Raw genomic sequence first — 42817 nt, forward strand, 5'->3', positions numbered from 1 at the left:
AGCGAGTGCAAAAGTACTAACTATTTTCCATTCCACCAAATGTTTTGAGAAGAAAATCGCTTTTTCTTTTATTTTTTAACAGTTATAAACATCTACAACTCATAAAAATCACTCTTCACCTTTTATATATATTCATAAGCGCATAAACAAATCAAAGCAAGGTGACATGATTAGCTGCAATATCTACCAACTTTTTTCGTCTTGCCACACCTATAATATAATGTGCATCCTTAGAAGAACAATGAAAGTGCTTTTTCACCCCCTTTACAAGTTCGTCCTTCGTAATAGAACGCACTCCTGCGGGATATGCTCCGCGCACAGCCTTCTCAATATCTCCCATATTAAACTCATGATGACGCTTATGAAAGTAAGACGACACCATGACCGCAAACACAATCACCAAAACGATGATAAAAAATAATACTGACTGACTCATGATAATAAACTTTAATCGGTTAAAACGATAACTGCTATCGCTATTTTTCTGCAAATATAAGAAAAAAAACGTAAAGCAGTTCACTTTCTCCCGTTTTTTTGCAGAAAAAGGTTATTTTTTTATCGTTTTTCTCAATTATTTGTTGATAATCCAAAAATATTGTGTATTTTTGCAGCAAAGGAACGCCATTTACATATGACACTTCCCCACTAACAATAAAAGTATAACCATAAAAACATAGAGAAAATGCAAGAAACTGTAAAGAAAGTATTGACAGGTGACTTCAATCGAAAGAAGGCTCTGATGTTTCTCATCACAGCCTTAGCCACAATTCTGGTATGGAACTTACCCATCGACAGCTTTGGAATCGAGGGTCTCACTGTTGTACAACAACGTGTAATCGCCATATTCGTAATGGCAGTGATGCTATGGCTCACAGAAGCAATTCCAGCTTGGGCCACCTCAGTAGTTATCATTTTTGTACTGCTATTCTTCGTCTCCGATTCGGCTTTTGCCGTCATGCAAGGTTCAGAGGGAGAGTACGGCAAGCTATTGGACTACCAAGGTGTAATGGCATGTTTCGCCGATCCAACAATCATACTCTTCCTGGGAGGTTTCGTACTAGCCATCGCAGCTACCAAAAGCGGTCTTGACGTACTGATGGCAAAAACATTGATTGCCCCATTCGGCAAGCGCTCGGAAAACGTACTATTGGGGTTTATGCTCATCACCGGTATTTTCTCCATGTTTATCTCCAACACGGCCACAGCTGCAATGATGCTTACCTTCCTAACCCCAGTATTCAAGTCGCTCCCTGCTAACGGAAAAGGAAGAGTAGCGCTGACTATGGCCATTCCTATCGGAGCTAACCTCGGTGGTATGGGAACCCCTATCGGAACTCCTCCTAATGCTTTTGCCTACAAGGTTCTCAATGACCCCGCAGGCTTGAACCTCGGAATAGGTTTTGGAGAATGGATGGCAATTATGGCTCCGATGGTTATCATCATGCTTTTCTGCGCATGGTTTATCATCCGCAAGATGTTCCCATTCTCACAAAAGACTATAGAATTAAAAATCGATGGCAATATAAGTCACAATTGGCGTACTATAGTTGTAGGTGCCACATTCTTCCTTACCATCCTTCTTTGGGTATGTGGCAAGCAACTAGGTGTCAATGCCAACACTGTGGCTATGCTTCCAATTGCCGTTTTTGCCTTTACAGGCGTGGTAACAGCCAGCGACCTGAAAGATATAGATTGGGCCGTCATCTGGATGGTTGCCGGTGGTTTTGCTCTCGGTCTCGCCATGAATGGAACCGGCTTAGCAGAAAATGCAGTAAACAGTATCCCTTTCGCCGAGTTTAACCCATTAGTAATTATGGTGGTCTCTGGATTAGTTTGCTTCATACTAAGTAATTTTATCTCAAATACAGCAACTGCCGCCCTGCTCATCCCGATCCTTACCGTAGTATGTTCAGGAATGGGCGACAAGTTGACTTCTATAGGAGGAACCCAAACTATCCTCATAGGCGTAGCAGTAGCAGCCTCTTGCGCAATGTCGCTTCCAATCTCTACTCCACCAAACGCCATTGCCTACTCCACCGGTCTTATCCAACAGACAGACATGGTGAAAGCAGGTCTTACCGTGGGCGTACTAAGTATGGTAATCGGCTATGCTGTACTCATCACATTCTGCCGTCTTGGCTTTATGTAAAAAAGAAATTTTAAGAAGTATTAAATATCGGCACTGCAAAATAAACTCGTTTTTATTTTGCAGTGTCTTCTTTTTACCGTAACTTTGCACCCATGAAAAAGATAGTTATTGGAATAGATGTCGGCATTTCTACTACAAAGATAGTAGGAATAGACGAGAGTGGGATGGTTATCAGCCCTATTCGCATCAAGGCCACCGACCCTATCACCTCCTTATATGGAGCATTTGGAAAATATTTACACGACAACAAAATTAGCCTCGACGAGGTAGAACAAGTTATGCTCACCGGTGTAGGTTCTGCTTACATTGATGAACGAATCTATGGTCTGCCTACATCGAAGAGCGAAGAGTTTGTTGCCGATGGACTCGGTGCACGATACGAAAGCAAGCTTGAGCGTATGATTGTGGTAAGTATGGGCACAGGAACCTCCCTCGTAAAGTGCGACGGCAAAGAGATCAAACACATCGGCGGCATTGGTATTGGTGGAGGAACACTAGCAGGCCTGAGCCGAATTATGCTCAAGACCGATGACATCAAGCAGATTGTAAACCTTGCCAAAAACGGTGATGTATCAAAAATCAATCTGCTAATAGGAGACATCAGTGCAAAACCTCTACCTGGACTTCCTATGAATGCAACAGCATCGCTCTTCAGTAATGCCAAAGCCAACGCCTCCCGTGAAGACATAGCAATGGGGCTTATATGGATGGTATTACAGAGCATCGGCTCAGCAACCATACTCTCCTCCCTAGAATCAGGCATCAAAGATTTTGTAATGATAGGCAACCTGACACTTTTACCACAATGCAGAGAAGTATTCCCTGCTATGGAAAAACTCTATGGTGTAAGATTCAGAATCCCTAAATATTCAGAATTCTGCACTGCCATAGGTGCTGCACTAGACTATAAAAACAAGACCGAATTATCTTAAAAGCAGGTTCAAACCATACCTTCATATCAAGAAGGAGCAAGTTACAAAATGGCGCACAACACCACAACCCCAAGCTACATAAAAGGCACAACACCACAATGCGCTGAAACTGAACAGATTAATCATTTTGGGAAACCACTCTTAGAACAAGTTTCCCAAAACGATTTTTTAAACACTTGATACTCAACGACTTAATATTTTTTAACACAAGAAAAGTTGTCCAAAACGTACAACTTTCATTTTAAATTCTTATCTTTGCATTGTCGAAAAGATGGTATTTATAGCCACTTTCAAGTATAAAGACTTAGTATCAAGCAATTTAAATATCAATTATAAAAGTAACACAAGAAATGATTCAAACTGTAGTTAAACGTGACGGACGCATCGTTGGTTTCAACGAGCAAAAAATCATGGCTGCCATACGCAAAGCCATGTTACATACCGATAAGGGGGAAGACTCCTCTTTAATAGAGCAAATCACTGACCACATCGCATATCGCGGCAAGAGCCAGATGAGCGTAGAAGCCATCCAGGATGCCATCGAGCTGGAACTTATGAAGAGTGCCCGCAAAGATGTTGCTCAGAAATATATTGCCTATCGTAACCAGAGAAACATTGCCAGAAAAGCTAAGACCCGTGACGTATTCATGAGTATTGTCAATGCAAAGAACAATGACATCACCCGTGAAAACGCCAATATGAATGCTGACACTCCAGCTGGCATGATGATGAAATTTGCTTCAGAAACCACTAAACCATTCGTTGACGATTATCTTCTTTCCCAGGAGGTACGCGACGCCGTTACACATAACTACATCCACATCCACGATAAAGACTATTATCCAACCAAGAGTTTGACTTGTGTTCAGCACCCATTGGATATTATCCTCAAGCATGGTTTCACAGCAGGCCATGGCTCTAGCCGTCCTGCTAAGCGTATCGAAACTGCAGCCGTATTAGCATGTATCTCTCTAGAAACTTGCCAGAACGAGATGCATGGAGGTCAGGCAATTCCTGCCTTCGACTTCTATCTGGCCCCATACGTACGTATGTCGTACCAGGAAGAGGTAAAGAATCTGGAAAAGCTAACAGGAGAAGATCTCAGCGACCTCTACAATATTGATATTGACGACTATTTAGTGAAAGACCTGACAGGCTTGGAAGGTAAAGAGCGCCTGGAGCAGCATGCCATCAACAAGACCGTAAACAGAGTACATCAGGCAATGGAGGCATTCATTCACAATATGAACACAATCCACTCTCGTGGCGGTAATCAGGTTGTATTTTCTTCTATCAATTATGGTACAGATACAAGTGCTGAAGGTCGTTGTATTATGCGAGAGATTCTGCTCAGCACATACGAAGGCGTAGGAAATGGAGAAACAGCTATCTTCCCTATCCAGATCTGGAAGAAGAAGCGTGGCGTTAACTACCTGAAGGAGGATCGAAACTACGACCTCTATCAGTTGGCTTGCAAGGTAACCGCTCGTCGTTTCTTCCCTAACTTCCTGAATCTCGATGCCACATTCAACCAGAATGAGAAATGGCGCGCTGACGATCCAGAGCGTTACAAGTGGGAAATCGCCACTATGGGTTGCCGTACCCGTGTATTCGAAGACCGTTGGGGCGAGAAGACTAGTATTGCACGTGGAAATTTGAGCTTTTCAACTATCAATATCGTGAAGCTTGCCATCGAATGTATGGGCATTGAGAACAAGCAACAGCGTATTGATATGTTCTTTGCAAAACTGGACAACATCCTCGACATTACCGCCAAGCAACTCGATGAGCGCTTCCAGTTCCAGAAAACAGCGATGGCAAAACAGTTCCCATTGTTGATGAAATATCTTTGGGTAGGAGCAGAAGACTTGAAGCCAGAAGAGACTATCGAGAGCGTTATCAATCATGGAACACTGGGTATTGGTTTCATCGGACTTGCAGAATGCCTCGTAGCACTCATCGGTCACCACCATGGTGAAAGTGAAGAAGCACAGGATTTAGGCTTGAAGATTATTACTTATATGCGTGACCGAGCTAACGAGTTCAGCGAGCAGTACCACCACAACTACTCCATCCTGGCTACGCCAGCAGAGGGCTTGAGCGGTAAATTTACCAAGAAGGACCGCAAGCAGTTTGGCATTATTCCAGGAGTTACCGACCGTGACTACTATACCAATAGTAACCACGTACCAGTTTACTATAAGTGTACAGCCCTCAAAAAAGCAAAGATCGAGGCGCCATATCACAATCTAACCCGTGGTGGTCACATCTTCTATGTAGAAATTGACGGTGATGCTACTCACAATCCAGCAGTCATTTCAAGCGTAGTAGATATGATGGACAAATACAATATGGGCTATGGTTCAGTAAACCACAATCGCAACCGCTGTCTCGACTGCGGATACGAGAATGCGGATGCCAACCTTGAAGTATGTCCAAAATGCGGTAGCCATCACATAGATAAGCTACAGCGCATCACAGGTTATTTGGTGGGAACAACCGACCGTTGGAACAGCGGTAAACTTGCAGAGCTTCACGATCGTGTCACCCACATTGACACCCCACAAAAATAAGATAAATGATTAGTATTTTAAGTATAGTGCACGACACAATGGTAGATGGTCCGGGATTCCGGACCTCTATCTATTGTGCCGGCTGTCCTAACCACTGCCCCGGTTGCCATAATCCTCAATCCTGGGACATCAACCATGGCACAATGACCTCTACAGAGGACATTCTGAAAGAAATTATGGAAGATCCTTTCGCCAACGTCACCTTTTCTGGAGGTGATCCGATGTATCAGGCGGAAGGCTTTGCAGAACTGGCGCGCGCCATTCGGTCAGAAAGCGATAAAGATATCTGGTGCTTTACCGGTTATAGATATGAGAATCTACTGAAGAATCCAAAACAGCTGGAATTATTGAAGTTGATAGATGTATTGGTAGATGGCCCATTCATGAAAGACCTTCGGGACGAGGACCTTTTCTTCCGTGGCAGCAGCAACCAGCGTATTATCAACGTACAAAAATCCCTGGCTCTAGGCGAAGTAGTAGAACTTCACCTCACTAAGGACAATCCGAATCCTGAGCTTTAAAATTTTAAAGCCCGGGATAGGATATTACTTTTTGAACTATATATTCAATCTATAGATACACCCAATTGTTGGAGTAGATTTTTCACATAACCTCTGTTCCAATCCGTTTCATGCAGGCGTTCTGAATCAAAAAGCAACAAATCAATATCTACAGCAATAATCCCCTTTCTACTTTCAGCAACCCTCCTTCCGCATTTACGCTCTATGTTTTTGATTGCCAATAAGGTTCGTTCCATATTGACATTAGTATAGCCAACTCCTAGAGTATTTAGGAATTTATCTGATGACAACCCGATAGGCTCCGTCCAAAGCGAAGTACCAAAAGTCATATCTTCGAAAGTAGCCTCAAGCCATTTCTTTGCTTTCAGAATATGAGCCTCCTGATCAACATTAGAACCCAACGCTATCACTATTTTTACTCGTTTACTTTTCATATTTTTATAATTTCAGTGCAAAGTTAGTAAAAATTCTTAAATTAAGTATCGCTTATCCGTTTTTTTTGTTATTTTTGCACTATGAATAGAATAAAAACGTATATAATAGGTATTCTTTTACTCATCTGCACTCCATCTCAAGCACAGATGAAATGGAATCAGACCTATCAGACATATATCAATCAGTATAAGGACCTCGCCATCGAGCAGATGCTTCGCTATCGTATACCAGCCAGTATCACCTTGGCACAGGGACTCTTTGAGAGTGCAGCAGGCAAGAGTGTACTGGTCTTACAAGGTAACAACCATTTTGGCATCAAATGCCACAACTGGGCTGGTCCAACCCAATACCACGATGACGATGCCAGAGGCGAATGTTTCCGAGTATATCAAGATGCCAGAGATAGCTATGAGGATCATAGCAAATTTCTGGCTAGGCAACCACGCTATGCCCGCCTGTTTGAACTTAACCAGCGCGATTACAAAGGCTGGGCTAGAGGTTTGAAACAATGCGGATATGCGACAAATCCACAATATGCCAATAAACTGATACAAATCATTGAACTCTATAAACTTTTCGATTATGACAAAGCAAAGCGATATGATCGATTTATGGCAACACATAGCGGCACAGACCAACCCGTCAATGCGCAAGGCATATTACACCCTATCCAGAAGTTCAATGACAACTATTACCTGATAGCCAGAGAAGGTGACACCTTCAAGGCACTGGGTAAGGAAGTAGAAATCAGCTGGCGTAAACTTGCAAGATATAACGAGCGCGACAAACATACGGTATTGCACAAGGGGGATATCATCTACTTGAAAAAGAAGCGCAAGAAGGCTCCAAAGCAGTACAAGAAGCGTCCTCATATCGTGCAACCAGGAGAAAGCATGTACACCATCTCACAAAGATACGGAATCCGCATCAAGTACCTCTACAAGATGAACAAGCTTGATCCTAGCTACCAGGTCAAGGTTGGAGACAGACTGCGAGTGAGATAATCACTCGCAGTATAAAAACTCATTCATCGCCCCCAAAAGGCTATCATTACCATACTATATAAATAGAAAACAAAAAAATACAAGATAAGAAATGAAAAAGAACATTTTATCTCTAGCAGCTCTGGCAATAATGATGTTGCCAAGTGATATGCAAGCACAGAATTTCGACGACTATTTCGTTGACAAGACTTTGAGAATAGACTATACTTTTGCCGGCAACAAAACCCAGCAGATGATAGCTGTAGATGAGCTGAACGTAATGCCTCGATGGTATGGAAAGAAACAGCAACTCAGTGAGCTACCAGTAGAAGGCAATGGTCAAATAACAGTTAAAGATCATCGCACAGGTAAGGTTATTTATCGTAACTCATTCTCTACCCTGTTTCAGGAATGGCTCTCAGAGCCAGAGTCAGCCGGCAACACCAAGAGTTTCGAGAATGTATTCCTCGTACCGATGCCTAAAGACACTATTGATGTGACACTCGACTTGCGCAACAACCGTCGTGAGATTATGACCTCTCTCACTCACCAAGTTGCACCAAGCGATATTTTGATTCACCACAAGGGCGAAAAGCCAACGCCTTACGAGACCTTGCAGCAAGCAGCCGACACTACCCGCTGCATCCACATCGCCTACGTAGCTGAAGGCTATACGGAAGAGGAAATGCCAATATTCCTTCAGGATGCAAAAGAAGCAAATGAAGCCATTTTTAATCACGAACCTTTCAAGAGCATGAAAGACAGGTTCAATGTAGTTGCTGTAAAATCAGCATCTCTTGAAAGTGGCACAAGCGAACCTGGCAAGGATATATGGAAGAAAACTGCTTTAAGTTCACATTTTGACACATTCTATAGTGAGAGATACCTCACCACACTTCATCTCAAAGACCTGCACGACTGTCTGGCTGGCACCCCATACGAACATATCATCGTATTGGTTAATTCTACAAGATATGGTGGAGGCGGAATTCTCAATTCCTACAATCTCACCACCTGCCACCAGAAATGGTTTAAGCCTGTTGTAGTGCATGAATTCGGTCATTCTTTTGCCGGACTTGCTGACGAATATGCCTATGAGAGCGAGCAGGTACCGATGTATCCTCATGATGTTGAGCCATGGGAAAAAAATATCACCACATTGGCAAACTTTCACGGAAAATGGGAAGATATGATCAAGAAGGGTACCAAGATTCCTACCCCACTTTCTAAAAAGGCGAAAGAGGCAGTAAGCAAAGTTGGTGTTTTTGAAGGTGCAGGCTATAGTCCAAAGGGAGTGTATCGCGGTGTACAAGATTGCCGTATGCGCATCAACGAGACACCAGAGTTCTGCATAGTATGCAAGAAAGCTCTACAAGACATCATCGACTTTTACACCAAATAGATAGAGAGGAATCAGGAGCCCCAAGCTCCCATTATCCAAGAACAATAATAATTAATGAAATAAACACCAATCGCTTATGAAAGAGCAAACCTTAAACATCCAGTATCAGGTAGTTCAGTTAGATGAACTGAGCGACATTGAGCAGCAATTGGTAAAGAAAGCCATGGAGGCCACCAATAATTCTTATGCCAACTACAGCCACTTTCATGTAGGTGCAGCCTGCCTGTTGGCTGATGGCAGAATCGTAATTGGAGCCAATCAGGAAAATGCAGCCTTTCCATCCGGTCTCTGCGCTGAACGCAGTGCCATCTTCGGAGCCCAAAGCAACTATCCAGAGCAAGCTATCACGACTCTAGCCATAGCTGCCCGCAACGAGAATGGCTTCCTCAAAAGCCCGATCTCCCCATGTGGCGCATGCAGGCAGGTAATACTAGAGATGGAAGACCGATATCAGCAACCCGTTTGCATCTTGCTCTACGGCGAGAACTGCACCTATCGCTTCCACAGCATCAAGGACTTGCTTCCATTCTCATTTGTAGATGCCAATATGAAAGAATAAAATTTTGGATTATTTCTTCAGATTAGTATTCATACAAACATATAAAAAGGCACGAATCCCCCAGGAATTCGTGCCTTTTATGTTATTTTTCTGTTTTATGTTATTCATCAAACTCATAACAGCCCGCATCCGGTTTATCATCACGAAGAACGCCCCGTCGGTCAGTTGGCAATGAAGTAGCTGTATCAGCCACTCCTATGGCAGCCGATTCCTTGCGAAGCCTGAAATCATACTTCAAATTATCCGTATCAAATAATCGGAAATGTTTCTCCCCAAACTGAGTCGTATCCTTTAAGTTCTCATATATGGTATTCGTAAATTTCAAACTATCTTCAGTATTCATCTTTTCAGTACGAAGTACACAATGATCGAAGCAGAAATTACATTCTTCATCGTTCTTCGGTGAAGTCCATACCACCTCATCATCATGATATCCTGTAACTATAGAATTCACGACCTTCAAGTTTAGAATTGGAGGAACAATACCTATAGCTGTGGCACGACGTCCATCAAAAGGATAGAACTGGGCTATGGTGCATCCGTTCACTTCCACATCACCACCCTTTACATAAAGCGTATGATTCAAGGTGTTGGATAACAGACAATTATACAACTGCACCTTAGCCGAATCAACGGAAAGACCATATCCCTGACAATTATGAATGGTAGAATGCTGTAAAAGCAACTTCTGACGAGTGATATCCGAACAAGGTTCTATCCTAATACCATTATAAGCACTGTGGATGTCAGCATAGCTGATGACATTATCCGATGAAGAAGGCATGAAATGAATACCTTGCCACCGACCAGGCGTCCGATCATAAGGAAGATAGTCGAACATATTATCCATACGATCTCCCCGCATCACCACCTCATTATCTTTCTCTCCCAAGATACGCAACGAACCATAAACATCAAGTCCGGCATTCTCATGAAAATAGAAATGCGTACCAGGCCCAACAGATAGCGTTACGAGACTATCAACAACCATTCCGCCATACACAACAACAGGGCGGTTGCACTGAATCGTAGTATCTTTCCTGATTCGAAGATTTTTGCATAAAACAGCATCCCAGGAGTAAGCTTTTAAGTTTACTTTCTGCTGCACCCCGCTTTCCAATGTAAAGAGCAGATTATCCTCCACTAACTGAGGTGAATTCTGATATTGCTGATGCGAAGTAAGTTCTACGAAAACACGAATACTATCGCCCTTTCTCACCTCTATATCCTGAGTCTGATAGCCGGCAGTCGATCCTAGGAACGAGCCATCCACATTTACCCGAAATCCCGTCTGGTTACCATTTTCCAGTCTGACAGTAGAACAACGCAGCGACTTTCCCGAACGATTATACACCCAAAAGCTTCGAGTAGGTGTAGGCACATTCGAGAACGTAGTATCCAGGCTTACTGTATCTGCAGAAAACGCGAGCAAGTGAGAACGTGACGAAGAAAAGCTCTCCTCATCAGCACAACCAGCCATCGCTACAGAAGCCATACAAGCGATAATGATATTATAAAAAAATCCCTTTTTCCGTTTCATATTTATAGAACGGAAAAAGGGATTAAATATTGTATTACTCTAACCATTCTCAGGTTAGCAGTTTTCCAAGAAAACCAATATCCTGCTACATAAACATAGCAAAGATAGAAGAACCTATTACGGTCATCACACCACAAACCACGATGGACAAGCTACTCATTGCACCTTCAATAGTACCCATCTCCATAGCTTTAGCCGTACCCAAGGCGTGAGCAGAACAACCGATGGCAATACCCTTGGCAATAGGTTCCTTGATACAAAGCAGCTTGAGAAACTTCTCTGCAAAGATATTGCCTATCACACCTGTAATGATGATTACGACAACCGTTACAGAAACATGACCACCCAATTCCTCAGAAACACCAATACCGATGGCAGTGGTGATGGATTTTGGCAAGAATGTAACATAGGCTGCATGGTCGAAGTGGAACACCAAAGCCAGAAGAAGTACAGAGCAGAGACTTGCCAAGACACCCGACAAGATACCAATGAGCACAGCACGGTAATTCTTCTTCAGCAATTCTACCTGCTGATAAAGCGGGACTGCCAAACAGATGGTAGCCGGGGTAAGCAGATAACTGATGATATTGGCACCCGCATTGTAAGTCTTATAATCTACTCCCGTAATCAGCAAGGTACAAATAACCAAAATGATGGAAATCAGCAACGGATTCATCAAAGACCATCCTGTTTTAATCTTCAAAAGCAATCCGATGGCGTAAGCAGCCAAACTGATCAAAACACCAAAAAAGACAGAATCCTGAAACAAGGAAATCATTTTTTTGCCTCCTTTCCTCTTTTGATAACAAACTGAGTGAACCATCCAGAAACTGCCATCACCACAAAAGTACTGACAACAGTCACAACAATATACTGCAACCATGCACTGGCAATAGAATGCCATGAGTCGATGAGTCCCACAGCTGCCGGAATAAACATCACTGGCATTACGGCAATGAGGAAACTGCTGGTTTCCCTTATATGTTTCACCTTGATAACCTTAAGTTCCAATGCCGCGAACAACAAGACAATACCATAAATACTGGCAGGTATCGGCAACGGCAACAGATAATGGAGCAATTCTCCTGCGAAAGAGAACGCTATGATAATTAAAAACTGAATTAAAAGTTTCATCCTAAATACAAATTACTTTAAAAATTAAGTAAGCATCATTATCACCAATAAGCCAAACTTACAAAACTGCTTCCGCATAAGAAACAATCGCTTGCGCCGTTTTCTCTACACCCAAGCGAACCGTATCCAGACAAACGTCATAATCGTTGGCATTTCCCCAAGTCAACCCCGTATAGTAACTATGATAAGCCACACGGCAATCATCTACATGTTCCACAAACTCAGCCGCCTCAGCATAAGAAAGCTTCTGCTCCTCCTTGATCTCCGCAATACGAGCCTTTACATCACCCTTGAGGAACACCGACACCAAGTCTTTGCGTTCACGGAAGATGTAATTGCCACAACGCCCGATAACGACACAATTCTCCTGTCCTATCATATCAGCCAAGACACGAAGAGGTTTTTCTGTAAGTAATCTTTGATTCTCACCCAGGGAAGACATTGAAAAGAGCAGTTCGTCAACAGGATCTTCATCGAAGAAAGCTTCCATCTCATCCAAGACCCCACGCTCTTCCGCCATTTCCATCAAATTCTTACGGGTATAAAACGGAATACCATAATGTTCTGCAAGCAGTCTGCCTACCCGAACAGCGCCACATCCACATTGGCGCGCAATCGTAATAATCATGATAGTATAAATTTTAAATTAAACGTATATCGTATATAAAGCAAGAAAGCTAAGAAGATTTGATTCTTCTTAGCTTTCTAAAGTCGGGGCGACAGGATTCGAACCTGCGACCACCTGTTCCCAAAACAGGAGCGCTACCGGGCTGCGCTACACCCCGCTTATACTAGAGCAATTTACCATCAGAGATTTGAAGTCGGGGCGACAGGATTCGAACCTGCGACCACCTGTTCCCAAAACAGGAGCGCTACCGGGCTGCGCTACACCCCGCTTTCTTCTCATAACGAAATTACTTCTTTGCAGTAAGCATCATTTCTGAATTGCGGGTGCAAAGGTACAACATTTTTCTTATTCCACCAAATTTTTCAGCAACTTTTTTTGTAAAAATATGCATTTATTCAGTTTTTTCCTAAAAAAAGGGCAACTTCCGAAGAAATTGCCCCTTTATACCTTATTATATATGGCGATTGATGAATTTTCAGCAACCGCATTGTTTTGCTATTACGCCTTGATGATGCCTTCCTCTACGAAAATCTTCTTCAAGATCTCAACAGCCTTCTCTACCTGCTCTCTTGTATGAGTAGCCATAAGAGCAAAACGCACCAATGTGTCCTGAGGAGCACATGCTGGTGGGATAACAGGATTGATGAACACACCTGCATCATAAGCCAGCTTGGTAACAACGAATGTCTTCTCTGCATCACGAACGTAGAGAGGAATGATAGGACTCTCAGTCTCACCAATCTCGAAACCTTCCTCACGGAAACGCTTCAAAGCATAGTTGGTAACATCCCAAAGATTCTCAAAACGCTCAGGCTCCTTCTGGATGATATGGAGAGCCTCGAGAGCTGCAGCAGTTGCAGCTGGAGTGTTAGATGCACTGAAGATGTAAGTACGGCAGTTGTGACGGAGGAAGTTGATGGTATCCTTATCTGATGCGATGAAACCACCGATAGATGCCAGACTCTTAGAGAAGGTACCCATGATGAGATCTACCTCATCGGTCAGACCGAAATGATCGCAGACACCACGTCCCTGCTTACCAAACACGCCAAGGCCATGAGCCTCATCTACCATGATAGAGCAGTTGTACTTATGCTTCAACTTCACGATTTCTGGCAAGTTAGCCAAATCGCCCTCCATAGAGAACACGCCATCCACAACGATGAGCTTGACTGCATCCTCAGGAAGCTTAGAGAGCACGCGCTCCAAATCTTCCATATCGTTGTGCTTGTAGTGAAGCTGGGTAGCGAATGAAAGACGACGGCCATCTACGATACTGGCATGATCACGGTCGTCACAGATGATATAATCACCGCGGCCTACAACACATGCCAACACGCCCTGGTTTACAGAGAAACCAGTAGAGAAGCACAATGTCTCATCCTTGCCCATAAACTCAGCAAGCTCTTTTTCGAGCTGCACATGCAAATCGAGTGTACCATTGAGGAAGCGGCTACCAGCACAGCCTGAGCCGTACTTGTCAAGAGCAGCCTTAGCTGCATCGATAACACGCTGATCATTAGTCAAACCCTGGTAAGCATTAGAACCGAACATCAGGATCTTATGACCATCGATGTCAGTTACCTCTGTCATCTGCTTACTTGTGATCTCACGGAAGTATGGATACACACCGGCTTCCATATACTTCTGAGGTACACGATAATTCTTGTATCTTTCTTGTAATTGTCCCATTATAATAGGTGTACTTTATTTCTATTTTAATTTATTTTCTAGTTTCAGGCTGCAAAGATACAAAAAAAGATTAATAAAACCGCTTTTTTCCTAAGAAAGTTTACTTTTATGCTTTTTTTAGTAGATATTTCTTGCCATTTTAGGGATTTTTATTACTTTTGCAATTTAAAATACAATTTCTTGACTAAGATATGAAAAAAAAGATAGTTTTCATCATGAACCCGATTTCTGGAACCAGCAGCAAAGCGGCGGTTCCCAGTTTGATAGATTCTACTTTGGACAAGGAGCAGTTCGAGTACGAGATAAAAATGACTGAAAGACCAGGACACGCCTCAGAACTGGCAGCCGAAGCCAGAGACAACCACGCAGACATCGTGGTGGCTGTAGGTGGCGATGGCACTGTAAACGAGGTAGCCCGTTCCCTCGTCCATTCCGACTCAGCATTAGGCATTCTGCCTTGCGGCTCAGGAAACGGCCTGGCGCGCCACCTGCTGTTGCCAATGAACTTGAAGAAGAGCATTGAGATCATCAACGCCTGCGAAATACACGACCTAGACTACGGAGTCATCAACGAATACCCATTCTTCTGCACTTGCGGAATGGGCTTCGACGCCTTTGTCAGTATGAAGTTTGCAGAAAGCGGAAAGCGTGGACCGATCAGCTATGCAGAGAACATCCTGAGAGAAGGCTTAAAATATGAGCCTGAAACATATACTCTGGAGGATGAGACAGGAACAAAACAATATAAAGCGTTTCTCATCTCATGTGCCAACGCTTCCCAATACGGCAACAACGCCTATATTGCCCCACAGGCATCTATGAGCGATGGATTGATGGATGTGGTCATCATGGAACCGTTTGATGTCATCGAAGCTTCACAGGTTAGTTTCGACATGTTCAACAAGACCCTCGACAAAAACTCGAAGATCAAGTCTTTCCGGTGCAAGAAGCTCCACATCACCCGCAGCAAGCCAGGTGTCATCCATTATGATGGCGACCCTGTGATGACCGGCGCCGACATAGATGTGCACATGGAAGAAAAAGGCATCAAGATGATTGTAAATCCGTTTGCAGACAAGAGTGTGCGCAAGCCGAACGTCATCCAATCAGCCTTTGCCGATTTCTTCAACGACATCAATGTTGTACGCGATGACATTCACAAAGACATCCAGCGCCAAAGCAAACGAGTAGGAGCCATCAGCAAGCTCGTACAGAGAAAGCTGAACCTCTAGCCCTTACCAAATATAGAATTCTTCCGTAATTTTCGCATACCACTCTGACCGGTTCCCCTCGGAATCGGTCATTGTTTTTATAGTATTTTCCATTCCATTATACCGATGTTTTGCAAATGACAGAAGATAACGTTTCGGCTGTTTGCGCTCTACAGTCTTAACGCCACACTGCCGGATAAGATAAAAACCTAGCATACAAGCTTCCGACACAACCACCTCAAGAACCTCTGAAGGAACAATCACGGAAAAAACGCCATCATCACTCAGTAGCATTTTTGCACCCCTGAAAAGATCCCTGAAAGGCAAACTATCCGTATGGCGGGCCATCGTACGTTTACTGTCTGGATTTTTTAGACTATTCAAGAAGAAAGGAGGATTGCTTACGATTGCATCAAAAGACTCCTCAGAATGATAGTCCTGCAATCGGCAGCACTCTATTTCGACACGATCGGCAAAAGGACTTGCAGCCACATTCTCAGCAGCCTCCTCACAAGCCTCTCCGTCCATATCAATACCCAGCACCTGCGCCTCAGGGAAGCGCTGCGCCATCATCAGCGAAATGAGTCCGGTACCCGACCCGACATCCAATATGCGTTTACCGCCAGGTGCCCATGCCCCCAGCAGCACACCATCCGTTCCCACTTTCATGGCGCAACGATCCTGATGAATCTCAAATTGTTTGAATTTAAATCCAGTCATAGTTTTACTTTTAAAATAGTAACGCAAAAATCAGCATTTTATTACAGTCTTCTTGCTTATATTAATAATAATATCTAATAAAGAGGTGATTTTCGGAAAAAACGATGGGATTCTCGGCAAAAATTACTAACTTTGCACCCTATAAATATATATTCAAGAGAATATACACCCCAAAAAGTGTTTATCAAAATAGAACAGAAATTCATATACACCCCAAAAAGTGTTTATCAAATAGAATATGAACAGAAATTCGAATACACAAATCCAGATGATAGCCGACTTTGAGGGCGATGCATCCGTATTGATACAAGAAAGGGAGGCAGGAATCTATCCTACCCTCTGCACTCGCGACCTGGTGGTTTTTCCATCCGTGCTTACTCCTATCTTGATAGGCAGGGCGGAAAGCAAGGAGCTGGCAAACATGCTGGAGCAAAATCCAGAAACTGTATTCTGCATCTTTTGCCAGAAGCATGCGGACATAGACTCACCTAATCAGGAAGACTTGTACGAAACCGGAACATTTGCCAAGCTGATGAGAGTCATCAACATGCCAAACGAAGAGCACCAGAAGACCATCATCGTGCAGGGTTTAGGCCGATGCAAGCTGAAGAAGATAGTAGATAAGGATCCATTCTATCTTGCAGATGTAAAAAGTCTGCCAGAGACCTGGCCTACCGAAAAGGAAGCCAAGGATCCTATGTTCAAGGCATTGACCCAAACTTTCTTCGAGGAATCTATCAAATTCATTCAGTACAATGAGAACATTCCAAACGAGGCTGTCTATGCGATCAATGAGATTACCAATCGCTTCGTGAAATGCAACTTCATCTGCACCTCCCTGCCTTTTACGGCAGAAGACAAGATCAAGATGCTGGAACAGGAGAAGCTGTCAGAGCGACTGATAGAGGCACTCAAGGCCTTGCACAAGGAGCAGAAACTGCTCTACCTGCAAAATGAAATCAGGAACAAGACTCAGTTTGATCTCGACGAGCAGCAGAAGGAATATTACCTGAAGCAGCAGATCAAGAACATCAAGGAAGAGCTGGGCGAAGGCGAAAGCAGTCCGGAAAAGAAGGAGCTGCTCGAAAAAGCCAAGACCAAGAAATGGAACGAGGCAACCCAGAAGGTTTTCCAGAAAGAGTTAGCTAAACTCGACAACATCCATCCTCAGAGTCCAGACTACCCTATCCAGCTCAACTATCTGCAGACGCTGGTAGATTTGCCTTGGGGCGAATACACCGAGGATGACCTCAGCCTGTCTCATGCCCAGAAGATTCTCAACCAGGACCACTACGGCATGGAGAAAGTAAAGGAACGCATCCTGGAATATCTTGCCGTAAGATCCCTGAAGGGTGGAATGCAGAGTCCGATTCTCTGCCTCTATGGTCCTCCGGGAGTCGGCAAGACCAGTCTGGGCAAGAGCATTGCCAAGGCCATGAAGCGCAAATACGTAAGAATGTCTCTGGGAGGTCTGCACGACGAAGCCGAGATTCGCGGTCACCGCCGCACTTATATCGGAGCCATGCCTGGCCGCATTGTCAAGAACATCCTCAAGGCAGGCAGCAGCAACCCAGTCTTCATCCTCGATGAGATAGACAAGGTTTCAGCCAACAACCACCAGGGTGATCCAGCGTCAGCCTTGCTTGAAGTACTCGACCCTGAGCAGAACAACACCTTCCACGACAATTACCTGGATGTGGATTACGATCTCTCTAAGGTTCTCTTCATCGCAACCGCCAATGACATCAGCTCAATCCCACGTCCTTTGCTCGACCGAATGGAGCTCATCGAAGTAGGCGGCTACATTACGGAGGAGAAGATAGAGATTGCCAAGCGCCACCTGATTCCGAAGGAATTGGAGAATACAGGTCTCGACAAATTCACCCCGAAGGTAAGCTTCAACAAGGCAGCCATCGAGGGCATCATCGAGCACTACACCCGAGAAAGCGGTGTGCGCCAGCTCAAGAAACAGATCAACAAGGGACTGCGCAAGATGGCCTACAAGCTCGCCTATTCCAAGGAATTGGAGAAGCCATCCATCACCGCAGCAGACCTGAAGGAGATTCTCGGTACCGCCCCATTCACCCGCGACATCTATCAGGGCAACGATTATGCAGGAGTAGTAACAGGACTTGCATGGACCTCTGTGGGCGGAGAGATTCTCTTTATCGAAACCTCGCTGAGCAAGGGACGACAGGGCAAGCTTACCCTGACCGGTAACCTGGGAGATGTGATGAAGGAATCGGCTATCATCGCCTTGGAATACATCAAGGCGCATATCGACCTGCTAGGCGTGGATTACCGCATCTTTGAAAACTGGAACATCCATATCCACGTACCTGAAGGAGCAACGCCAAAAGACGGTCCTTCGGCAGGTATTACCATTGCCACCAGTATCGCTTCGGCCATCACCCAGCGCAAGGTTCGCAAGAACATAGCCATGACCGGCGAGATTACCCTTCGCGGCAAGGTACTCCCAGTGGGAGGCATCAAGGAGAAGATCCTGGCAGCCAAGCGTGCCGGCATTACCGACATCGTGATCTGCAAGGAAAACAAGAAGAACATCCTCGACATTCCAGAAAAGTATCTCAAGGGCGTAGAGTTCCATTATGTAGAAGATGTAGCAGATGTCTGGGAGTTTGCCCTCACCGACGAGAAGGTAAAGCACCCTATCGACTTCACCATTCCTGAAAAAGACAAAAAAGAAAAGAAATGAAATTTGAACTACAAGTAACAGATAAGGCAAGCGATGCTCGCACCGGCATCATCACCACCGACCACGGACAGATCAAGACTCCGATCTTCATGCCTGTGGGAACTGTGGGCAGCGTAAAGGGTGTACATTTCGAAGAATTGCGCCAGCAGGTAAAGGCCCAGATCATCCTGGGAAACACCTACCATCTCTACCTGCGCCCGGGACTCGAAGTCATCAAGGCGGCAGGCGGACTGCATAAGTTCAACGGCTGGGACCGCCCTATCCTCACCGACAGCGGCGGCTTCCAGGTATTCTCGCTTACCGGAATCCGCAAGCTCAGAGAAGAGGGCTGCGAGTTCCGTTCCCACATCGATGGCAGCAAGCATTTCTTCACTCCAGAGAACGTGATGGATACAGAACGCATCATCGGTGCCGACATCATGATGGCTTTCGATGAGTGTCCTCCCGGACAAAGCGACTTCATGTATGCGAAGAAGAGTCTGGAGATGACCCAGCGCTGGCTCGACCGCTGCATCAAGCGCTTCGACGAGACTGAACCTCTCTATGGTTATCAGCAGAGCCTCTTCCCTATCGTCCAGGGCTGTACTTTCCCAGAGCTGCGCCGCGAAGCAGCCAAGTACATTGCCGACAAGGGAGCCGACGGAAATGCCATCGGCGGTCTTGCTGTAGGCGAGCCTACCGAGGTGATGTATGAGATGATCGAGGTGGTGAATGAGATTCTTCCAAAGGACAAGCCTCGCTACCTGATGGGTGTAGGAACTCCCCAGAACCTGCTCGAGGCCATAGAGCGCGGTGTTGATATGTTCGACTGCGTAATGCCAACCCGCAACGGCCGCAATGCGATGCTCTTTACCTATAATGGTACGATGAACATGCGCAACAAGAAGTGGGAGATGGATTTCAGTCCAGTGGATCCAGACGGCTGCGACATCGACCAGATAACCACCAAGGCCTACCTGCACCATCTCTTCAAGGCCCAGGAGCTCCTTGCCATGCAGATTGCCAGCATCCACAACCTGTCGTTCTATCTCCGTCTCGTTACAGATGCGCGCCACCATATCGAGCAGGGCGACTTCGTAGAGTGGAAACGCTCTATCATCGATCAGCTCGGCCGACGAATCTAGCTTGAGCGTTGAGCATTGAACTTTATAGGATGCTCCTATACATATTTTACATTAAATGATGAAAGATTATAAATACATCAGAAAACATCGCAGACTGCTCAAGATGAGCAGAGCCTTCGAATCTCGCTTCGGCTGGCTCATTGCCATCCTGCAGCGCATAGCCCGCATTCTAGGCTGGATCGGGCACAAGCTGCGATTCCTCAGGGTGCTCAGGTATCTCAACCCACTGAGATACATCAAGCGGTTAGACTGGTACATTATCAAGAAGTTCGTAGGCTACTACTTCTTCTCGATTGCACTGATCATCTCCATCTCCATCGTGTTCGACTTCAATGAGAACCTGGCGAAGTTCACGGAGTATCATGCACCAGCCAAGGCCATCATCTTCGATTATTATGCCAACTTCATCCCTTACTTCGCCAACCTCTTCAGTGCGTTGTTCGTGTTTGTGGCGGTCATCCTCTTCACGTCGAAGCTGGCAGGCAACTCTGAAATCATCGCCATTCTGGCATCAGGTGTTTCCTTCAAGCGACTCCTTCGTCCTTACCTCATCACCTGCATCATGCTCTCAGCCTTGAGCTATGCACTCTCTGCCTACGTGATTCCTCACGGCACGGTAGTACGCCAGAACTTTGAGACGATGTACAAGAACAAGAAGAAGAATACTTCTGCCGAAAACGTACAGCTACAGGTAGATAAGGGCGTAATTGCCTATATGCAGCACTACGACAACAACTCGAAGCGAGGTTACGGATTCTGTCTCGACAAGTTCCAGGACAAGAAACTCGTAAGCCACCTTACGGCAATGGAGATTCAGTATGATACGATCTCCGACAGCAAATACCACTGGAAACTGAGCAACTGGAAGGTGCGCCAGCTGAAAGGTATGAAGGAGCACATCACCAGCGGAGCACAGAAGGATACGCTGATTACGATGGAGCCTACCGACCTGGTTTATTCCAAGGGTCAGCAGGAAACCTTCACCAGTCCGGAACTGAAGGAGTATATTTCCAAGCAGATCAACCGCGGTTCGGGCAATGTGGTGCAGTATCAGGTAGAATACCACAAGCGCATCGCCGCCTCGTTTGCCTCCTTCATCCTCACCATCATCGGAGTGTCGCTTTCATCGCGCAAGCGTAAGGGAGGAATGGGCTTATCTTTGGGAATCGGTCTTGCACTAAGCTTCGGCTACATCATGCTGCAAACCGTATCGGCAACCTTTGCCATCCAGGCAAACTTCCCTCCGGCACTTGCAGCCTGGTTGCCAAACATCATCTTCGCCTTCGTTGCCTACTTCTGCTACCGCAAGGCACCGAGGTAATTAAACATTGAAACAAAGAACCTTGACCATTGAATCGGATGAAGCTCCATCCGGCTCAATGGTCAACAAAAGAAAGGAAAAGAATGTATTTCGACGAATTAGATTTGAATGACAACGTGCTCGACGCATTATACGACATGCGCTTCGACACTTGCACCCCTGTACAAGAAAAATGTATCCCTGAGATATTGGAAGGTCACGACGTATTGGGCGTGGCACAGACCGGAACGGGTAAGACAGCAGCCTATCTGCTCCCAGTATTGAGCAAACTTGATGATGGCGGCTATCCGAAAGACGCCATCAACTGCGTCATCATGTCGCCAACCCGCGAGTTAGCCCAGCAGATAGACCAGGCCATGCAGGGCTTCGGCTACTACCTGCAGGATGTGAGCAGCGTGGCTGTTTATGGCGGCAACGACGGCAACCGCTACGATCAGGAGCTGAAGAGCCTCCGCATGGGTGCTGATGTCGTGATTGCTACTCCAGGTCGCCTCATCACCCACATTTCCCTGGGTAATGTAGATCTGAGCAAGGTAAGCTTCTTCATTCTCGATGAGGCCGACCGCATGCTCGACATGGGCTTCTCAGAAGACATCAATACCATCGCTTCCAAGTTGCCAAAGACCTGCCAGACCATCATGTTCTCTGCCACCATGCCTGAGAAAATTGAGGAACTTGCCAAGGCCCTGCTCAAGGATCCTGTAGAGATCAAGCTTGCCGTAAGCAAGCCTGCCGAGAAGATCAAGCAGGAGGCTTACATTTGTTACGAGACCCAGAAGATGACCATCATCAAGGATATCTTCAAGGCTGGCGATATGAAGCGCGTCATCGTGTTCAGCGGCAGCAAGATGAAGGTGAAGCAGCTGGCTGCTGCCCTTCAGCAGATTGGCATCAACTGCGGTGCAATGCACTCCGACCTGGAGCAGGCAGAGCGCGATGATGTGATGTTCAAGTTCAAGAGCGGTCAGTTCGACGTACTGGTTGCTACGGATATCGTGGCTCGTGGAATCGATATTGATGATATCGAGATGGTCATCAATTATGACGTTCCTCACGATACTGAGGATTATGTTCACCGCATCGGCCGTACAGCCCGTGCCAACCGCGATGGTAGAGCCATCACCTTCGTCAACGAAGAAGACCAGTACTGGTTCCAGCAGATTGAGAAGTTCCTGGAGAAGGTGGTAGAGAAGATGCCTCTGCCGGAAGATTGCGGCGAAGGCCCTGAATACATCAAGCTCAACAAGCCTTCAAAACGCAACAATGGTCGAAAGGGCAAGGGCGGAAAGCAGGGCGGAAACAACCGCAACGGCAACCGCGGCGGCAACAATAACAGCAACGGCAACCGCGGCGGCAACAATAACAGCAACGGCGAGGGCGAGGGCAAGACCAAGACCAGCGCCAAGAGCCGCAGACAGAAAGACCGCGACCAGACTTCACACAAGCGCAAGCCAAACAAGCCAAACGAGCGTCAGGAAAAGACTCCTCAGAACAATGGCGAGAATGGTTCACAGAAGAATCGCGAGAACGGCGAGCAGAAGAATCGCGAGTTCAAGAACAATGAACAGAGAAACGCTGAGCAGCACAACGGCGAGCAGAAGAACCGCAATAACAACAAGCGCCGCAACAATAAGCAGCGCAACAACAATAAGCAGCGCAACAACGAGAACGGCAACCAGCAGGGCAATCAGCAGTCTAACGGCAACCAGCGCCCAGGCAATGAGAACAATGTTCGTCCTGGAAGCAATGGCCGAGGCAGAGGCGTAGCCCAGAAGAAGCAGGGTGGCGCTCAGCAGAACCAGCAGAAGAAGGGTTCTGAGAATTCCGGTCCTCGCAAGTACGCTCCTGTTGTCAATCCACAGAAGAACGATAATCCTGTGAAGAAATTCATCAAGCGTATCTTCGGATTCGGCAAATAATCTCAAGAGAGAATAATCTCCAGAGAGAATAATCTCCCGAAATGATGTATTCCTGCTTCCAGGCAGGCTTATACATTATTATATATATATGAGAAGCCCGATAAGAGAGTTGGACTATCCCAACCTTTTGTCGGGCTTCTCTTTTTTAAACGAACCTGAAAACACGGCTAAAATGGACAGAAATAAAAGACTCCCAGTCACTCCGCTGATGTTCTTCAGCCTCATACTATCACTTAGCATCATCACAGCCAGATACAGCTATGATTACTTCTCCACGCGCTATTGGCTCATCGCAGCCATCATTGCCATAGCCTTAGCCGGCTGCTGCTATGTACTCCATGAAAACCGTCAGCTTTCCCGGCTCTTCTTCAGAAAAATCAAGCAGTTGGTCCTTCTTCAGAGCCTCCTTTTGTCGCTCTGCCTGTTCTGTCTGGGCGGTTTCATCACCTCCCATCATATCGATAAGACGAAAGCGCCTGGCAGCATCATGACCTACCAGTCACTCTCCCCCATCGACCGCACCATCCTGGCAAGCCGTTCCTTCCGCCAGCAGCTGGAACAGCAGCTGCATACTTATCATATCGACGGACAGGATTTCGCCGTGATTTCTGCGATGGCGATGGGCGATAAGGGTTCACTCGATCGGGAAACCAAGGAGAGCTTTTCCATCTCCGGCACAAGTCATATACTGGCAGTTAGCGGCTTGCACATAGGCATTATCTTCCAGCTCTTCGTGATTCTTCTGGGCGGAAAGCGCCGTTCCAGACCCACCATTGCCCTGTCCCTCGTTGCCGTATGGGCGTATGTCGTCTTTATCGGCTTTCCCCCTAGTGCCGTCAGATCAGCCTCCATGCTCAGCATCTACAGTTTCTGCCTGTTAGCCCTGCGCCCCGACCTTTCGCTCAACACCCTGGCGCTAGCCTATGTCATCATGCTGTTTCTGAATCCCTTCCATCTTTTCGACATCAGTTTCCAGATGTCCTTTCTCGCCGTGGCTTCCATCCTCATATTCTATCCCCCACTCTTCGGCCTGCTCAAATCCCACGGCAAGATCATCCGTTGCCTCTGGGGATTATTCAGCGTATCCCTGGCGGCACAGATAGGTACGCTTCCGCTCATCGTCTATTATTTCGGCAGAATATCCTGCTACTCCCTGCTCACCAGCTTCATCGCCATCCCGGCAGCCACCCTCATCCTCTATCTTTGTGCCCTACTCCTGCTGCTTTCTCCCCTTACCTACATTTCCAGCCTTGCCTCCGTCGGCACCTGGCTGATGCAACATGTAGCAGCAGTACTTGCCAGCATTACCCAAGCCACCCATACCGCCTTCCGGCTTACCAGTCTGTTACCGGGTGCCAGCATAGACCATCTTCATCTGTCACTCCTTCAATTGATGCTTCTCTATCTGGCAGTCGTATCTGGCTACCTGGTCCTTGCCAAATGGAACCAGATAAGGGAAAAAATCTACAAGATTCGCCATTCTCATGCATTACCTTTCTAATCATTTGCCCATCACAAAAATAATGTGTATCTTTGCAGTATGAATTACGATAGAATCAAACAGCAGGCAGGTCATCTTCCTGCCTTCCAGATAGCCGACGCCATCAACAGCACCCTGAAGGAGTCGGCAAACCTTGTTGTTACCGCTCCGCCGGGAGCCGGAAAATCCACCATACTCCCACTCACCCTCCTCGGAGCCACCCCACAGGGAAAGATTCTGATGCTGGAACCACGCCGCCTTGCTGCCCGTCAGATAGCTGAACGAATGGCAAGCATCTTGGGCGAACCCGTGGGCAAGACCGTGGGTTATCGGGTACGCTTCGAGAACAAGGTTTCTTCAGAAACCCGCATCGAGGTGCTCACCGAGGGAATACTTACCCGAATGCTCATCCATGATGCCACGCTCGAAGGAGTGAGCGCCGTCATCTTCGATGAGTTTCACGAGCGAAGCATCAACTCCGACCTGTCGCTAGCACTCACCCGACAGGCACAGGAAATCATCCGACCCGATTTGAAGATCATCATCATGTCGGCTACCATCGATGCTACTGCCATCTGCGAGGCTCTTCAGGCGCCATTGATAGAGAGCGAAGGACGGATGTTCCCCGTAGAGACCGTTTATTCAGAGACCGACATTGCGCGATACGATATATATAAAGAGGTGGCGACAACCATCCTCAAGGCAGCAGATAGGAACGAGGGAGATATTCTTGCTTTCCTTCCTGGACAGTCGGAGATTCTGAAATGCAAGGAGATATTGGATGCAAGCCTCAGCAGGGCTTCAGCTGAACTTTCCGTTCCTCAGGTTTATCCGCTCTACGGCAATCTTCCACCCGAGAAGCAGCGCCTCGCCATAGCCCCTTCGAAAGAGGGAGAAAGGAAAATTGTGCTCGCCACACCTATCGCAGAAACCTCACTTACCATCGAAGGTGTGAGGATCGTGGTGGATTCCGGACTTTGCCGAAAACTGGTTTACAATGCCCGAACGGGATTGAGCCACCTGGAAACCGTAACCATCAGCAAGGATATGGCAACCCAGAGAAAAGGACGAGCCGGACGAGTGGCTGAAGGAATCTGCTACCGGTTGTGGACTCAGACCTCGGAACATCTGATGGAAGACCAGCGCCGACCGGAAATAGAAGAAGCCGATCTTACGTCGATGGTACTCGATATTGCAGCCTTTGGCGAGAACAATCCCCAGTCGCTGCTCTGGCTTACCCCACCATCAAGCAGTAACCTTCTCAATGCCAAGGAATTGCTTCTTTCTCTTGAAGCGATAGAACCGGATGGCAGCATCACCCCATTGGGCAGGAAGATGGCAACATTGCCTTGTCATCCACGCATCGCCAAGATGATGATGAGCTCAGAAACTTCTGCACTCAAAGCTCTAGCCTGCGATGTAGTCGCCCTGCTGGAAGAGAAAGACCCGATGAGCGACGCAGAGGATTCGGACATGGCGCAGCGCCTCTCCATCCTCCGTTCGCAGCGACAGAAAAACAGTCTGGGCAGATGGGCTCGCATCGCCCAGATTGCCCAGGAATACCGAAGGATGCTCAAGGTGAAGGAAGACAATGAGCCGGTGGATGCAGAGGAGGTGGGCAGACTGATTGCCCTAGCCTATCCTGAGCGCATCGCCATGGCCATCGATAATATCGGACATTTCAGAATGTCGAACGGAAAGACGCTCTTCATCGATTCAAGCGATGTGATGTCGGCACAGCAATGGCTCGCCATCGCCTCGCTCAATGTATCTGCCCAACCGTCGGGCACGAATGCTTCCACCCCGCTTCCATCTTCAGGAAAGGCAGGCAGGGTGTTTCTCTCGGCTCCCGTAAACATCAACGACCTCCCTACCCACGAGTTCGACAACGTCTCGTGGGACAGTAAGGCGGGAATGATCAGGATGCAGAGAGAGCGACGCATCGGAACCCTTGTGGTGGATAGCAAACCACTCCAGGATGCCGACAAACAGCAGATTATCCATATTCTCTGCACCGCCATCCGGAAGGAAGGACTCAGCATGCTGGATTGGAACGAAGACGTTCAGCGGTTGCAGCGGAGAGTGGCGAAGGTAAGAGAGTGGCATCCGGAAATGGAGTTGCCCGATCTGTCCACCGCGCACCTGATGGAGACAGCCGCCGAATGGTTGCCCTTCTATCTGGAACAGGGCGGAAAGCTCAAGACGAGCACCACCGAACTCAGGAAGCTCAATCTCCCGGAAATACTCTGGGCACAGATTCCATACGAGCAGCAGCAGGAGATAGACCGCCTCGCACCCACCCACATCGTGGTTCCATCGGGCAGTCATATCCGCATCGACTATCGCCAGGGAGCCGAGGCTCCCATCCTCAGTGTCCGTCTGCAGGAATGCTTCGGAATGACTCAGACGCCAGCTGTTGATGATGGCAGACAGCCTCTGTTGCTGGAGTTGCTCTCTCCGGGTTTCAAGCCCGTTCAGCTTACGCAGGACCTCGCCAGTTTTTGGCAATCCACCTATTTCGAGGTGCGCAAGGAGCTGAAGCGCCGCTACCCCAAGCACTTCTGGCCCGAGAATCCATTGGAAAGTGAGGCAGTAAGAGGGGTGAAAAGGAAGAAATAATAGATAGAAGAATAGTATAACTTTTAAATAATATATAATTATGAATGTAGGAGATAAAATACCAGAGATTCTTGGCATAGACCAGGACGGACGTGAAATCAAGGCAAGCGACTATCGTGGTCGCAAGCTCGTGCTCTACAGTTATCCGAAGGCTAACACCAGCGGATGCACTGCCGAAGCCTGCTCTCTGCAGGCTCATAAGGAGGAACTGGCAGCAGCCGGTTACGAGATTATCGGCGTGAGCAAGGACAAGCAGGCGCTGCAGAAGAAGTTTTCTGAAACCAAGGGTCTGCAGTTCCCACTTATTGCCGATACCGAGACCACCCTTTTGCAGGAACTCGGCTGCTGGGGCGAGAAGGTAACCTGCGGCAGAAAGACCATCGGAATCCTCCGCACCACCTATCTTGTCAACGAAGAAGGCGTCATCGAGAAGATCTTCACTCCAAAGGAGATCAAGACCAAGATTCATGCAGAGCAGATTCTGGATTACATCCATCAATAAGCCTACAGCAGAATGGACAATATTGTCATCGAACTTTTTCTGTTGAGCATCGGAGCCAGTTTTGTGCAACGCACCACTGGCTTCGGTTTTGGCATCTTCATCATGACGATGCTCCCCTCCATCATGCCCTCTTACGGTGAGGCAACAACCCTCTCAGGCATCCTGGCGATGACCACCTCGCTGATCATCGTCATTCAGAAATACAAGTACATCACCTGGAGGCGGCTGCTGCCCATTCTGTTCACCTTCATCATCATTTCCATCGGAGCCATCTTTGTGCTCCGGCGGATGGAATATCATATTCTGAACATATTGCTAGGCATTACGCTGATTATCGTGAGCATCTACTTCACCTTCTTCAGCAAGCGCATCAAGGTGAAGACAACGCTTCCAGTGCAGGTTACGGCAGGAACATTGAGCGGACTGATGGGAGGATTCTTCGGAATGCAGGGACCACCAGCCGTGCTCTACTTCGTCAGTTCAGAGCCCGACAAGGATCGCTATCTGGCGATGACGCAGACCTATTTCCTGGCAGGCAATCTGATGATGACACTGGCAAGAGCCTACAACGGTTTCTTCACCACCACGGTCTCCATAGGTTATGTGTATGGAATAGCAGGAGTCTTCATTGGCAACCTGATAGGCTCCTGGGTGTTCAGGCACCTCAGCGGCTCCCTGCTCAAATACATCATCTATGCCTATATCGGAATCAGCGGATTAACCTTCCTTCTGGGGGCGTAGCGTATGGAGGCTATAGGTAATTGAAATAAGAAAAAAAAATTAAAACATAAGATTATGACAAACAAGGAATTGATACTCGCCCAACTGATGATGGCGATGATAAAGTATGATGGTGGCGATGCGCCACGCATCCAACATTTCGTAAAGGTGCACGACTTTGCCCGTATGATAGCGATAGCAGAGGGAATGAACCAGGAAGACCTCTTCGTGCTCGAAGCAGCAGCCATTCTTCACGATGTAGGCATTCACGTTTCACAAGCCAGATACGGCAACTGCGACGGTAAGCACCAGGAAGAACTGGGTCCTGATGAGGCAAGAAAAGTACTGTCAGAAGTAGATGGATTCACAGCCGCGCAGACAGAAAGAATCTGCTGGCTCATTGCCCATCATCATACTTATAAGGATGTAACCAGCCTCGACCATCGCATTCTGCTCGAAGCAGATTTTCTGGTCAATTCCTTCGAAGCCCACCTTGCCCCCGAAGGCATCATCACCTTCCGCGACCATGTATTCCGCTCGGAGTCAGCCATCAGAATGCTGAATGATATGTGGGGGTTGGAATAAGGAGAATACTTTTACCTAAAAAAAATAACTGTTTAAAATCATGCTAAAAACAATGAATGATATTGGAAATAGACAGCCGGATAGCAATGCTGGCAGCAGTAAGCAAAAAGGAGTGAAGAATAAGCAAACTCGGCAGCTGGTACTATGGATTGGCGCTTTGATAGTAGGCGCAGTTTTGGGTATGTTCGGCATCAGCTGGCTGGATGGCCTGATGAATTTCATCGCCACGGTCTATACCCGCTTATTCCAGCTTCTTGCAGTACCAACCATAGCCTTGGCTGTCATCACAACCCTGGCATCCTTGGGCAACCAGGCAGATACCGGTAAGATATTCCGCCACGCCATCACCTACACCCTGCTCACGACAATAGCAGCTGCGGCAGTGGGACTGGTGCTCTACAACATCGTTTCTCCAGGCAATTTACCTACAGCCTTGGTACAGAGCGGTATGGCAGATGTTCCCCAAAAGCTGGGAGAAACCAGCTATTATGACCATATTCTTGGGGTAATACCTAACAACATCATCAAGCCGTTTGCCGAAGGAAATGTACTCTCCATCCTGATTTTGGCGGCAGCTGCAGGTATTGCTTTAACCAAAATGCCATCAAGCGATAAGAAAGACGTCGTGATGAAAGGATTGTTTGGATTGCAGGATCTGCTCTTCATGCTGATTCATGGATTAATCTGGGCTCTGCCTCTGGGTATCGTTGCCTTTGCAGCACAACTCTCAGCCCAGTTCTCTGCGGGTATCGTGATGGCTTCTCTAGGAAAGTACGTAGCTGTTATCCTGGGAGGTAATGTCATTCAGTTCTTCATCATTCTCCCGCTCTTCCTCTTGGCAAGAGGCTTGAACCCTGTGCGTACACTGGGGAAGATGATGCCGGCAGTATTGATGGCTCTGTTTACAAAAAGTTCGGCTGCGACGTTGCCGGTGACTATGCAGACAGCAGAAGACAGACTGGGAGTTTCCAATCAGGTTTCCCGCTTCGTATTGCCTATCTGTACTACCATCAACATGAATGGTTGCGCTGCGTTTATCCTCGTAACTTCCTTATTCCTGATGCAGAATGGAGGAATGCCTTTACCTTGGACTACGATGATTCTCTGGCTCTTCATTTCAGTTATCTCAGCAGTGGGTAATGCAGGAGTGCCGATGGGATGTTATTTTCTGACCCTATCTCTGATGTCCGGCATCAATGCTCCTATCGGCATCATGGGTATCATCCTGCCAATCTATACCATTATCGACATGATAGAAACGGCAGAGAATGTATGGTCAGACTCCTGTGTCTGCGCTATGGTAGATAAGGACTTGAAAGACCAGTAAATATAGAATAAACACCTAGCATATAAAATAGAATATCAACCTGTGGTGATGAGGCTCAAGGGAGGTTGTCTATCCACGGACTATCTCCCCTGAGCCAGGATACCACCCATTTTACTCCGCTTCTATCTTCCAATCTGTAATATTATGCGTTGCCACATCAAAGTTAACCCCAACCTTTACGATTGGCAAGCCGCTTAAAGCGAAGCGCTTAGGATATTCCTTAAGATTGATCTGCTTCATCGCTGCATCAGCATCCTTATTGAGCTTCAACTCAAAAAGATAAAGATGGGTAGCAGTTCTCAATACCATATCCACCCTTCCCGATGGAGTGCGAACTTCTACATCTACATAATTATCAAGAATAGAGAATATCACATACATCATCTGCTGATAATGTCCCTCAGAGTCAACATTGTTGCAATACGGAACCGTGGCCAGATAAGCCTGAAGCATCTGCATGGCTCCATCCATATCGTTGCGACGGATAAGAGCTGACATCTTGGCAATGGTCGTAGTTCCCTTCACCGTATTCATACCTATATAATTAGGTAAGAGACTACGGTATAGCCCTACCCGAATCTCCTTGTTAGGAATATCCAGGGTATAGAGTTCCGTCTCCGGATCGTACCCCTTGATGGTGATGTAACCACTCTGATACAATAAAGGCATAACAGATGACATACCTTCTGTTGGTGCATCAAACTCCGACTGGTCGGCTTCACAACTACCAATCTCCGATGGCATAACCTGGAATTTCTTGAGCATTTCTATCAGATAAGTTGGTGTGCCTGAAGAGAACCAATAATAATCCAAACAACCAGCAGCCATAGCATTCAGCAAACTATAAGGATTGAATATATCAGGGGATTGCGCCGCAAAATGATATCCATCATAAAACTCCCGTAAAGCTTCCAATGCTTGCTCTCTACTCTTGCCCATTTTTTTCGCTAGATCATCAACATCCGCAGACATCTGAGACTCCAATTCTTCCTTGGTAATACCACAGATTCCTGCATAGTCATTACGCATACTTATATTCGTAATGTTATTCAGTTCACTAAAGATACTCAATTGCGAGAACTTCGTAATACCGGTCAGGAAGACAAAACGGAGCATTGGTTCACAATCCTTCAACGGACTATAAAAATTGCGCATCACATTGCGAAGCACCGGCAAGTTAACCTCGCTATGAACAACGTCAAGAAGAGGTGCATCATACTCATCAATCAGTACGACAACCTGCTTACCTGTCTTTTCATAAGCAGTCTGGATAAGCGAAATGAGACGGTCGTTCGCATCAACTGCAGGAGATGTAATACCCCATACCTTTTCCTGCTCAGCAAGTCGCCTTCCCAGATATCTTTCCAGCTGGTCTTTCTCCATGTGCTTACCTCCTGCCATACTAAAATGCAGTACAGGATATTCCGTCCACTCATTTTCCAGCTTTTCGATGGCTAATCCTTTGAAGAGTTCCTTTTTGCCTTGAAAATAGCTTTTGAATGTTGAAACAAGCAATGACTTTCCGAAACGGCGCGGACGACTTAAGAAGAAATGCTTGCCACCGCTATGAGTCATGCGATAGACATATTCCGTCTTATCTACATACAGAAGATTCCGAGTGATTATTTCCTCGAATGTCTGGATTCCTACTGGATATAATTTCAATTCTGCCATTGTTCTGTCTTTTAAGTTTCCGGTGATAACAACCTATCAGCCTATTCAACTGCAAAACTAATCATTTTTTCCGTAATCACCAAACATTTCTGCCAGAATCTACTCTTGGGTATTAAATAAGTAATCGAATATCTATGGAAAACTCTTATTTGTATTACAAAATCATTTCTCCTTTCACAGCAACTTCAATATACTGATATTCACAGACTTAAGTGTGAAGGCATTTTTATCGATGCCGCTTCACATCACTTGCAACAAGAGTAAACGATGGAACTGAGAACAGCAAATGAAGGTAAAGTTCATTTGCTGTTCCAAAATTAGCTATTTTACTGAATAAACTCCTCCTTCACATTGAAACAAGGGCAATCTTTGGCGGCAAACTCATTGTGGCCATGAACCGTCGCCTCGGGATATTCCTCCTTCAGCTGCTCTATCAGCGCTTTCAGCGCCGCCTTCTGCTGTGGGGTTCGGGTATCCTTCGGCTTGCCATCCTTGGATAAGCCGCCGATGTAGCATACTCCGATGCTCACGGTGTTGTGACCCTTGCAGTGGGCGCCCACCTCTTCTACTGATCTGCCCACGTGGATGCTTCCGTCACGGTAAATCACGAAATGATAACCGATGCAGAAAAACCCACGCTCACGATGCCAACGGTCGATGTCGGCTACGGTGTAGTCGCGACCTTCTCGGGTCGCACTACAATGAATGATGATTTCCTTAATCTTACGCATAATGTATAAATTAACATGTACAATATAATTACTGGACAGTATGATTGAGATTATTATTAGGAAGAACAATCATATACTCCTTAGGAATCTCGTCTTTCCCCCAGTCCTTGATAACCAACGTTACTTGCTCCTTCTCCTGCAAAGCATCGCTGATCATGTCGCAGAACTCCTGGAACTTCTCCTCGTTGTAAGCCACAAGTCCCGTCTTCAACGACTTGCCCATCACGATGCTTCCATACTTCAAGGCAAGCGGTCCAAAGCCTGGCATAATATAAGGCTTGCGAAGCACAGGCGTCTTCGACACTCGACCTTTCTCCTGCAGAATCGCAGGCATGGTTCTAACCTCCTCTACAATCTCAATCTTGAACTTCTTCTCCTCCTTCTTGCCTTTTTCCTTGTTCTTCTCTTTTTCCTCTTCCGTCTCCTTGATTTCCACCTCTATCTTCTTTTGGAATCTGATAGGTACGGGTGCAACCTTATAACGGCCTGCAGCCATGTATTTCTTAGGATGTTCTACGGTGCCACTGAAAAATACTCCGTTGATAACCAATGTGCCATCCACACTCCATGGAGTGAAGCGACGGCGAAATATAACGATGTTCATAATGATGATATTTTTAGAAAATTAATACTTGTGGGCAGGTCATTAAGGGGGTTGGTGTATTGAAAAACCAAAATGACCCGAAATGACCTTGACCCGAAATGACCCGTTTGTACGGTAGATGAAACTCTTTATACGGTGGATGAAAGTTTCTGATAACGCATATCTGGCAGCACCACTATCAAGCCCTGTCGCTTCCAGTTCTTCAGCATCTGCTTCACCGCCTCGAGAGTCGTGTTTGCACCCTTCACAGAAATGCTCTGCTGCTGTGCTTGCTCGAAAGAGAAGGTTGTGTCCAAACGTTCGAAGATAGAGTCGTTTTTGCCTCGATGTGTGCGATCATACGGCATCTGTCCGCAATAGTCTCTCGAAGAGAAAGCGTCCTCTATGCGACTACGGAAGAAGTAGAGCGCATTGTCCAACTGGTAATCTGCAAGAACATTGAACACTGCGAGCATGGTAGGCGTCTGCATCTTGATTATCAAATCCTTCCAAAGCCCAGGATTCTGCTTCAACAGCTTCTCTGCACCCTGAAAACCATGCTTCTGAATCAACGTCTCTGCCACCTTGCAGAGCATGATGCAGGTCATCATTCTCATCGTGGTAGGACAGATACGGAAACGCTGACGGGCTTTCACCTTGTCATCATTCTTCATTGTCTCCAATCGAATCTGTTCCAGCCACTCCCTACCCTTGGCTTCCAGTTTGGGCAGTTCCACCTCTCCCTCCATCAGCGGCAGCAGATGGGCAACCTGGATGATGCGGTCGCGCTGGCGATCGGTGAGCACATACAGATTTTCTGTCAGCGGAGTAAACGTATTGTCCGGGGTGCGAGCCACGGTAATACGGCTCTGAAAACCATCCGTATAATTGTTCACCACACGGTAAAGCGCATCAGGCGTTCCACACATCACTACATTCCATAACAGTCTGTCTATGTGTACATTCACAGCTTCTGCACTTCTAGCCTCACGCTCATAGCTAGTACCATCGTAAGCCTGACGGAGCATTACGGAGAAGTCGCTCATCGCCGACTTCCATTTCTGCGCCACGGTGTCAGCTTCAGGTGTAAACGAGAAGGCGTGCTTGCCTTCGGTGTTAGCCAATCTTTCTGCCAGATTCGCCACAGTGTTGTTCAGCGTCAGACATCTTACAGGCAGTTTCGGCTCTTCCGGCTGCTCCTTCTTGTTCTTCGCCGCACGCTTCTTGGCTCTCCATTCATCCTCCTTCTGCTGATACATTTTGTCCATATCCTTCACTTCCGAAGTCCAGGCATCAATCACGGGGTCAATGCTTCCCTTACCGGATGCGAAATCTCCGGCGATGTAGGAGATGAGGTTCAGCGAGTTCATCTTGCCGTGAACAGAGACCTTGACGCCCGTAGCCAGCATTCCGATTGCCGGACAGATGGCGGTAATCACGGGCATTGCCAGGGCTGGTCCCACCGCATTGAGCGAATCTCTCACGCCCAGCGGCATTCTCGGCAATGCGTTGTAATAGAACAAATCGTCCTGGGCATTTGCCTCGTCCAGCGCATTGACCAGCGCATCGCTGCCTTCGGAACTTCCGCCCTTTCCAGCCCCCAGCTTCATTCTCTCCTGTCGGATAGCAGAAAGCACATCTTTCAGTCGCTTAGGCATTTGCGTGATCTTCTCGTTCAGCGCCGAGTTGATGCAAGCCATCTTCTCCTGCTCGGGAAAACCATCGTAGCAGGGGATGATCTGAGCCATCAGGCTGCGGTCGAAGCCACAGATGTGGCGAAGGTTCACGGCAAGCTCAAAGGTCAAAGTGTTGCGGTTGGAACGAACTGGCTCATGACCGTCATTATACATCTGCCACCACTTCGAGATGATTTCGGAATATGGGATTCCGAGATAATCATTGCTGGATTGTGATGAAGAAGAAGAGGATGATGATGAAGAAGTAGGCTGAGCCTGATTCTTAGAAGGATTCTGAGAGGATTGAACCTTTTGAGGATTCTGCTGATTTCCCTGGTTCTTCTGACTCTGATTCTTCAGATTCGCTTGATTCATCTGAGAATCCAAAGCCTTCTCTTCCTCATTCTCCAACCAAGGCTTGTAATGCTTGTTAGCCTTGTGCGCCCCCGGAGGAAGTTCCTCCTGTCCATACTTCTCACGCTCCTCCAATACCTTGCCTTCAGCAGCCACGGCAGCCTCATCGTAATCATCCTTGAAGAGTTCAGGCGAAAGATAAAGCAAATCGTCTGCATCAGCAGAAGTCGTGAAATAGACACGATTAATATCGTGAGCCGAAGTATCCATCTCGCACTCCAGCATCTTGGCGATTCTAACCTGATTTTCGAGAATCGTCTTGCCCATTTCTCGCTTGCAAACCGCATGACCACCTTGTCGTGCGCTGCGTTCCAGCATCAGCAGTCCATACTTATCAGGATCCTTCAGCATCAGCTTAGCCGCCTTCTCGAAATCCTGCTTATCGTCCAGGTCGAAGCCGAAAGCCCGGCTTGGCAGCTTCATTCCCTTCACTACCCCCTGCGGATAATGTCCGGAATAATTAAACTGCACCAGTCTTCGCTTCGCCCCATCATTTCCTTCGCGAGCCAGTCGCAAGTTCGCCTTCTGCTCGTAGCTTCCACGAATCAGTTTATATTCCTCTTGCGAGGTGATGGAGCGGGCAACTTTGTGCCCATTCTCCACCCTTATCAAATAACAGCTCATCTATGTGTTTCTACTAACTATTATTAAGTTGAACATCCATATATTTTATCGCTTCAACTGATATTCTACCAAAGCATCTGCAGCCTCTTCTGCCTCCTTCACCAGAGCGTTGCCGATATTGATTCCCTCATCGCAGAACACCTTCAGGGTGAGCTGGATGGCTCCATCCTTGGTCTTGCTCAATCGTCCATGCGCCAGCTTTCTGATCAGTACAGACTGAGAACGTACTCGTGGTTTAACCACGAAATCAAAAGTACCATCCGAGAGCTGCTGGGCAACGCCCTGCGAACGGAATCCCAGCACCTTCTCTCCCCCTCCATGCTCATTAGGAGCAAAGAGGAAACACTTGCTTTCATCGTAGAAAGCCATACCACCCAGCTGCACGTGCTGGCTACCATTATTCACCTGCTGGCCATTAACCTGCTGATTATTTACCTGCTGATTGTTTACATTTTTCTTCATATTCTGAATTGATTTGCGAGAAGAAACGTGTGGATTTTTGCGCGCTTTACCATGGAAGATCCTCCGCAGTCCCAACTCAGTTAATAATTAAGGCTTTTGCCCCCTTTTTACCTTTTTACTTTTTTACCCTTTTACTTTTTCAATATCCGTAACGAGGATATCCTGATAAACCTGCCCATTATACTCACGAGCCGTGAATCTCAGCGTAACTGCAACCAGTGCTCCCGGAGCAAACTTACACTGCGCCATATTGCCCAACATTGCCGCAGCATATTGGTTCTCGTACTTGCCGCCCATCTCCTGCAACACGATGTTGCACTTCATCATCTGGCCGTTCTCACTCTTCTGGCTCTGCACGGCGAAAGCCTCGCCCTGCTTCACCACTCTCATAATCTGAGTATTCATATTATAAAGTAGTCGGAAGTTGTTTCAAGATCACCAAACCATTTCGGCGTTGTCTTGTTTCTTCGACGCTGCAAAAGTACTGCGGAAAACAAGGCAAAACAATCCTTTTCCCACAACTTCCCCGAAAAACCCTCGATTTTGGGAAAAATCGGGCATTTCTTGGGAAAAAGTAAGAAGAAAATCAAAAAGGAAGTTAAAAAGTAAAGAAAATCAAAAAATCACTCCTCTTTCCCCCAAAAAATCCCTCATTTTTTCCCAAGGTTGGGAAAAATCTTGGGAATCTTGGGAAAAATCGGAGGAATCTTGGGAAAAATCACCCCCACAACCAACATTTTAACACTCCAAATATTTATAAATCGAAAAAAATGCTTATTTTTGCACTACAATTCAGTTAAACGTTTTAAAAGGAAATGTATATGAAACGGATAGAAGAACGATATATTAGCTTGCTTACCGATTTCGGTTTTAAGCGTATCTTTGGAACAAAACCTAACAAGGATTTGCTCATCAATTTCTTGAATTCACTGTTTGATGGTTTTCAGGTCATCAAGGATGTGAAGTACTTGAATAGTGAGCACGTTGGTGATGTTTTTGCCGAGCGCAAGGCCATCTTTGATGTATATTGCGAAAATGAGCGTGGTGAAAAGTTCATCGTTGAGATGCAGAATGCTTATCAGAAGTACTTCAAGGATCGTTCTTTGTTCTATTCTACTTTTCCTATCCGTGAACAGGCTCCAAAGGGGGCTGAATGGAACTTCAAGCTTGAACATGTTTACACTGTTGCTCTGCTGAATTTCGACTTGGAAGAAGAGGCATTTGACAAGAATGATATCAACCATGATGTGGGCTTGCTTGACAAGAAGACTCATAAGGTTTTTAATGACAAACTTTCTTTCAAGTATGTTGAGATAGCGAAGTTCAACAAGACAGAGGAGGAACTTGACACACTTTATGATAAGTGGTTGTATGTGTTGAAAAACCTTTCCCGATTGGATGAGCGTCCTGCTGCCTTGAAAGAGAAAGTGTTTACTAAACTCTTTGAGGAGGCCGAGATTGCAAAGTTCACCCCAACAGAGTTGAAAGAATATGAGGATAGTTTGAAGGCGTATCGTGATGTCAAGAACTCTATAGATACGGCTTTGGAAAAAGGGCGTGAGGAAGGTAAAAACTCGAAAGCTCTCCAAATAGCAAAAAAGATGTTGGATGCTGGCATGGATATAGAAACAGTTATGCAAATAACAGATTTGTCAAAAAGTAAGATTGAGAAACTAAAATGATAAATCTCTATTCAAATTAAGCCTCCAAATTGCAAAATAAGTGGTTCAAAGAGCGAATAGTCCCATTTTGAGGCATTTTTAAGGCTGTAGTTGCGTGCTAAAGTTGTTTGACCAACAAATGAACACTAACTATTAGCCAGAGTTAGTTAACGCCAAGGGCAGAATATAACTCCCAAGGCTATTGTTTAATTTAAATAGAATCCACATTTTAAAGTGGACCCATGTATAGAAATATGAAAAAGTATATTTTATGGCAATTAATACTCCTTTTATTTGTACCGTACTCTTCTATTAAGGCGCAAAGTCTTGTAAATTTAGAGAGTATAGAGTCACGTGCTTATGATTTTTGGGGGCCTAGTAAAATAGACAAAGATATTTATGTTTATTCCCAAAATGTAAGTGTTAATCCAATTAAGACACTTCCTATTAAATTGATTTATAGTTATGACTATAAGAGAAGGATGATTCGATACCTATTGAGCAACTCTAATAGTTATAAGTAACTGTTCAAAATTAATTTTATAAATATGAATAATTCACGAATAAGTTCGTATCCACAGACGCCAAGGCCCTGTTCGTACAATAGAAAAGCGAGTCCGTAGTCTCGTAATCTATCGGTCTTATCCATTTGCCCTTAAGTATACGCCAAAGAATCTCGGCAGGATTAAGTTCTGGAGAATAAGGTGGAAGATAGAAGAGGAACAATCCTCTTTTCTCCCAAATTTTTCTCAGTTCTTTAACTTTCTGATTTCTATGAACAGAAGCATTGTCCAAGACAATTACAGTCTTCTTCGTTACATTGAAAGAGAATCTGTCAAGATAGTCTACAATCTTGTCTGCGTTGATGGACTCTTTTGTGGTAAAGCCTTTATACTGGTTCCTTTGGGTAATCATGTCAAATATATTAAGCCAGGCTACTTTCTCGGATGGAATGTAAATATCCTCATTCTTGAATTGTCAGCCATATGGAACATAACCATTTGTACAGACATGGCTTTCGTCGGCATAATATAGCACAAGTTCTCCTTTGGAATCAAGTTCTTCAAGTTCTTGCAACTTCTCTTTCTTGTATGCGTAGAGCTGCGGTGAGGGTTTGCCCCTTGGGCGTTTTCTTATACGCTTATATCTTGCACAAATGTTTCTAAAAACGTTTGAAAGTAATGTCACTGGTTTCTTTACCAGTCGCATTCTGCCATGCTTCACGTGCTTTGGACACACTCTGACGGTCTTCCTCAATTGCCATGCGGACTGCTTCTTCATCAGAACAATCCATAATAGGCTTTCGTCCCTGACCAGGACGTGTCTCCAAGCCTTTGATGCCATTTTCTTCATAACGTTTGACCCATGCGTAGACAGTAGGTACTGTTACCTCAAGCATTTCTGCTATTTGGGGAGCTGATTTACCTTCTGACTTCAGCAATATGGATTTGCATCTGATACGAAAACTATGAGTAGGGCCATTATGATAGCCTTTCTCTAATTTGAGGCGATCAACCTCTGATAATTCAAGTACTTTTATTGGTTTCATAATTCTTTTTTCAATAAAACAGAAAATTAACCATATTAGTACTGATATATATATAAATAATTTAGATCACTTACTTATTAATACGTATATTTGTAATATTTTAAATTGGAATGAATATGAATGCAAAATTTTATAGATTTATAGTCAAAGGGAACGACAAAAAAGGAGGAGTGCTATATTCTCCTAAAAGTTGGCCATATCCTATAGCGGTCGATGGACAAGAAGTCAAAAATTGGGAGTCTCTTGTTGTTGAATTAAAAGACGGAATTTATAGACCATTTCAGTTATGTGTAGGCGGAGCCAATATGGTTAATCAAGATTTGAAAGACTTATTGCAGTCTTTTATAGGTATTAGTAATGACGTTGAATTTTTACCGGTTAGAGCTATAAGTGAAATATATGGCGAACAAACGTACTATATTATGCATTTTAAAAAGATTTTTGATGTCATAGATACTAAAAATACTTTATATGTTGAAGGGACAGATTCTGTTATAAAATTGAAGCTTGACTATAATAAGGTAAAAGATTTAAAGGTCTTTAATTCACAGCCAGCTATAAATGATATCATCGTATCTGATGAAGTTCGTAAAAGCATACGAAAAAATAAGCTTGATTTAGGGTTGGAATTTATGCCTGTGTATTGTGGAGGGGAGTGATTATATGGAAGAGGAAATAAGACATTGGATTCAGCAAATCAATGATGAGACAATATTGCCATCTGATATTGTCGCGTTCAATTTTGGACTTTTTGAATCTGAAGAAGGATATTGCATTTATTTGACAGGTTCAAAATTTTATGATGAATCTGATGATGATTGGGCTTGTGATATAGATTTTGAGCCAAATAGAAAATATTTAATGCTCGCCTCTGGGAGTATTCAAAATATGAACTGGAAACAAATTCTATATAAGGTCAAAAATATTATTTTCAACTTCATTACAGCAAATGCCTACAAGCTACCCTTGTTTGTTGGTAAAATAGTTACAATCGGCTTTGATGATGGGGATTTAGTCAGAATACAATAATATCTATTTTTCGGTTTATCTACAATCCATTTGATTCATATCACATGAGTTAAATGGGTTGTATTTTAGTTATTCACTTCTGATTGAATATTAACGATAAAACTCAGGAATATGTAGATTTCCACAAAGATGGGAAAACGATCCTTTATGGAGATAGCAACAAGTGTTCGAGTATAAGTCTATCCAAACACTTGCTGCTACAATGTCTTGTTGCTTATTACAATTCTAATGTTTGCTTTCTGATGCTTTTGCAATGCAGGCACAGTTTTCTCATCAGTATTCATTATGCCTATAGCCCTAAAATTGTTGCCATCTTCCTTGTGTACAAGCTTTGTGCTATGGCTTGCCACATCAAATTGATAAGAAATATTATCATAGCCTTCAAAGGAAATATGAGCTGTTCTTGGCTCATTGAAAAGATACTGTATTATTTTCAAAGAAAAAAGTGTTAATAAAGAATAATAAGTTTTATTTTTAACTTTTATATGTTTTTATACCTTTATGGGGGCTACTCGCCCCAAACCCCTCGTGTTTTCAGGTAAGTAACTGTTCAAAATTAATTTTATAAATATGAGCTATAATTCACGAATAAATTCGTACCCACAGATGCCAAGGCCATGTTCGTACAATAGAAAAGCGAGTCCGTAGTCTCGTAATCTATCGGTCTTATCCATTTACCCTTAAGTATACGCCAAAGAATCTCGGCAGGATTAAGTTCCGGAGAATAAGGTAGAAGATAGAAGAGGTACAATCCTCTTTTCTCCCAAATTTTCCTCAGTTCTTTCACTTTCCGATTTCTATGAACAGAAGCATTGTCCAAGACAATTACAGTCTTCTTCGTTACATTGAAAGAGAATCTGTCAAGATAGTCTACAATCTTGTCTGCGTTGATGGACTCTTTTGTGGTAAAGCCTTTATACTGGTTCCTTTGGGTAATCATGTCAAATATATTAAGCCAGGCTACTTTCTCGGATGGAATGTAAATATCCTCATTCTTGAATTGTCAGCCATATGGAACATAACCATTTGTACAGACATGGCTTTCGTCGGCATAATATAGCACAAGTTCTCCTTTGGAATCAAGTTCTTCAAGTTCTTGCAACTTCTCTTTCTTGTATGCGTAGAGCTGCGGTGAGGGTTTGCCCCTTGGGCGTTTTCTTATACGCTTATATCTTGCACCAATGTTTCTAAAAAACGTTTGAAGGTAATGTCACTGGCTTCTTTACCAGTCGCATTCTGCCATGCCTCACGTGCTTTGGACACACTCTGACGGTCTTCCTCAATTGCCTTGCGGACTGCTTCTTCATCAGAACAATCCATAATAGGTTTTCGACCCTGACCAGGACGTGTCTCCAAGCCTTTGATGCCATTTTCTTCATAACGTTTTACCCATGTGTAGACAGTAGGAACAGTCACCTCAAGTATTTCTGCTATTTTGGGAGCTGATTTACCTTCTGACTTCAGCAATATGGATTTGCATCTGATACGAAAACTATGAGTAGGGCCATTATGATAGCCTTTCTCTAATTTGAGGCGATCAACCTCTGATAATTCAAGTACTTTTATTGGTTTCATAATCTACTTTTTCTATAAAACGGAAAATGAACCATATTAGTACTGAT

40 protein-coding genes and 2 tRNA genes are annotated in these 42817 nt (G+C 45.4%); 22 read left to right on the plus strand and 20 right to left on the minus strand.

Translation table 11 applies throughout. The annotated features are described in order from the left end of the window. Positions 1-151: 151 nt before the first annotated feature. Complete coding sequence (locus DXD25_RS12080) at positions 152-436, minus strand: hypothetical protein (protein WP_089544131.1); 285 nt, start codon at positions 434-436, stop codon at positions 152-154. A gap of 246 nt (positions 437-682) precedes the next feature. On the opposite strand from DXD25_RS12080, the gene DXD25_RS12085 reads away from it, so the two are divergent. The 4 genes from DXD25_RS12085 (at position 683) to nrdG (ending at position 6175) form a co-directional block, all read left to right on the plus strand. Further along, the gene (locus tag DXD25_RS12085) at positions 683-2149 is read left to right on the plus strand and encodes a DASS family sodium-coupled anion symporter (protein WP_117663730.1); all 1467 of its coding nucleotides are present in this window, start codon (positions 683-685) and stop codon (positions 2147-2149) included. Between the two features lie 92 nt (positions 2150-2241). Beyond that, complete coding sequence (coaW, locus tag DXD25_RS12090; RefSeq protein WP_089544133.1) at positions 2242-3081, plus strand: type II pantothenate kinase; 840 nt, start codon at positions 2242-2244, stop codon at positions 3079-3081. Between the two features lie 350 nt (positions 3082-3431). Continuing rightward, positions 3432-5654, plus strand: a complete 2223-nt coding sequence (locus DXD25_RS12095; RefSeq protein WP_117663731.1) for an anaerobic ribonucleoside triphosphate reductase — start codon at positions 3432-3434, stop codon at positions 5652-5654. A gap of 5 nt (positions 5655-5659) precedes the next feature. Next, positions 5660-6175 (plus strand): anaerobic ribonucleoside-triphosphate reductase activating protein, encoded by a 516-nt coding sequence (gene nrdG, locus DXD25_RS12100; RefSeq protein ID WP_117663732.1) that lies wholly within the window; start codon positions 5660-5662, stop codon positions 6173-6175. A gap of 44 nt (positions 6176-6219) precedes the next feature. Here nrdG and DXD25_RS12105 read toward each other — a convergent pair whose 3' ends face one another. Beyond that, positions 6220-6609, minus strand: a complete 390-nt coding sequence (locus DXD25_RS12105; protein ID WP_089544136.1) for a 2-amino-4-hydroxy-6-hydroxymethyldihydropteridine diphosphokinase — start codon at positions 6607-6609, stop codon at positions 6220-6222. A gap of 81 nt (positions 6610-6690) precedes the next feature. Here DXD25_RS12105 and DXD25_RS12110 point away from each other — a divergent pair, with 81 nt between their 5' ends. From DXD25_RS12110 to cdd, 3 genes are all read left to right on the plus strand, one after another. After that, positions 6691-7614, plus strand: a complete 924-nt coding sequence (locus DXD25_RS12110; protein ID WP_117663733.1) for a glucosaminidase domain-containing protein — start codon at positions 6691-6693, stop codon at positions 7612-7614. A gap of 91 nt (positions 7615-7705) precedes the next feature. After that, entirely contained in the window at positions 7706-8995 is a 1290-nt protein-coding gene (locus DXD25_RS12115; protein WP_117663734.1) for a M64 family metallopeptidase, read from the plus strand. 76 nt (positions 8996-9071) lie between these two features. After that, on the plus strand, positions 9072-9554 hold the full coding sequence (gene cdd / locus DXD25_RS12120) for a cytidine deaminase (RefSeq protein WP_117663735.1): 483 nt from the start codon (positions 9072-9074) through the stop codon (positions 9552-9554). A gap of 100 nt (positions 9555-9654) precedes the next feature. On the opposite strand, the gene DXD25_RS12125 is transcribed toward cdd, so the two are convergent. From DXD25_RS12125 to DXD25_RS12155, 7 genes are all read right to left on the minus strand, one after another. Beyond that, positions 9655-11049 (minus strand): right-handed parallel beta-helix repeat-containing protein, encoded by a 1395-nt coding sequence (locus DXD25_RS12125; RefSeq protein ID WP_233522304.1) that lies wholly within the window; start codon positions 11047-11049, stop codon positions 9655-9657. Positions 11050-11179: 130 nt separating this feature from the next. Beyond that, complete coding sequence (locus tag DXD25_RS12130) at positions 11180-11872, minus strand: LrgB family protein (RefSeq protein ID WP_089544141.1); 693 nt, start codon at positions 11870-11872, stop codon at positions 11180-11182. Further along, the gene (locus DXD25_RS12135; protein ID WP_089544142.1) at positions 11869-12228 is read right to left on the minus strand and encodes a CidA/LrgA family protein; all 360 of its coding nucleotides are present in this window, start codon (positions 12226-12228) and stop codon (positions 11869-11871) included. The genes DXD25_RS12130 and DXD25_RS12135 overlap by 4 nt, the downstream gene beginning before the upstream one ends. A 58-nt stretch (positions 12229-12286) precedes the next feature. Next, positions 12287-12856 carry an AAA family ATPase gene (locus DXD25_RS12140; protein WP_117663737.1) on the minus strand — a complete coding sequence of 190 codons (570 nt, stop codon included), beginning with the start codon at positions 12854-12856 and terminating at the stop codon, positions 12287-12289. An 83-nt stretch (positions 12857-12939) separates the two neighbouring features. Continuing rightward, a tRNA-Pro gene (locus tag DXD25_RS12145) sits at positions 12940-13013 on the minus strand. 36 nt (positions 13014-13049) lie between these two features. Continuing rightward, positions 13050-13123: transfer RNA gene (locus DXD25_RS12150), tRNA-Pro, on the minus strand. Positions 13124-13354: 231 nt separating this feature from the next. After that, positions 13355-14548 carry an aminotransferase class I/II-fold pyridoxal phosphate-dependent enzyme gene (locus DXD25_RS12155; RefSeq protein WP_117663738.1) on the minus strand — a complete coding sequence of 398 codons (1194 nt, stop codon included), beginning with the start codon at positions 14546-14548 and terminating at the stop codon, positions 13355-13357. A gap of 191 nt (positions 14549-14739) precedes the next feature. On the opposite strand from DXD25_RS12155, the gene DXD25_RS12160 reads away from it, so the two are divergent. Next, positions 14740-15780, plus strand: coding sequence for a diacylglycerol kinase family protein (locus DXD25_RS12160; RefSeq protein WP_117663739.1), 1041 nt, complete (start codon positions 14740-14742; stop codon positions 15778-15780). Positions 15781-15783: 3 nt separating this feature from the next. Here the strand turns inward: DXD25_RS12160 and DXD25_RS12165 are convergent, their stop codons facing one another. Next, positions 15784-16479, minus strand: a complete 696-nt coding sequence (locus DXD25_RS12165) for a tRNA1(Val) (adenine(37)-N6)-methyltransferase (protein WP_117663740.1) — start codon at positions 16477-16479, stop codon at positions 15784-15786. A gap of 238 nt (positions 16480-16717) precedes the next feature. On the opposite strand from DXD25_RS12165, the gene lon reads away from it, so the two are divergent. From lon to DXD25_RS12215, 10 genes are all read left to right on the plus strand, one after another. Continuing rightward, on the plus strand, positions 16718-19195 hold the full coding sequence (gene lon / locus DXD25_RS12170; RefSeq protein ID WP_117663741.1) for an endopeptidase La: 2478 nt from the start codon (positions 16718-16720) through the stop codon (positions 19193-19195). Next, positions 19192-20319 carry a tRNA guanosine(34) transglycosylase Tgt gene (gene tgt / locus DXD25_RS12175; RefSeq protein ID WP_089544148.1) on the plus strand — a complete coding sequence of 376 codons (1128 nt, stop codon included), beginning with the start codon at positions 19192-19194 and terminating at the stop codon, positions 20317-20319. The genes lon and tgt overlap by 4 nt, the downstream gene beginning before the upstream one ends. Before the next feature lie 58 nt (positions 20320-20377). Next, on the plus strand, positions 20378-21640 hold the full coding sequence (locus tag DXD25_RS12180) for an LptF/LptG family permease (RefSeq protein WP_117663742.1): 1263 nt from the start codon (positions 20378-20380) through the stop codon (positions 21638-21640). A gap of 83 nt (positions 21641-21723) precedes the next feature. Further along, the gene (locus DXD25_RS12185; RefSeq protein WP_117663743.1) at positions 21724-23559 is read left to right on the plus strand and encodes a DEAD/DEAH box helicase; all 1836 of its coding nucleotides are present in this window, start codon (positions 21724-21726) and stop codon (positions 23557-23559) included. A gap of 172 nt (positions 23560-23731) precedes the next feature. Next, positions 23732-25060: a ComEC/Rec2 family competence protein gene (locus DXD25_RS12190; protein WP_158556336.1), complete on the plus strand. Its 1329-nt coding sequence runs from the start codon at positions 23732-23734 to the stop codon at positions 25058-25060. Between the two features lie 39 nt (positions 25061-25099). Next, positions 25100-27658, plus strand: coding sequence for an ATP-dependent helicase HrpB (gene hrpB, locus DXD25_RS12195; RefSeq protein WP_117663745.1), 2559 nt, complete (start codon positions 25100-25102; stop codon positions 27656-27658). Between the two features lie 40 nt (positions 27659-27698). After that, positions 27699-28160: a peroxiredoxin gene (locus DXD25_RS12200; protein WP_117663746.1), complete on the plus strand. Its 462-nt coding sequence runs from the start codon at positions 27699-27701 to the stop codon at positions 28158-28160. A gap of 12 nt (positions 28161-28172) precedes the next feature. After that, positions 28173-28901 (plus strand): sulfite exporter TauE/SafE family protein, encoded by a 729-nt coding sequence (locus tag DXD25_RS12205; protein WP_117663747.1) that lies wholly within the window; start codon positions 28173-28175, stop codon positions 28899-28901. Positions 28902-28955: 54 nt separating this feature from the next. Then, the gene (locus DXD25_RS12210; RefSeq protein ID WP_117663748.1) at positions 28956-29465 is read left to right on the plus strand and encodes an HD domain-containing protein; all 510 of its coding nucleotides are present in this window, start codon (positions 28956-28958) and stop codon (positions 29463-29465) included. A gap of 52 nt (positions 29466-29517) precedes the next feature. Then, positions 29518-30792, plus strand: a complete 1275-nt coding sequence (locus DXD25_RS12215) for a dicarboxylate/amino acid:cation symporter (RefSeq protein ID WP_233522305.1) — start codon at positions 29518-29520, stop codon at positions 30790-30792. A 111-nt stretch (positions 30793-30903) separates the two neighbouring features. On the opposite strand, the gene DXD25_RS12220 is transcribed toward DXD25_RS12215, so the two are convergent. The 6 genes from DXD25_RS12220 to DXD25_RS12245 form a co-directional block, all read right to left on the minus strand. After that, complete coding sequence (locus tag DXD25_RS12220) at positions 30904-32466, minus strand: ATP-binding protein (protein WP_117663750.1); 1563 nt, start codon at positions 32464-32466, stop codon at positions 30904-30906. Between the two features lie 326 nt (positions 32467-32792). Further along, complete coding sequence (locus tag DXD25_RS12225; protein WP_117663751.1) at positions 32793-33197, minus strand: N-acetylmuramoyl-L-alanine amidase; 405 nt, start codon at positions 33195-33197, stop codon at positions 32793-32795. 28 nt (positions 33198-33225) lie between these two features. Further along, positions 33226-33801 carry a hypothetical protein gene (locus DXD25_RS12230; protein ID WP_117663752.1) on the minus strand — a complete coding sequence of 192 codons (576 nt, stop codon included), beginning with the start codon at positions 33799-33801 and terminating at the stop codon, positions 33226-33228. A 128-nt stretch (positions 33802-33929) separates the two neighbouring features. Then, on the minus strand, positions 33930-36494 hold the full coding sequence (locus DXD25_RS12235; RefSeq protein ID WP_117663753.1) for a DUF3987 domain-containing protein: 2565 nt from the start codon (positions 36492-36494) through the stop codon (positions 33930-33932). A gap of 45 nt (positions 36495-36539) precedes the next feature. Next, positions 36540-36956, minus strand: coding sequence for a hypothetical protein (locus tag DXD25_RS12240; protein ID WP_117663754.1), 417 nt, complete (start codon positions 36954-36956; stop codon positions 36540-36542). A 123-nt stretch (positions 36957-37079) separates the two neighbouring features. Continuing rightward, positions 37080-37361: a DUF3127 domain-containing protein gene (locus DXD25_RS12245; protein WP_117663755.1), complete on the minus strand. Its 282-nt coding sequence runs from the start codon at positions 37359-37361 to the stop codon at positions 37080-37082. Between the two features lie 19 nt (positions 37362-37380). Here DXD25_RS12245 and DXD25_RS16505 point away from each other — a divergent pair, with 19 nt between their 5' ends. Then, on the plus strand, positions 37381-37698 hold the full coding sequence (locus DXD25_RS16505) for a hypothetical protein (RefSeq protein ID WP_147327907.1): 318 nt from the start codon (positions 37381-37383) through the stop codon (positions 37696-37698). A gap of 73 nt (positions 37699-37771) precedes the next feature. Next, complete coding sequence (locus tag DXD25_RS12250) at positions 37772-38638, plus strand: Rpn family recombination-promoting nuclease/putative transposase (RefSeq protein ID WP_117663756.1); 867 nt, start codon at positions 37772-37774, stop codon at positions 38636-38638. Between the two features lie 519 nt (positions 38639-39157). Here the strand turns inward: DXD25_RS12250 and DXD25_RS12255 are convergent. Both DXD25_RS12255 and DXD25_RS12265 read right to left on the minus strand, forming a co-directional pair. After that, entirely contained in the window at positions 39158-39577 is a 420-nt protein-coding gene (locus DXD25_RS12255; protein WP_370453421.1) for a transposase, read from the minus strand. A gap of 202 nt (positions 39578-39779) precedes the next feature. After that, positions 39780-40166: a helix-turn-helix domain-containing protein gene (locus DXD25_RS12265; RefSeq protein WP_117663759.1), complete on the minus strand. Its 387-nt coding sequence runs from the start codon at positions 40164-40166 to the stop codon at positions 39780-39782. A gap of 116 nt (positions 40167-40282) precedes the next feature. Here DXD25_RS12265 and DXD25_RS12270 point away from each other — a divergent pair, with 116 nt between their 5' ends. Together DXD25_RS12270 and DXD25_RS12275 are read left to right on the plus strand one after the other, a co-directional pair. Beyond that, a complete protein-coding gene (locus DXD25_RS12270) occupies positions 40283-40825 on the plus strand; it encodes a hypothetical protein (protein ID WP_117663760.1) in 543 nt (180 codons plus the stop codon). Positions 40826-40829: 4 nt separating this feature from the next. Beyond that, entirely contained in the window at positions 40830-41195 is a 366-nt protein-coding gene (locus DXD25_RS12275; protein ID WP_147327908.1) for a hypothetical protein, read from the plus strand. A 562-nt stretch (positions 41196-41757) separates the two neighbouring features. On the opposite strand, the gene DXD25_RS12285 is transcribed toward DXD25_RS12275, so the two are convergent. Together DXD25_RS12285 and DXD25_RS12290 are read right to left on the minus strand one after the other, a co-directional pair. Beyond that, positions 41758-42180, minus strand: a complete 423-nt coding sequence (locus DXD25_RS12285; protein WP_367379918.1) for a transposase — start codon at positions 42178-42180, stop codon at positions 41758-41760. 173 nt (positions 42181-42353) lie between these two features. Further along, complete coding sequence (locus tag DXD25_RS12290; protein ID WP_117663763.1) at positions 42354-42770, minus strand: helix-turn-helix domain-containing protein; 417 nt, start codon at positions 42768-42770, stop codon at positions 42354-42356. Between the last annotated feature and the right edge of the window lie 47 nt (positions 42771-42817).

It is taken from the genome of Prevotella sp. TF12-30, assembly GCF_003436715.1.
GTDB lineage: Bacteria > Bacteroidota > Bacteroidia > Bacteroidales > Bacteroidaceae > Prevotella > Prevotella copri_A.

Excerpts from the sequence above, each read along its gene's own strand:
- DXD25_RS12080 (WP_089544131.1), bottom strand. The coding sequence starts at position 436 with ATGAGTCAGTCAGTATTATTTTTTATCATCGTTTTGGTGATTGTGTTT.
- DXD25_RS12085 (WP_117663730.1), top strand. The coding sequence starts at position 683 with ATGCAAGAAACTGTAAAGAAAGTATTGACAGGTGACTTCAATCGAAAG.
- coaW (WP_089544133.1), top strand. The coding sequence starts at position 2,242 with ATGAAAAAGATAGTTATTGGAATAGATGTCGGCATTTCTACTACAAAG.
- DXD25_RS12095 (WP_117663731.1), top strand. The coding sequence starts at position 3,432 with ATGATTCAAACTGTAGTTAAACGTGACGGACGCATCGTTGGTTTCAAC.
- nrdG (WP_117663732.1), top strand. The coding sequence starts at position 5,660 with ATGATTAGTATTTTAAGTATAGTGCACGACACAATGGTAGATGGTCCG.
- DXD25_RS12105 (WP_089544136.1), bottom strand. The coding sequence starts at position 6,609 with ATGAAAAGTAAACGAGTAAAAATAGTGATAGCGTTGGGTTCTAATGTT.
- DXD25_RS12110 (WP_117663733.1), top strand. The coding sequence starts at position 6,691 with ATGAATAGAATAAAAACGTATATAATAGGTATTCTTTTACTCATCTGC.
- DXD25_RS12115 (WP_117663734.1), top strand. The coding sequence starts at position 7,706 with ATGAAAAAGAACATTTTATCTCTAGCAGCTCTGGCAATAATGATGTTG.
- cdd (WP_117663735.1), top strand. The coding sequence starts at position 9,072 with ATGAAAGAGCAAACCTTAAACATCCAGTATCAGGTAGTTCAGTTAGAT.
- DXD25_RS12125 (WP_233522304.1), bottom strand. The coding sequence starts at position 11,049 with ATGGCTTCTGTAGCGATGGCTGGTTGTGCTGATGAGGAGAGCTTTTCT.
- DXD25_RS12130 (WP_089544141.1), bottom strand. The coding sequence starts at position 11,872 with ATGATTTCCTTGTTTCAGGATTCTGTCTTTTTTGGTGTTTTGATCAGT.
- DXD25_RS12135 (WP_089544142.1), bottom strand. The coding sequence starts at position 12,228 with ATGAAACTTTTAATTCAGTTTTTAATTATCATAGCGTTCTCTTTCGCA.
- DXD25_RS12140 (WP_117663737.1), bottom strand. The coding sequence starts at position 12,856 with ATGATTATTACGATTGCGCGCCAATGTGGATGTGGCGCTGTTCGGGTA.
- DXD25_RS12155 (WP_117663738.1), bottom strand. The coding sequence starts at position 14,548 with ATGGGACAATTACAAGAAAGATACAAGAATTATCGTGTACCTCAGAAG.
- DXD25_RS12160 (WP_117663739.1), top strand. The coding sequence starts at position 14,740 with ATGAAAAAAAAGATAGTTTTCATCATGAACCCGATTTCTGGAACCAGC.
- DXD25_RS12165 (WP_117663740.1), bottom strand. The coding sequence starts at position 16,479 with ATGACTGGATTTAAATTCAAACAATTTGAGATTCATCAGGATCGTTGC.
- lon (WP_117663741.1), top strand. The coding sequence starts at position 16,718 with ATGAACAGAAATTCGAATACACAAATCCAGATGATAGCCGACTTTGAG.
- tgt (WP_089544148.1), top strand. The coding sequence starts at position 19,192 with ATGAAATTTGAACTACAAGTAACAGATAAGGCAAGCGATGCTCGCACC.
- DXD25_RS12180 (WP_117663742.1), top strand. The coding sequence starts at position 20,378 with ATGAAAGATTATAAATACATCAGAAAACATCGCAGACTGCTCAAGATG.
- DXD25_RS12185 (WP_117663743.1), top strand. The coding sequence starts at position 21,724 with ATGTATTTCGACGAATTAGATTTGAATGACAACGTGCTCGACGCATTA.
- DXD25_RS12190 (WP_158556336.1), top strand. The coding sequence starts at position 23,732 with ATGGACAGAAATAAAAGACTCCCAGTCACTCCGCTGATGTTCTTCAGC.
- hrpB (WP_117663745.1), top strand. The coding sequence starts at position 25,100 with ATGAATTACGATAGAATCAAACAGCAGGCAGGTCATCTTCCTGCCTTC.
- DXD25_RS12200 (WP_117663746.1), top strand. The coding sequence starts at position 27,699 with ATGAATGTAGGAGATAAAATACCAGAGATTCTTGGCATAGACCAGGAC.
- DXD25_RS12205 (WP_117663747.1), top strand. The coding sequence starts at position 28,173 with ATGGACAATATTGTCATCGAACTTTTTCTGTTGAGCATCGGAGCCAGT.
- DXD25_RS12210 (WP_117663748.1), top strand. The coding sequence starts at position 28,956 with ATGACAAACAAGGAATTGATACTCGCCCAACTGATGATGGCGATGATA.
- DXD25_RS12215 (WP_233522305.1), top strand. The coding sequence starts at position 29,518 with ATGAATGATATTGGAAATAGACAGCCGGATAGCAATGCTGGCAGCAGT.
- DXD25_RS12220 (WP_117663750.1), bottom strand. The coding sequence starts at position 32,466 with ATGGCAGAATTGAAATTATATCCAGTAGGAATCCAGACATTCGAGGAA.
- DXD25_RS12225 (WP_117663751.1), bottom strand. The coding sequence starts at position 33,197 with ATGCGTAAGATTAAGGAAATCATCATTCATTGTAGTGCGACCCGAGAA.
- DXD25_RS12230 (WP_117663752.1), bottom strand. The coding sequence starts at position 33,801 with ATGAACATCGTTATATTTCGCCGTCGCTTCACTCCATGGAGTGTGGAT.
- DXD25_RS12235 (WP_117663753.1), bottom strand. The coding sequence starts at position 36,494 with ATGAGCTGTTATTTGATAAGGGTGGAGAATGGGCACAAAGTTGCCCGC.
- DXD25_RS12240 (WP_117663754.1), bottom strand. The coding sequence starts at position 36,956 with ATGAAGAAAAATGTAAACAATCAGCAGGTAAATAATCAGCAGGTTAAT.
- DXD25_RS12245 (WP_117663755.1), bottom strand. The coding sequence starts at position 37,361 with ATGAATACTCAGATTATGAGAGTGGTGAAGCAGGGCGAGGCTTTCGCC.
- DXD25_RS12250 (WP_117663756.1), top strand. The coding sequence starts at position 37,772 with ATGTATATGAAACGGATAGAAGAACGATATATTAGCTTGCTTACCGAT.
- DXD25_RS12265 (WP_117663759.1), bottom strand. The coding sequence starts at position 40,166 with ATGAAACCAATAAAAGTACTTGAATTATCAGAGGTTGATCGCCTCAAA.
- DXD25_RS12270 (WP_117663760.1), top strand. The coding sequence starts at position 40,283 with ATGAATGCAAAATTTTATAGATTTATAGTCAAAGGGAACGACAAAAAA.
- DXD25_RS12275 (WP_147327908.1), top strand. The coding sequence starts at position 40,830 with ATGGAAGAGGAAATAAGACATTGGATTCAGCAAATCAATGATGAGACA.
- DXD25_RS12290 (WP_117663763.1), bottom strand. The coding sequence starts at position 42,770 with ATGAAACCAATAAAAGTACTTGAATTATCAGAGGTTGATCGCCTCAAA.